General features: G+C 41.1%; 50 protein-coding genes and 1 tRNA gene (2 of these 51 running past the window's edge). 36 read left to right on the top strand and 15 right to left on the bottom strand.

Going from position 1 to position 57671, the window contains the following annotated elements; genetic code table 11:
• The 3 genes in view from WFY05_RS16675 to WFY05_RS16665 are tightly spaced (at most 8 nt apart) and all read right to left on the bottom strand, a layout consistent with a single transcriptional unit that may run on beyond the window.
• Nucleotides 1-899 carry the 5' portion of a SpoIID/LytB domain-containing protein gene (locus WFY05_RS16675; protein WP_340114043.1) on the bottom strand. It extends 436 nt beyond the left edge of the window, so only the first 899 of its 1335 coding nucleotides appear in the window; the start codon lies at nt 897-899; its stop codon lies off the left edge, out of view.
• 6 nt (nt 900-905) lie between these two features.
• A complete protein-coding gene (locus tag WFY05_RS16670; protein WP_340114042.1) occupies nt 906-2084 on the bottom strand; it encodes a hypothetical protein in 1179 nt (392 codons plus the stop codon).
• Between the two features lie 8 nt (nt 2085-2092).
• Nucleotides 2093-3652, bottom strand: a complete 1560-nt coding sequence (locus WFY05_RS16665) for a glycosyltransferase family 2 protein (protein ID WP_340114041.1) — start codon at nt 3650-3652, stop codon at nt 2093-2095.
• A gap of 169 nt (nt 3653-3821) precedes the next feature.
• On the opposite strand from WFY05_RS16665, the gene murQ reads away from it, so the two are divergent.
• Nucleotides 3822-4625 carry an N-acetylmuramic acid 6-phosphate etherase gene (murQ, locus tag WFY05_RS16660; protein ID WP_340114040.1) on the top strand — a complete coding sequence of 268 codons (804 nt, stop codon included), beginning with the start codon at nt 3822-3824 and terminating at the stop codon, nt 4623-4625.
• Nucleotides 4626-4669: 44 nt separating this feature from the next.
• Here murQ and WFY05_RS16655 read toward each other — a convergent pair whose 3' ends face one another.
• Nucleotides 4670-5686: a dipeptide epimerase gene (locus WFY05_RS16655; RefSeq protein ID WP_340114039.1), complete on the bottom strand. Its 1017-nt coding sequence runs from the start codon at nt 5684-5686 to the stop codon at nt 4670-4672.
• Between the two features lie 395 nt (nt 5687-6081).
• Between WFY05_RS16655 and WFY05_RS16650 the strand changes: the two genes are divergently transcribed.
• From WFY05_RS16650 to WFY05_RS16620, 7 genes are all read left to right on the top strand, one after another.
• On the top strand, nt 6082-6879 hold the full coding sequence (locus tag WFY05_RS16650) for an SGNH/GDSL hydrolase family protein (protein ID WP_340114038.1): 798 nt from the start codon (nt 6082-6084) through the stop codon (nt 6877-6879).
• 164 nt (nt 6880-7043) lie between these two features.
• Nucleotides 7044-7643 carry an RNA polymerase sigma factor gene (locus WFY05_RS16645; protein WP_340114037.1) on the top strand — a complete coding sequence of 200 codons (600 nt, stop codon included), beginning with the start codon at nt 7044-7046 and terminating at the stop codon, nt 7641-7643.
• Nucleotides 7644-7708: 65 nt separating this feature from the next.
• Entirely contained in the window at nt 7709-8680 is a 972-nt protein-coding gene (locus WFY05_RS16640) for a FecR family protein (protein WP_340114036.1), read from the top strand.
• A gap of 129 nt (nt 8681-8809) precedes the next feature.
• Nucleotides 8810-12238, top strand: a complete 3429-nt coding sequence (locus tag WFY05_RS16635; protein WP_340114035.1) for a TonB-dependent receptor — start codon at nt 8810-8812, stop codon at nt 12236-12238.
• A 30-nt stretch (nt 12239-12268) separates the two neighbouring features.
• Complete coding sequence (locus WFY05_RS16630; RefSeq protein ID WP_340114034.1) at nt 12269-14140, top strand: RagB/SusD family nutrient uptake outer membrane protein; 1872 nt, start codon at nt 12269-12271, stop codon at nt 14138-14140.
• A 100-nt stretch (nt 14141-14240) separates the two neighbouring features.
• Nucleotides 14241-15485, top strand: coding sequence for an MFS transporter (locus WFY05_RS16625; protein ID WP_340114033.1), 1245 nt, complete (start codon nt 14241-14243; stop codon nt 15483-15485).
• A gap of 49 nt (nt 15486-15534) precedes the next feature.
• A complete protein-coding gene (locus WFY05_RS16620; RefSeq protein ID WP_340114032.1) occupies nt 15535-16260 on the top strand; it encodes a hypothetical protein in 726 nt (241 codons plus the stop codon).
• Nucleotides 16261-16288: 28 nt separating this feature from the next.
• On the opposite strand, the gene WFY05_RS16615 is transcribed toward WFY05_RS16620, so the two are convergent.
• Nucleotides 16289-18049: a DUF6057 family protein gene (locus WFY05_RS16615; RefSeq protein ID WP_340114031.1), complete on the bottom strand. Its 1761-nt coding sequence runs from the start codon at nt 18047-18049 to the stop codon at nt 16289-16291.
• 1 nt (nt 18050) lies between these two features.
• Complete coding sequence (locus WFY05_RS16610) at nt 18051-19523, bottom strand: TolB family protein (RefSeq protein WP_340114030.1); 1473 nt, start codon at nt 19521-19523, stop codon at nt 18051-18053.
• A gap of 381 nt (nt 19524-19904) precedes the next feature.
• On the opposite strand from WFY05_RS16610, the gene ilvD reads away from it, so the two are divergent.
• From ilvD to WFY05_RS16585, 5 genes are all read left to right on the top strand, one after another.
• The gene (gene ilvD / locus WFY05_RS16605) at nt 19905-21734 is read left to right on the top strand and encodes a dihydroxy-acid dehydratase (protein WP_340114029.1); all 1830 of its coding nucleotides are present in this window, start codon (nt 19905-19907) and stop codon (nt 21732-21734) included.
• 57 nt (nt 21735-21791) lie between these two features.
• The gene (gene ilvB, locus WFY05_RS16600) at nt 21792-23489 is read left to right on the top strand and encodes a biosynthetic-type acetolactate synthase large subunit (protein WP_340114028.1); all 1698 of its coding nucleotides are present in this window, start codon (nt 21792-21794) and stop codon (nt 23487-23489) included.
• A 29-nt stretch (nt 23490-23518) separates the two neighbouring features.
• Complete coding sequence (gene ilvN, locus WFY05_RS16595; protein WP_340114027.1) at nt 23519-24061, top strand: acetolactate synthase small subunit; 543 nt, start codon at nt 23519-23521, stop codon at nt 24059-24061.
• A gap of 97 nt (nt 24062-24158) precedes the next feature.
• The gene (locus WFY05_RS16590) at nt 24159-24503 is read left to right on the top strand and encodes an iron chaperone (RefSeq protein ID WP_340114026.1); all 345 of its coding nucleotides are present in this window, start codon (nt 24159-24161) and stop codon (nt 24501-24503) included.
• Nucleotides 24504-24612: 109 nt separating this feature from the next.
• Nucleotides 24613-26694: a TonB-dependent receptor gene (locus tag WFY05_RS16585; RefSeq protein WP_340114025.1), complete on the top strand. Its 2082-nt coding sequence runs from the start codon at nt 24613-24615 to the stop codon at nt 26692-26694.
• Here WFY05_RS16585 and WFY05_RS16580 read toward each other — a convergent pair.
• Entirely contained in the window at nt 26691-27704 is a 1014-nt protein-coding gene (locus WFY05_RS16580; RefSeq protein WP_340114024.1) for a GntR family transcriptional regulator, read from the bottom strand. The genes WFY05_RS16585 and WFY05_RS16580 overlap by 4 nt on opposite strands.
• 6 nt (nt 27705-27710) lie before the next feature.
• A complete protein-coding gene (locus WFY05_RS16575; protein WP_340114023.1) occupies nt 27711-29618 on the bottom strand; it encodes an OmpA family protein in 1908 nt (635 codons plus the stop codon).
• Between the two features lie 201 nt (nt 29619-29819).
• Between WFY05_RS16575 and WFY05_RS16570 the strand changes: the two genes are divergently transcribed.
• Nucleotides 29820-29999 carry a hypothetical protein gene (locus WFY05_RS16570; protein ID WP_340114022.1) on the top strand — a complete coding sequence of 60 codons (180 nt, stop codon included), beginning with the start codon at nt 29820-29822 and terminating at the stop codon, nt 29997-29999.
• A 38-nt stretch (nt 30000-30037) separates the two neighbouring features.
• On the opposite strand, the gene WFY05_RS16565 is transcribed toward WFY05_RS16570, so the two are convergent.
• Both WFY05_RS16565 and WFY05_RS16560 read right to left on the bottom strand, forming a co-directional pair.
• Nucleotides 30038-30535, bottom strand: coding sequence for a PaaI family thioesterase (locus WFY05_RS16565; RefSeq protein ID WP_340114021.1), 498 nt, complete (start codon nt 30533-30535; stop codon nt 30038-30040).
• A gap of 146 nt (nt 30536-30681) precedes the next feature.
• Nucleotides 30682-31500, bottom strand: a complete 819-nt coding sequence (locus tag WFY05_RS16560) for a prohibitin family protein (RefSeq protein WP_340114020.1) — start codon at nt 31498-31500, stop codon at nt 30682-30684.
• 139 nt (nt 31501-31639) lie between these two features.
• Here WFY05_RS16560 and WFY05_RS16555 point away from each other — a divergent pair, with 139 nt between their 5' ends.
• From WFY05_RS16555 to WFY05_RS16545, 3 genes are all read left to right on the top strand, one after another.
• Nucleotides 31640-32755: a gamma-glutamyl-gamma-aminobutyrate hydrolase family protein gene (locus WFY05_RS16555; protein ID WP_340114019.1), complete on the top strand. Its 1116-nt coding sequence runs from the start codon at nt 31640-31642 to the stop codon at nt 32753-32755.
• A 122-nt stretch (nt 32756-32877) separates the two neighbouring features.
• The gene (locus tag WFY05_RS16550; protein WP_340114018.1) at nt 32878-34452 is read left to right on the top strand and encodes a peptide chain release factor 3; all 1575 of its coding nucleotides are present in this window, start codon (nt 32878-32880) and stop codon (nt 34450-34452) included.
• A gap of 115 nt (nt 34453-34567) precedes the next feature.
• Nucleotides 34568-35140 (top strand): DUF2179 domain-containing protein, encoded by a 573-nt coding sequence (locus WFY05_RS16545; RefSeq protein ID WP_340114017.1) that lies wholly within the window; start codon nt 34568-34570, stop codon nt 35138-35140.
• 104 nt (nt 35141-35244) lie between these two features.
• Here WFY05_RS16545 and WFY05_RS16540 read toward each other — a convergent pair whose 3' ends face one another.
• Nucleotides 35245-37017 carry a hypothetical protein gene (locus WFY05_RS16540; RefSeq protein WP_340114016.1) on the bottom strand — a complete coding sequence of 591 codons (1773 nt, stop codon included), beginning with the start codon at nt 37015-37017 and terminating at the stop codon, nt 35245-35247.
• Nucleotides 37018-37331: 314 nt separating this feature from the next.
• On the opposite strand from WFY05_RS16540, the gene WFY05_RS16535 reads away from it, so the two are divergent.
• The 14 genes from WFY05_RS16535 (at nt 37332) to WFY05_RS16470 (ending at nt 47680) form a co-directional block, all read left to right on the top strand.
• Nucleotides 37332-37919, top strand: coding sequence for a TetR/AcrR family transcriptional regulator (locus tag WFY05_RS16535; RefSeq protein ID WP_340114015.1), 588 nt, complete (start codon nt 37332-37334; stop codon nt 37917-37919).
• Nucleotides 37920-37960: 41 nt separating this feature from the next.
• Complete coding sequence (locus WFY05_RS16530; protein ID WP_340114014.1) at nt 37961-38710, top strand: outer membrane lipoprotein-sorting protein; 750 nt, start codon at nt 37961-37963, stop codon at nt 38708-38710.
• A 69-nt stretch (nt 38711-38779) separates the two neighbouring features.
• Nucleotides 38780-39142 (top strand): four helix bundle protein, encoded by a 363-nt coding sequence (locus tag WFY05_RS16525; RefSeq protein WP_340114013.1) that lies wholly within the window; start codon nt 38780-38782, stop codon nt 39140-39142.
• A 92-nt stretch (nt 39143-39234) separates the two neighbouring features.
• Nucleotides 39235-40455 (top strand): ABC transporter permease, encoded by a 1221-nt coding sequence (locus WFY05_RS16520; RefSeq protein WP_340114012.1) that lies wholly within the window; start codon nt 39235-39237, stop codon nt 40453-40455.
• Between the two features lie 17 nt (nt 40456-40472).
• A complete protein-coding gene (locus WFY05_RS16515; RefSeq protein ID WP_340114011.1) occupies nt 40473-41693 on the top strand; it encodes an ABC transporter permease in 1221 nt (406 codons plus the stop codon).
• Between the two features lie 54 nt (nt 41694-41747).
• Entirely contained in the window at nt 41748-42431 is a 684-nt protein-coding gene (locus WFY05_RS16510; protein WP_340114010.1) for an ABC transporter ATP-binding protein, read from the top strand.
• Nucleotides 42428-43090 (top strand): CAP domain-containing protein, encoded by a 663-nt coding sequence (locus tag WFY05_RS16505; RefSeq protein ID WP_340114009.1) that lies wholly within the window; start codon nt 42428-42430, stop codon nt 43088-43090. The genes WFY05_RS16510 and WFY05_RS16505 overlap by 4 nt, the downstream gene beginning before the upstream one ends.
• A gap of 84 nt (nt 43091-43174) precedes the next feature.
• A complete protein-coding gene (locus tag WFY05_RS16500) occupies nt 43175-44329 on the top strand; it encodes a hypothetical protein (protein ID WP_340114008.1) in 1155 nt (384 codons plus the stop codon).
• A 149-nt stretch (nt 44330-44478) separates the two neighbouring features.
• Nucleotides 44479-44811: a hypothetical protein gene (locus tag WFY05_RS16495; protein ID WP_340114007.1), complete on the top strand. Its 333-nt coding sequence runs from the start codon at nt 44479-44481 to the stop codon at nt 44809-44811.
• Nucleotides 44808-45029 carry a hypothetical protein gene (locus WFY05_RS16490; protein WP_340114006.1) on the top strand — a complete coding sequence of 74 codons (222 nt, stop codon included), beginning with the start codon at nt 44808-44810 and terminating at the stop codon, nt 45027-45029. Before WFY05_RS16495 ends, WFY05_RS16490 begins: the two co-directional genes overlap by 4 nt.
• A gap of 35 nt (nt 45030-45064) precedes the next feature.
• Nucleotides 45065-45454: a nuclear transport factor 2 family protein gene (locus WFY05_RS16485; RefSeq protein ID WP_340114005.1), complete on the top strand. Its 390-nt coding sequence runs from the start codon at nt 45065-45067 to the stop codon at nt 45452-45454.
• 275 nt (nt 45455-45729) lie between these two features.
• A tRNA-Gly gene (locus WFY05_RS16480) sits at nt 45730-45801 on the top strand.
• A 963-nt stretch (nt 45802-46764) separates the two neighbouring features.
• Nucleotides 46765-47235: a hypothetical protein gene (locus tag WFY05_RS16475; RefSeq protein WP_340114004.1), complete on the top strand. Its 471-nt coding sequence runs from the start codon at nt 46765-46767 to the stop codon at nt 47233-47235.
• 67 nt (nt 47236-47302) lie between these two features.
• Nucleotides 47303-47680: a DUF7670 domain-containing protein gene (locus tag WFY05_RS16470; RefSeq protein WP_340114003.1), complete on the top strand. Its 378-nt coding sequence runs from the start codon at nt 47303-47305 to the stop codon at nt 47678-47680.
• Between the two features lie 502 nt (nt 47681-48182).
• Here the strand turns inward: WFY05_RS16470 and WFY05_RS16465 are convergent.
• Together WFY05_RS16465 and WFY05_RS16460 are read right to left on the bottom strand one after the other, a co-directional pair.
• A complete protein-coding gene (locus WFY05_RS16465; RefSeq protein WP_340114002.1) occupies nt 48183-48785 on the bottom strand; it encodes a hypothetical protein in 603 nt (200 codons plus the stop codon).
• Nucleotides 48786-48954: 169 nt separating this feature from the next.
• Nucleotides 48955-50871: a helix-turn-helix domain-containing protein gene (locus WFY05_RS16460; protein WP_340114001.1), complete on the bottom strand. Its 1917-nt coding sequence runs from the start codon at nt 50869-50871 to the stop codon at nt 48955-48957.
• 553 nt (nt 50872-51424) lie between these two features.
• On the opposite strand from WFY05_RS16460, the gene WFY05_RS16455 reads away from it, so the two are divergent.
• Together WFY05_RS16455 and WFY05_RS16450 are read left to right on the top strand one after the other, a co-directional pair.
• A complete protein-coding gene (locus WFY05_RS16455; protein WP_340114000.1) occupies nt 51425-51889 on the top strand; it encodes a hypothetical protein in 465 nt (154 codons plus the stop codon).
• Between the two features lie 72 nt (nt 51890-51961).
• Nucleotides 51962-54754: a M14 family zinc carboxypeptidase gene (locus WFY05_RS16450; RefSeq protein ID WP_340113999.1), complete on the top strand. Its 2793-nt coding sequence runs from the start codon at nt 51962-51964 to the stop codon at nt 54752-54754.
• 65 nt (nt 54755-54819) lie between these two features.
• Here the strand turns inward: WFY05_RS16450 and WFY05_RS16445 are convergent, their stop codons facing one another.
• On the bottom strand, nt 54820-55161 hold the full coding sequence (locus WFY05_RS16445) for a single-stranded DNA-binding protein (protein ID WP_340113998.1): 342 nt from the start codon (nt 55159-55161) through the stop codon (nt 54820-54822).
• A 260-nt stretch (nt 55162-55421) separates the two neighbouring features.
• Here WFY05_RS16445 and WFY05_RS16440 point away from each other — a divergent pair, with 260 nt between their 5' ends.
• The 3 genes from WFY05_RS16440 (at nt 55422) to WFY05_RS16430 (ending at nt 57407) form a co-directional block, all read left to right on the top strand.
• Nucleotides 55422-56021 (top strand): DUF6624 domain-containing protein, encoded by a 600-nt coding sequence (locus WFY05_RS16440; RefSeq protein ID WP_340113997.1) that lies wholly within the window; start codon nt 55422-55424, stop codon nt 56019-56021.
• Between the two features lie 95 nt (nt 56022-56116).
• On the top strand, nt 56117-57049 hold the full coding sequence (locus tag WFY05_RS16435) for an NAD-dependent epimerase/dehydratase family protein (RefSeq protein ID WP_340113996.1): 933 nt from the start codon (nt 56117-56119) through the stop codon (nt 57047-57049).
• A gap of 1 nt (nt 57050) precedes the next feature.
• Nucleotides 57051-57407, top strand: coding sequence for a hypothetical protein (locus WFY05_RS16430; RefSeq protein WP_340113995.1), 357 nt, complete (start codon nt 57051-57053; stop codon nt 57405-57407).
• Between the two features lies 1 nt (nt 57408).
• Here WFY05_RS16430 and WFY05_RS16425 read toward each other — a convergent pair whose 3' ends face one another.
• A protein-coding gene (locus WFY05_RS16425; RefSeq protein ID WP_340113994.1) for a DUF4934 domain-containing protein crosses the window boundary here: on the bottom strand, nt 57409-57671 show its 3' portion. It continues 844 nt past the right edge of the window; 263 of the gene's 1107 nt are visible here — the last part of the coding sequence; its start codon lies off the right edge, out of view — the gene reads right to left on this strand; the stop codon is at nt 57409-57411.

Here is a 57671-nt window from a genome sequence, read left to right as displayed (position 1 = left end):
TTAAGCACCTGTTTAAGCACCACTTCGTCGTCGGTGTTACAAAAAGCTTCCGGAGTGTTATTCAGCCAGGCAACTGCGTTTTTCTCAATCGTAAGATCAGCTTCAAAACCTTCCGGAAATTTGGGATTATCGACTACAGTCGTCAAATACGGATGATTTACCGGTTCCCAGCAATTCTTGAACAATTCGGCCACTCCACCACAACATTTCGAAAAGCGGGCATCGCAAACTTTACCGTCGTAGGTGAGAATAACTCCCGAAGTTTCATTTACTGCTTTCACTACGTTGGGATTATTTGCACGCGTGATTCCCTGGTAACGCTGACAATGGTCATCGGCACACACATGAAAATTCGCATGATCTTCGCGGTCGTACCACTTTATATATTCATCATCCGAAACAAAAGCACTTTCATAGTCAGCGATTTCAGATGTGATCTTTTCCTGCTTGTCGATTTGTGCAATCAACCAGCTTCGCGAAATAATGGCGTGCGCTTTCAAAAGCTCCAGCGAGCTGTTGGCACTCATTTCCGAGGAAATCACACTGATCAGGTAATCTTCGACCGGCAGTACGTTTATTGCCGATAATTTGCCATTCTCGACAATCAGTTTCAGTGCACCTTTAAACTTTTGATTTTCCTGTTGTTCCCAATGAAAATTAACGCCAATGGTAACGTTTTTCAACTCAAAAGCACTATCGGAATACTTTTCAGGAACAAAAAGTAATTCCGTTTCAGCTATCGAAGAGTTAGCCAGCCGAACCTTGTCGTCTACAACCGAAGCAGACAAGTCTCCCTCGAAAAACCAATCGACATGAGGCAAACGGTATCGACCATTAAAACTGAATTCGATGGTATCACCGCTCATTATTCCAACTGCTATTTCAGGATGTTGCATCATTTCGGCTTATCGTGTTAAAAAAGCATCCACACCAGCACCTAATGCAGGTGCTTCCCTGAGTTTTGATACCTGAACAACGGCATTAATATCTTTATAATGTTCTTTTACCTCCTCTGACAAAAAAGCTGAATTTTGAATCAAATTGTGTAACTGCTCCAGAACAGGTTTTCGAACGATCTCTTTTCCGTATTTATCATCAAACAAATCGCCCAGTCGCTGACCAATGATCAGCACCTCGAATATTTTTCCTTTGTTTGGATGTTCCGGATTCAAAACCGGTTTATTCGGATTCACAAAATCGAAAAGGTCTTTCCATCCCTGGTTCAGCGTTACAATACGCTCGTAAAGCAATAGGGCCAGGTTTTGGTTTACTACCTCGAAAGTATCGATGGCCGCCTGTTCGCCATTTTTCGCCAGCTTTGAGATCTGCAAGGGATAAATGCCGGCCTCATTCAGTTCTTCCAACGATTTTCCCGAAAATCCGGCATAGGTGCGCTGTATCCCGCTCACCGAAGTTACCAGTTCAAGCGAAATTCCTTCGGCACTTTTCATTTCCCAGGTTTTGGCTATCCATTCTTTGGCATTGTCGAATGTCACCAGTTCACCATCCAGTTTCATGGCATCGGCAACACCGGTTCCGCCTCCAAGGTAATAGGCGTTTGAGGCCGAACGAAATAATCCTTCACCGGCATAATTCTCGCCAATTCCACAATAGTCAGCATCACTACCAAGGTGTGCAATTGGTGAAGCCGGTTGAATTCCCAACTCTTTTAAACGTTGTTCCAGCCGGTCGGCATAATCCACCATACGTGGTCCGTTTGCCACTACGGCAATCCCGTGTTTGTTATCCGTTTTCAATCCGGGCATTCCTATTCCGATCAGAACTTCCCGCCGATCGGTTTGCTGTGACAATTCATAAACTGCCTGAGCACAAGCCTCCACATAAACAGCTGCCTGCTGCTTTTCTTCGTCCGTCGGACGAATTTCAGAAGTTCGCTCATTTAGCTGAACAGTTAATTCCACCGGTTTGAAATTGGGTATAAAACCGTCTATTTCGCGATAAGATTTTACAGCATTTGCAGCACCTAGCACAAAAGTCGAATGCTGCGCGTCGTACACTATTTGCCAAGCGCTTACTTTTGTAGCTCCACCGTCGATACCAATTAATAAAGGACTTTTATCCATGTTACTTTTTAGTTCTTCTTGTTGAGTTCAATGCGACGCAGAATACTTTCTTTTCGCATAAAATCTTTGGCTTCATCGTTCCTATCAATGGTATTCTGATCGATGCTGTGATCGGTACCGCCCGAATGACGGATCACTTTGTAGATGGGATCCCAAACACGGCCAATGCGGTGGCGTTCGCTGATTTTCATCACCATCTGGTAATCTTCGCCATAGTTTCTAGCAAAAGGCTCTTCATTCATACTGAATCCAATTTCTTTTATCAGCGCTATCGGGATTGAACGCGGAGCGCCGGCTCCATTAATACGCAGCAAGTTATTGCGGCCGTTTTCTTCCGTCCATTCATCATGCGTTACCACCGGAATCTCTTCCATTCGGTTGATACTGCCGTCGGCATCTTTTTCCCAGACTTCATAAGAACCGATCACCATCCCGATTTTTGGATCGCTATTGTAAACTTCCAGTACTTTCTCAACGGCATCCGGAGTCAGACGATCATCAGAATCAAGCTGAACGTAGTATTCTCCTCTGGCTATTTTCGCACCTGAGTTAAAACACAACCCCAGGTTATTCATATCGTGTATCAGCAAATGAACTTCAGGTTTGCCGGCATCGTATTTTTTACCGCCGGGCAAATAGTTTTTTACTGATTCTACGGTTGGATCATCGTCTCCCCCGTTTACAACCACAATCACTTCCACTTCCTGGACCGTTTGTGCCTGAACACTTTCAATGGCATCGTAAATAAATTCAGGTCGGTTATTTACGGGAATGATCACCGAAGCTTTTAATGTTGCTACGGAGTTTGCCGCCGGGCGATTTGAATAATGAGCTCCCGGTTCGAGATAAGCACCAATACGTCTTAAGTGTCCGCTCAAAATCGTTTCAGCTTCAAGCTGACTGTCTTTACTGGCCAAAAGATAATCGAATACATTGTGTGCTTTTGCCTGCGATACAACGCGATACAAAGAACCTGCATATCGGTTGGCAATGTGCAGCAGTTCGTACTTTTCCGAAATCTTCAAACGCAGATCATACAAAGCATTGAATTTCGTATCGGCGGAAAGCGATTCACTGTTTTCAAGTGCTTCAGAGGTCACAAAGAATACCCTTCCAAAATCCTGGTTATCGCGTACCCGGCCTAGATGATGTTTTAACAAACGAACTTCCTTAACTTCATCGTTTGCCGTAATTTCGTAATCGCCGTAAATCATTCCAACATTTTTGTTGTTCGTTACCGCAAGTACACACAGTTCAAGTACACTTCTTTTCAGTACAACTTTCTCCGTCCGATTATCAATGTAGAGCTGGGCATCAGCATTGCTGTCAGTGAACGCTTTTTCCAATTGCACAGCATGTGGTTCATCTTCATATTCAATGAAGTTGACCATATTATTTTTTTGGTTGATCGCCTCAACATCCTTTGAGATATTCTTCGAGGAATCATTAATAATTGTGACTTCAAAGTTAGATTCGGTCTGATTGAACACTGATTTCATGGTCCGTAAAAAGCCGGTCGTATCGTATCCTGAAGTTTCAGAATAATGCAATATTATATTTGTTCTCATTGGTTGGAATTGAATTTAGTCCGAAACATATTTAATTTTTAGTCCTGTGGTATAATTTTATCTAGCATTCAAAATGAAATCAAGAATGCAGGCACGAACAAATATAAAGGAATACATACATAATAGCTCTTTTATCGTATTTTTATCGTACAACAAAAAGTAGAAAAAAGTGAGTATTACCGAAACCAATTCGTTATATGATCATCTTGAAAATATGTCGATAAAAGAAATTCTGACCAACATAAATAACGAAGATGCCAAAGTTCACCTTGCTGTTCAGAATGAGATTGAAAAAGTTGAGAAACTGGTTGAATTACTGATTAATCGTGTTAATACCGGTGGACGGCTTTTCTACATCGGTGCAGGTACCAGTGGCCGACTGGGAATCTTGGATGCTTCTGAAATACCACCGACATACGGAATGCCGCACGGTGTGGTCGTAGGTCTTATTGCCGGTGGCGACAAAGCCATAAGAAAAGCCGTTGAAGCGGCCGAAGACAACATCCATGGCGGCTGGAACGAGCTTGAAAAATACCACATAAATAAAAAAGATACAGTGGTTGGCATTGCGGCATCGGGAGGCACACCTTATGTTATTGGAGCACTAAAAGATGCCAATTGCAATGGCTTACTTACGGCATGTATTACTTGTAACCCAAATTCCGACATTGCCAAAGTGGTCGACATTGCAATCGAACCTATTGTGGGACCGGAATTTGTTACGGGAAGTACACGAATGAAAGCCGGAACCGCCCAAAAAATGGTACTTAATATGATCACGACTTCACTGATGATTAAACTGGGCCGGGTGAAGGGAAACAAAATGATAGATATGCAACTTACCAACAAAAAACTCATAGAGCGTGGATCGAAAATGATCATGGATGAAACCCACATGGAGTACGAAGAAGCCAGGCGTTTGCTGTTGCTTCACGGATCAGTTCGGTCAGTTCTGGATAATTACAATCAATAAGATAACGAAACAACAATTTCAAAATGCTTAGCGGATAACAAAGATTAGCATTTTGTAACACCAATTCCCGGCAGACTATTTAAAATGATCTTTCCATTATTAACTTTCATCCCCTCAAAAATATCATTGCTGATCAACAAAGCACCATCCAGGTCAGCCCAATCAACCAATGGCGATAGTTGTGCGGCTGCCGAAACCGCGCAGGAAGTTTCAGTCATGCAGCCAAGCATCACTTTCATATTAAGAGCACGTGCCACATCCACCATTTTTTTCGCTTCACGCATGCCAGTACTTTTCATCAGTTTAATATTTATACCGGTGTACACATCTTTAAAACGTGGAATATCTTGCACTCTCTGAAAAGCCTCATCGGCGATTGTAGGCAACGGACTGTGAGCTGTTAACCAGGCCATGTCATCAAATTGCTCTTTTGGCATGGGTTGTTCAACAAACACAATCCCTTTTTCATTTAACCAGTGGATCATGTCCAGCGCCATTTGCTTATCCGTCCAGCCCTGATTTGCATCAACACAAAGCGGCACATCAGTGACTGATCGTATTGTTTCTATCATTTCCTTGTCATTGTCGCGTCCCAGTTTCACCTTTAGAATTTTAAAAGCTTCAGCTTCCCTGATTTTTTCAACAACTACTTCAGGTGTATCTATCCCTATGGTAAACGAAGTATAAGGCGTTGCTTCCAGGTTCAATCCCCAGATACGATACCAGGGCAGGTTCATGATTTTGCCTACCAGATCATGTAAGGCGATATCCACAGCCGCTTTTGCAGCCCTGTTTCCCTGGTCAAGTTTGTCAACGTATTCCAAGATCTCATCCATTCGGAAAGGATCCTTAAAACCGGTAAGATCGACCTTCGCCAAAAAACGTGAAACCGTTTCGTGCGATTCGCCCAGGTACGGTGGCATCGACGCTTCTCCATAACCGATAATTCCATCCAACTCCAATTCCACCAACATTACAGGTGTTGTAGTTCGCGAACTTGTTGCGAGATTAAAAGCGTGTTTTAGTTGCAATTCGTAGGGTTGGTATCTGAGTTGTATCATTCTCATATTTTTATTTCTCGGTTTGAATCTGTTCGTAAAACGTTTTATGATCTATTCCGATGGCGTCTCTATACGTTGCGTATGAATTTGCATATCCACGTACCTCTGCAAAAATAACTTTAAGCATCTACATGCAGCCTATTATTTCTGCATTTCTAACTGTTTATATCTAGACTCTGTAAATTACTAAATTTAAAGTAATTACACAGATATCATGCAAATAGTGTTTATAAATTTCGGATATATATATTATAAATGTTTTTCATGTCAGATGTTCTATTTTATTCATTTTAACACCTTAACGGTTTAAAATGCTACAAAATAAATGTTTCATGAATTACACCCGGAAATTTACCTGCATATTTGTACATATCAACTAAAAATAACTATAACATATGAATTATAAAAAGCAATCCCGGACGATTTCGCGAAAATCATTTTTAAAATCGGGTGTTATTGCAAGCACATTTCTGGGACTGGGAACACCATTAGCCTGGTCAGGTATAAATCAAGCAAGCAGTGAGCAAACCAAAAATCTTCGTTTCCTGTTTCAGGGCGACTCGATCACGGACGGTAACCGTGGAAGAAACCAAGATCCTAATCATATAATGGGGCACGGGTATGCATTTTCGGTTGCCAGCCGGATTGGTGCCGATTTCCCGCAAAGCGGTTTTTCATTCTTTAACCGGGGAATTAGTGGTGATACAGTTGACGATCTCGAAGTACGCTGGCAAAAAGATACGCTCGACCTTAAACCGGATGTTTTAAGTCTGCTGGTTGGAATAAACGACGTTGGAAATATTGTCAGGCAGTTCGGAGAAGCACGAACGCTGAGTGAATTTGAATCGGTTTACAGGAAGTTACTGAACGGTTGTAAAGATCAAAATCCGAATATTTTATTCGTATTAGGTGTACCGTTTGTATATCCCGTCGGCAGCCGAAAGGAAAACTGGGAACTATGGAGTAAAGAAACTCAGGCCAGAGCAGAAGTCGTTCGGCGTATCGCAAAGGACAACGATGCAGTTTGTGTTGAATATCCCAAAGTTTTTGCAAAGGCTTCAAAACGAGCTCCTATCGATTACTGGATCTGGGACGGCGTTCATCCAACCGTATTTGGCCATGAGTTGATGGCCAGAGAATGGATAAAAAAAGTTTCTGACAGACTTGATTTTCTTAAACATTATGCTTCATAGGGTATTGCGAGAAAATATATTACGTAGACAAATAATGAATAAACATATTTAACAACAATTTTCTTTTGAAATTAAACAAGCTTTACTAACTTACAATCCATTGCAGACTAATTCTTTATGTTTCTTTTACAATAAGCGACAGATCTAACTAAACTAAACGGAACATGCTAATTGAACATAAGGACCAACTATTAATTGCACAGGGCAACCAGGCGAAATTCAGACAGCTTATGGAAATAACTTCCGATGAGTTGCTACATTTTGCTATGGGATTTCTTCGGAATAAAGAACTCTCTGAAGAAATTGTGAGCGATGTGTACGTTAAGATTTGGTACAACCGAAAAGATCTTATCCGGATCGACAACCTCAAATCCTACTTATTCATTAGTGTAAAAAATGCTTGTTTATCGCACTTGCGAAAAACCAACAGCGACAAAATTGTCCTGATAGATGAATACCAGGATTTTATGTTTATTGAGGTAAGCGGACCGGAAGACGACCTTATCGACCGAGAGGCATTAAATCAGATTCACGAAGCCATTGGCAGTTTGCCTCCAAAATGCCAGCTTGCATTTACACTTGCCAAAATCAACGGGCTTAAGCGCAAAGAAATAGCCGACATCATGGAGATTTCAGAAAAAACGGTGAATAACCATTTGATCACCGCGGTTAAAAAAATTACCGAGATGCTCGATATCGACAGGAAAACCAGAAAAATGCCGCATCCCTTAAACCGGGCGAGCCTTTATTCCATTTTTTTCTAAAAAAAGTTCATTTTACACTAGGTACTTTCCCGAAAATCTGCGTCTTTATTTACAGACGACCATTTATGACTAAAAACGATAAAACTTACGAACTGATTGTTAAGCGGTTAACAAATGATCTCTCTGAAGAGGAAGCCAGGCAGCTTGATAATGAGTTGAACAATGATAAAATTCCACGTAAAAAGCTGGCCCGGCTTTTACACTTCTGGAAATATTTCTTTCCCAAAACAAAACCACACAATATAATAGGTAAAACCGAAAAAAAGCTTGGTTTCACATACCACGCTGGCCAGGGAACTAACTTTTGGAAACGACTTGGAATTGCGGCAACCGTATTGTTGGTTATTTCGTTGGGAGTTTACATTTTATCTCCACGCCAGCACACCACCTTAAACGAATACCGTTGCGATGTTGGAGAACAAAAAAAGATAGTATTAAGCGATGGCACGCAGGTTTGGCTGAATTCAATCTCATACATTGTTGCTAACGAACCATTTTTAGGCGATACCCGCGAAGTGATACTTTTTGGTGAGGCTTATTTTGAGGTTGCACACAATCCCGATCAACCTTTTATTGTGAAAACGCCAATGTTAAAAACCAAAGTATTGGGAACCAAGTTTAACATTGCTGCCATGAATCCGCATACACGTCAGGAGATCTCTTTGTTCGAGGGTAAAGTTGAACTTCTGGCTGAAAATAAAACGCATCAGCATGTGACAATGAAACCCGGAGAAAAGGCATTTTTCTCGCCCGAAAGCGGAGTTATTGAGGTAATGCAAACTACACTTGGGAAACCGGCGCAGTGGAGAGACGGGATTTTATACCTCTATAACGAAGATCTGTTCAGCATTTCACATAAACTGGAACGCAAGTTTAAATCAAAAATATTTATAACCGATCCTGCTGTTGGCCGATTGAGGTATACAGCTGAATTTGAGAATGAATCTTTAGACCAGATCTTAAAGATTCTATGTGAAGCAAAATCCTTTTCCTACGAAAAAACAGACGGAGGATTTATTATAAAATCAAAAGAGTAAGATCAATTGATTGCGATTATATATCGAGTCTATACCAACTAAATCGGAAGTAAAGAATCGATTTTGATTCTTTACTTCCAAACATGCGATTACTAATTAAATTGTTTTATGAACTAAACCATTATTTGTATGGAACTAAACGAAACAAAAATGCTAACTCACATTCGGGGTTGGCAAAGTAAACTTCGTCGTATTTCAGCATTAGTTTTAATAATGCTTATGGCGATTGTAATCAACGTTCAGGCCAGCAGCACTTATTCAGAGTCGGTTACTTTTAGTCTGAAAGTGAAGAAAATGAGCCTGAAAGAAGTTTTTCAAACGATCTCTGATCAGAGTGAATTTAAGTTCGTTTATAACAATGATGTTGTAAACGACAATCAGAAGGTAACGCTTACTACCGAGGATGCTCGTGTTGAAGAAATTCTGGATGAAATTCTGCCTCAGCACAAACTGGAGTACCGTGTTATCGAACGCCAGGTTATTGTTTTCCCTGCTGAAGAAAAAACTAATTCTTCCGGCGATGTGGATGACGCACCGCAAAAATCAGTTTCGGGTACTGTAAAAGATGGTAACGGAAGTCCGCTTCCCGGTGTTACCGTTGTAGTTAAAGGTACTACCATTGGTATTGTTACCGATACTGATGGAAAATATCAGTTAAGTGATATTCCGGAAAATGCAAGAGTTCTTGTTTTTTCATTTGTTGGTATGAGAACTCAGGAAGTGTCGATCGGAAACCAATCAACCATCGATGTTACCATGGAAGAAGAAGCCATTGGTTTGGAAGAAGTTATTGCTGTAGGTTATGCACAGCAAAAAAAGGCCAATGTGGTGGGTTCTGTTGCTTCTGTTAATGGTGAACAGATTGAAGCAATCCCCGCTGCCGATGTTTCCAACACACTCTCAGGTCGTATGTCGGGTGTTACCGGTATTCAGCAAACAGGTGAACCCGGACAGAGTGATGCCAGACTTTTAGTTCGTGGTCGTACCACACTTGGAGATAGCGAAGCCAACACCGCTCCGCTTGTTGTGGTTGATGGTGTTCCCGGACGTTCTTTAACTGACATCGACCCGGTTGATATTGAAAGTGTTTCGGTGCTGAAAGATGCATCAGCAGCAATTTATGGTGCAACTGCAGCAAACGGTGTTATTCTGGTAACCACAAAAAAAGGTCAGACCGGTAAACCCCGTTTGAACTATCAGTTTTACCAGGGATTTATGACACCAACAATCCTTCCTAAAGCAACCAGTGCAGGCGACTACGCTACAATGCTTAGCGAATATCAGGATTATGAAAACAGGAACCGCACTTACACCGATGAAGATATCGCGTTGTTCTACAGTGGCAGGGATCCTTGGCAACACCCAAACAGTGACTGGATGGGTGATTTGGTAGCTGATTGGACAACAACCAGCAAGCACAATTTCAGCATCGACGGTGGTACTGCCAACGGAATGCGTTATTATGTTTCTTTTGGTTATAAAAACGAAGAAGCTATTTACGAGCAGGAATCAACCAACTACAAACAATACAACCTGCGTGCAAAACTTGAAATGCCAATTACTGATTGGTTAACCACTTCGGTTGATTATGCAGGTTTCCTTAACCACAAGTTGTACCCAACCAAAAGTGCCGGTGCTATTTATGGTCAGGCAACACGTCTGCTCCCAACCCGCTGGTCGTTCTGGCCAAACGGATTACCCGGTCCAGACATTGAGTATGGTGATAACCCGGTTGTAACCTCAACTTTTGAAGGTGGTACCGACGACCAAACTGATTACATCAACCAGTTTACCTTCAGAGGAACCATTACTCCTCCAATGGTTGAAGGATTAACAATTAGTGGATATTATACTTATGATATTTCGAACTGGTACAGAAAAAGATTCCGCAAACCCTGGACGCTTTATACCGAAAACTGGGATACTGCAGAGTACGACTCGGAAGGTTACATAACCAACATGGAACTAACTCCGGCATTAAGAGGATATTCTGCACCGGAACTTGCTGAAGATTACCGCAGAAGTATACGTAAATTAGCCAACGTAAACTTTAACTATGCACGCGATTTTGGCGAACATTCCATAAATGTATTTGGTGCTTACGAACAAATTGACCAGAACTGGAATAACTTCGGAGCATTCCGTAAATACTACATTTCTGATGTTGTTCAAACCATCGACGCCGGTTCCGACAAGGATAAAGATAACTGGGGATCCATGAGTATATATGCTCGAAAATCGTGGATTGGTCGTTTTAACTACAGTTATGCAGGAAAATATTTGGTTGAAGCACTGTTCCGTCGCGACGGTTCATTGAAATTCCCTCCTGACAGTCGCTGGGGTAATTTCCCGGGATTATTATTAGGATGGCGTGCCTCGGAAGAAGACTTCTGGCAAAACAACATTGGTTTCATCAATTACTTTAAGCTAAGAGCTTCTTACGGTAAAATGGGTATGGACCCGGGTGATCCATTCCAGTTTATGAACAAATATGTACTTGGAACAGGTTTAACAATGGGCTCGGGAAAAGTTGTTGAGACTGTTGTACAACAGCAGGGAGTTGCTAACCCAAATATAACGTGGGAAAAACAAACAACTTATAACCTTGGTTTCGAATCGCAGTTGTTGGATAATTTGTTCTCGTTAAATGTTGATGTATTCTACAGTAAACGTTCCGATATTTTGGCATCACGCGATGCTTCGGTTCCACAATTTACTGGTTTGGCATTACCCGACGAAAACATTGCCGAGGTTGATAACCGTGGTTTTGAAATTGAAGCAGGTTACCACAAAACTTTTAATAACGATCTGATGCTTAATGTCATGGGTAATCTTAGCTACAACCACAACGAAGTTGTATTTATGGATGAACCGGAACGTGCCGAAGAATGGCAGCAACGTACAGGTCACCCTTACGGAGCATGGTTAATGTATGATGCAATCGGTGTTTTTGCCGACCAGGCTGCCGTCGACAATTATCCACACTGGGACGGAGCAAAACCCGGTGATGTAATCTTTAGAGATGTTGATGATGATGGAAGCATTACAAGTGACGATAAAATACTTGTTGACCAAACCGATGCTCCGGAATGGTCGTACGGTTTAACAGTGGATCTGACTTACAAAAACTGGAACTTATCAGTTCTGGCACAAGGCCAGGGAACTTATTACCGCATGAACATTGCTGACGGACGTCGTGGTGAGGCTGGTAACTATTTACAGTGGAGTTTCGATGACCGCTGGACTCCTGAAAACAGAAATACTGATGTTGCAAGGGCTTACAACCGTGATGACCTTTACTGGTCGTTCGACCGTAACATGAGTACCTACCATTTGGATAACATGGCATTCTGCCGTTTGAAAAATGCCGTTCTTACCTATACTGTTCCTAATAGTGTTTTTGGTAATCTTGGAGTCTCACGTGCTCAGGTATTTTTTGCAGGTAATAACCTGTTCCTGATCTATGCCGCTCAGAAAAACTTCGACCCGGAAATTGGTGCTCCTTTAACCTATCCGGCAGTAAAGACGTATGCACTTGGTGTTAAGGTTACATTTTAGTGAATTAAGAATTATTGAAAAATGAAGAAAATGAAAAAAATATTAGGATATTCAATAATGATGTTGGCGTTTATGCTGGCAACAACGTCATGCGACGATATTCTCGAACAAAAAGCAGTGGATGCTTTTAACGAGGAATCTGTTTTTGAAGACTTAAACCTAACCAAAGCATATTTAGGTAGATGCTATGATTTCATAGGCGTAGACAACAATATGTTACTGGGTTTACGAGAAGATTTACTTGCGGGAGCTACCGACGAATGTTTATGCATTCACCGCCCGGGAGGCTATCCGTTTGTAAAAGGAAGCATGAGCCCCGATGAATTGGGCCATTTTGGAAACTGGCGATTTAACTGGATCACCTGGAACCTGTATGCCAACATTAAAAACGTTAACGTATTCCTGGCGAACGTTGATAATGTACCGGTCGATAAAAGTTCTGATGAGGCCTTAGTTGCACAAATGAAGGCAGAAGCCTATTTTATCCGTGCTTTCGATTACCATAATCTTATGCGCTCGTACGGTGGTGTTGTATTAGCTGACCAGCCTTATGAATTGGATGAGGATTTCCTTTCCATCATAAGATCTTCACTGGACGAAACGCTTGATTTTATTCTTGCCGACCTTGACAAAGCTATTGCCGGACTTCCAACAAAAGATAACATGGAACAAGGCCGTGCTACAAAAGGTGCTGCAGCCGCACTTAAATCTCGTATTCTAAGCTGGAGTACAGGTGAATTGATGCACGGTGGGTATTCTTCTGACGCACTGGTTTCATTCCAGACACACAGTCGTTCTTCACTACTGACACAGGCTCAAACCATTGCCAAGGAAATTATGGATGGCAAATATGGTGATTACTCACTAACAGGATCAACTAACGATCCACCTTCGCCATTAACTGAAGCAGATGTTCAAGCCTACTCCGATAACTTCTTTAGTATTTTCACTCAGAAAGGTGAATGGAACGATGAAGCCATTTGGGGTGTTCAACACTTACAGGCACAGGGTAACCGCACTACTCAAAACCGTTGGTGGGGCCCCTGCGGGTACCACAACTGGGGTAACAACGGTCCGAATGAACCTGTTGTTCGCGAATTTGAAATGGCCGATGGAACTCCGTTTGTTTGGGACAAATATACACCGGGCGACGAGTTTCTCAGAAAAGCAACCGCTGCTGAATTGGAAGCCGATCCTGAGATTAATCCATACGTAGGCCGTGAACCACGATTCTATGCTACCGTATTTTTCGATGGAGCACCCTGGATTCAACGTCCTGATGATGCAGCTCCGCTTGATCCGGAGAATAAAGTAAGAACAGGTTATTATGTAGGTACTAGCAGAGATGACCTTATAAGCAGTGGACTGGATACAAGACAGGGACCTATTGAAGCATGGAACGGTACTAAAAACGGATATTACATCAAAAAGTACCAGGATCCGGCAACGGTAGGACAATACTTTAACAACGAAAATGCATGGTTAGAATTGAGGTATGCAGAAGTTATCCTCGACTATGCCGAAGCTTGTATCGAGCTTAACGAAGTTGATAAAGGAATGGATGCACTAAATATGATTCGAAATCGTGCTGGATTACCTGATAAGATGACTACCGATCAGGCTGAAGCCCGCGAATGGTATCGCCACGAACGTCAGGTAGAATTCTTTGGCGAGGGCGACCGCTGGTACATGATTCGTAAATGGATGATTGCAGAAGATGTAATTAAAGATGTACATGCCATTAAAATTTACCATTACGAAGATGGTAGCACAGAATGGTATTATGACACCGAAACAGTGGTTGATAACCGATCGTGGGACGACGCCAACTACTGGCTCCCAATCTCAAGAACTGAACAAAATAAAGCTCCGCAGTTGCAACAAAACCCGGGGTATAATTAATAGTAAGTTTAGGTAGATAGATAAAAAGATCGGCTGTTTACAGCCGGTCTTTTTACTTTCATTTCGTTCATATAGTAATAACTACAATATCAGGCAAATCATGCAAAAAGGAGCAACTCCACAGGTTATGTCCCCGACTAATCCGGTTCGTATTAAACTTTCAGTCATGTTATTCCTGCAATACATGATGTATGCTGTATGGTGGGTTCCGTTAGCGGCATATCTCACAAACCTGGAAGTTAGCAGTACCGAAAAATCTTTAATTGTTAGCTCCATGGCTATCGGTTGTATTTTTTCGCCCGTTGTCGGAATGCTAGCCGACCGTTTTTTTTCGGGTCAAAAAGTGCTGGCAGCGCTTAACTTCATAAATGCCATCATGTTGTTCCTGGCCGGGAGCACGAATAATCCCGATTTTCTGTTCATTTGTTTGGTAATTGCCATGCTTGGCTACATGCCCAGTTGGAGCCTTACCAGCTCAATTGCTATGGCGCATATCGATTCAGAACAATTCCCAAAAGTCAGGATATTCGGATCCATTGGATGGGTTGCTTCAGGCTTGTTCAGCGTAGTATTTATTCGCTTACTGAACATTGATTTCGACGGTACCAACCTGCCTTTCTATTGTGGTGCCGCTGTTAGCGTTGTTGCCATTGCAACCAACCTAACTTTGCCCGATACTCCCCCACCTGCCAAAGGTCAGCAGGGTTCACTTATCGATGCTTTTGGTTTAAGGACAGTTGATTTAATGAAAGACCGGAATTTTGCGCTTTTTATTGTTTTCTCGTTTTTATCGATGATCCCTTTTGCGATGTACTTTTCTTTCTTTTCGGAATTTTTACTCCACATAAAAACCAAATACATATCGGTTACTATGAATTGGGGCGTACTGGCCGAAATGGGATTCTTACTGCTTGTTCCACCGGCCATTAAAAAGTTCGGCCTCCGAAAAGTGATGATATTCGGTTTAGTGGCGTTACTGATTCGCTATCTCTCATTCTACGTGGGAGGGCTAATTCATCAAAGCTGGATGTATTACATCGGGATTCTTATCCACGGCCTCATTTTCGGATTCTTTTATGTAGGTGGTCAGATTTATATTGATAAAAAGGCACCGGCCGAATTAAAGTCACAAGCCCAGGGCTTTATCTTCCTGGTTACATTTGGAGTTGGCATGCTGGTCGGTAATTTTATTTGTGCAAAAATCATCGATTTCTACAAAACCGGCGGAGGCTATAACTGGAACGCAATTTGGGGCATTATTACGCTAAGTTCTGCCGTTTTGCTGATCGCATTTATGTTGTTTTTTAAAAGTAACGATGCGAGTTTAAGATCGAAAAAGGAGTAATACTTTAAATCAAGAGATTACCTAATCCATAATACCCTATACATAAGTGATGAAATACGGTTTTCCCCTCTTCTGTTTGCTGATCGGACTGTTTTCCTGTTCGGAACAGGATGAAACAGAACCGGAAATGGAACCTTGCGAATTCTATGCCACCGGACATTTTAACGATACTTTTCCCGGCAAAATTCCGGAGTTATACTGGCCTTGCATGGAAACAAAAGATTTAGTCGATGCTGTTTCATACAACTTTCCGAGCCTTTATATCCAAACGGCTGGCTGTTGTGGCTTACAAAGTGGTTACGATCTGGTTAGAAGTAAACATGGATTCCCTGAACTGGAAAGCCGTGATGATGCACTGGAACACCTTATTGCAAAATATATTTCGATAGACACAATACACTACAATTGCGATTTACTTTCCATTCAGCACGGTGGTTTTAATTTCTACACCTACAACCTTGAAGTTGTGCTTGCTCAGGAAGTTTTCCTTAAAAATGCCACCAAACAACTAAAGCTTGATTTACTCGACGAACTTAAAATAAAGCAAGACCTCAGAAACGGAGAGTCAGGTGATTACGCATGCGAAGGCCCTACTTTCGCCACTTCCAGAGTTATGTTCTTCGATGATTACCAGCCCTTATTGGACAGCATGGAACATAATCACATTATAAAAGCCATTGTTGAACTGGGAACGATAAATTACGGTACCGATGCTTTCGATGCCGCACAGAATAACATTTTTCTACTAGCTGCCGAATATGCTTCTAAGCTTTAGCCGCATCTTAAATCTAATTAATAGCCCTTTATTCGAAAAACACATAATACCAGTAGGTGTCGGCAAACTCACGCAGCGCACTTTGTGCCTGTAGTTTATTCCTCTGGTTTTGCTGAAATATCTGGTAATATCGTTGGAAACGCTGCTCCGTTTTCGGATCGATTTGAAGGGTATTTAACACGGGCATCTCACCTACCCTCAATAATTTATAGGTGACTACAGCTTCTTCCACATTTTTGGGAATTCGCTTAAATCCTGCCCTCTCCATCGATGGCAGAAGTTCTATAATTCCTTTCATATCTTTTTGCAACATCAACCAGGCCATTTCATACTCCAGGGCAATACGGTTTGTCGAATCGGCTTCCAAAACTGGCAACAGGTTCAGCCAGGGCTCATCGCTCTTTACAAAAAAATCGAGTTGAGTATCTATTCGCTTTTTAGCTCCAAGTTCTTTATCTGCCAGTACCGCCTCATCATTATTCAGAAACTTTCGAAAATTGTACGCTTCTTTTTTGTAAAAAACAGATTTTTCGAGAATTGAAATGTACTTTTCTGCTGTCTTGTAGTTCCCTTTAATAAGCTCAGTCTTTATCAGCATTTTTATAGTTTCGGGCGTATACCCATAAATTACAGTATACTCGTAGGCCCATCGTTGTGCCTCGTTCACAATTCCAACTGCATAGTAGTAGTAACCGCCAAACCTTATAAACTGGCCTATATTCTCCCATTTTAAAAATAGTGTACTTCCATCGGGGCTCTGTCGGAATTTGAAAAATGAGTCTCCCAAACGTCCGGTTTCAGTCAGAGCCACATTATTTAAAAATAAGGTGAGTTTGTTGTTTGTTGGAACGCGAGAATTAAATCGGATCAGTTCATCAAATTTTTGTTCATAAAACAATTTCTCCGCATGAAAATAGTGTTCATTCTTTTTATCAACTCGCATAAATACCGCAACTGCCAGCAATAATAATATCAGGAAAGGAAAAAATTCAGTTATCCCGACACGTCGGATTTTTAGGTTCTCAACTGATTTTAGATGAATCTTTCCCAACACAGGGATAAGTACCATTAAAAGTCCGGCCATTCCGAACAGAATTAACTGTCCGCCTATATCGGTAATTGAAAAGGGAAAAACCAACAGCGTACTTGTAGTTTGATAAAATAAAAACTCTTTACCCAGAAAAAAGAAAACAACCAATCCCAGCCAAGTTAACAGCAGTTGTAACCAGCTCTTTTCTAAAAGGAAAAATAAGGTAAGCATGCCAAGTAACAAATACGAAAAACTGCCAAAAAGAAAATAGGTAACCGGAACCAGGATCAAAGAAATCCACCGGTGTTTTGAAGGAATAGCAATTATCCCCAAAAACAAAAGCAATTGGAACAATATGCCCAGGTTATTGAGAGTCTGGTACTGGTAATTGGTTTGCAGAAAAAACAGCAGGGATCCTATTATAAAAGGTACAAGAATAAAGCGTTCTGCTACTAATTTTCTGCCCAACCGGCTGGTCAAGAAAATTATGCCACAAATCTCAACACTCACCATAAGAGCACCAACAAAAGGGTAAAAATAAAATGTGCTTTGTAACTTTCCCAGGTACTCCAGAAATCCGCCCGGATGATCGAGTTGCTGTGTCAGAAAAGAAAATGTGACAAGAAACAGTGACGACTTCTCCTGGTAATAGAAAATATAATCGGTAAAGCTGTAGAGAAATAAAAACGTAAAAAGTAACAGCAAGGCATAAGGAATAAGCCGGATTAAAAAGTTGGTTTTATTAGGAACAGTGTTCATTTTAATTGCTTTGGATTGTTGTCCACCGGGCTTGTATGGCTTCTTCACCGGCGGCTTTTCTTAGTTTACCCGGTTTAAAATTAACATCAGCCGTTGCAAATTCGGGGATATTAAATGTCTTAATAAATCCTTTGTAGAATTCCGGATCTTTCTGCGGCAGAATAAAAGGTTTCGAAGTCATTCCGCTTTTGTCCACGAATGATATGTAAGGTCTCGCCGTTAATCCGTCGCCTCTTTTACTACTGAAAACCAACCAGTTCCCGTTTTTTGACCAACTGTGGTAACTCTCGGTAAAATCGCTGTTGTTAGCACATCTGGCAACCTGTAAGTTTTCAAGGTCGATCGAATATAGATCGGCTTCTTTATGCCAAATCGAAAAACAGCCGTAATCATGCAGGGTAAAAATAAGTACATCTCCGGATGGAGATACTCGTGGAAATGAAACACTCTTTCCGATTGCTGCTGCATCAAAAATTAATTCAGGTTCAGAAAATCTTCTTTTCCCGGGATCAAATCCAACACGGTATAAATTGTATTTCGTATCGCGGTAATCGTAATTATGTGCAATTTGGACTGCCCGGCAAAAATACAGGTAGCGTCCATCGGGCGACCATTCCGGATATGTATCCATATACTGTTTATCTGGATCGACAGGAACCTGCATTATTTCATTGTCATCAAGGTCGTATAAAACAAGCGATGAATTCAGATCGGAAACTTCAATCTTTTTGTTTTCCATGGCATGAAATTGCTGCACCACCTTATTCGAGGAAAAAGCTACATATTCACCCGAAGGATGCCATCGCGGATACACGGCACCATTTTGCATTTCCTTGGTTTTCAGGTTCACTTTCTTTAGTTCATCACCATCAGCAAAATAAGTTCCGCCCAAATTACCCCGCATGTGAAACATAAAGTCCTCCGAGTTCTGATTATTAAAAGCATGGCAGTTCACGCAATTTTGCCCGACAACATTGTTCTCGATGACTGCTTTTTCCTCGAAACTCTCCAAACTTCGTTGCACAATACTTATCTCGGACCAGCTCTCGTAACCCGGATACAATAAGCGATAGTACAAAAACGGATCGATCTTTTGGGAAGAAACCGAGTTGCTGAAAGTCCTGAATGCCGTCCATTTTCCTTCGCGCTTTACAAAAACATCAAAATGTATCGTTTTGTCCGCATTCGCGATGAGTAATTTTTTCCACTTCTTCTCCGGAAAATGAAATACTGAACGACGATTTCCCCGAACACCTAATTCTTCACCGTTATCGCCACTTACTTTCACATAAAAAGCATCTCCTTCTTCGTTAACTTTAAAATTCAGCGGAGCAATGTTGGCGGGTATAATCAAATCGGAATAATCGGGCTCTATTTTGGGATTACTGTCAGTGGCTTTTACCTCCTCACCCGGAGTTCCTGCGCATCCCCACAGAAAAACACCACATACCAACAGCACTAACATCCATCGCATGCTCATAAGTTTAGATTTTGTATAAAGTAAAAATTGAAATTCGTATTAACCAAATATTTACATAGAATATTACAGATAAAATGCAGTACTCTATCTTAACAAATGGAATAAAAACTGAACTACAAATTTAAATTTCACACAAAAAACTATTTTTTAATTTCAAATCGTTTTGCGAATTAATTATAATTTCTACATTTGTTTCCAAACTCAACAATATACGATGAGAACATTTACTAACATTCTAGTCATTCTGGTTGTCATTCTTGGATTTTCTGAGGAAGGCTAGCGTATGTTATAAAGTGAAACAATATTTACAAGCCTTTCTCGAAAACAGAGAAAGGCTTTTTTAATGTATAAACCGACAGTAAAAGACGAAATAGTATGCAGATTCCATTAAGAAGCGATACTACAACAAAAGGTCGCAGAATGGCCGGAGCAAGAAGCCTTTGGAGAGCAAATGGAGTAAAAGAAGAACAATTTGGCAAACCTATTATTGCCGTCGTAAACTCATTTACCCAGTTTGTCCCCGGTCATGCTCACCTTCACGACATTGGCCAGCACATAAAAGGCCTTATTGAAGAACACGGTTTCTTTGCCGCTGAATTTAATACCATAGCGGTAGACGATGGAATTGCAATGGGACACGATGGGATGCTCTATTCGCTTCCATCACGCGATGTAATTGCCGACAGTGTGGAATACATGTGTAATGCACACAAAGTAGATGCGATGGTTTGCATCTCGAACTGCGACAAAATAACACCCGGAATGATGATGGGTGCCATGCGTTTAAATATCCCAGCAGTTTTTGTTTCTGGTGGACCGATGGAAGCCGGTGAAGTCGACGACAAACAACTCGACCTGGTAGATGCCATGGTAATGGCCGCTGATTCAAAGATTTCTGATGCTTATCTCACTCAGGTAGAGCAGAACGCCTGTCCTACCTGCGGATCATGTTCGGGAATGTTTACAGCCAATTCGATGAACTGCCTGGCAGAAGCCATTGGAATAGCACTTCCGGGTAACGGAACGATAGTGGCAACCCACGCTAACCGCAAACGCCTTTTTGAAGAAGCGGTGGAGAAAATCGTGGCAGCTACAAAAACTTATTATTACGAGGGCGACGACCGTGTGCTTCCGAGAAGTATTGCATCGCGCGATGCTTTTATGAATGCCATGAAACTGGACATTGCCATGGGTGGATCGACCAACACAGTGCTTCACTTGCTTGCCATTGCACACGAAGCCGGAGTTGAATTTACTATGAGCGATATCGACCAGCTTTCGCGAAAAACACCAAATCTGTGTAAAGTGGCGCCAAACTCGCATTACCACATTCAAGATGTGAACCGTGCCGGTGGGATTCTATCCATTTTGGCAGAACTCGACCGTGGCGGATTGCTTGAAACCAAAGTAAACCGCATTGATGGGAATACACTTGCCGAAGCCATTGCAAAATTCGATGTAACGAGCAAAAACGTTAGCGACGACGCGATAAGAAAATTTAAATCTGCTCCCGGAGGCGGAAGAAACCTGGTGATGGGTTCGCAAGAAAGTAGGTTCAAAGAGCTGGATACCGACCGCGAAAAAGGCTGTATCCGAAATATTGAACACGCATACAACCAGGACGGCGGGCTGGCCGTACTTTTTGGTAACATTGCCGAAAAAGGTTGCATCGTGAAAACCGCAGGTGTTGATGAATCCATTTTCAAATTCACCGGGACAGCAAAAGTTTTTGATTCGCAGGAAGATGCTGTAAACGGCATTTTGGGCGAAACCGTACAAAAAGGCGATGTGATCGTTATTCGTTACGAAGGTCCGAAAGGTGGTCCCGGAATGCAGGAAATGCTCTACCCTACTTCGTACCTGAAATCGATGCAACTGGATAAAGACTGTGCCCTGATTACCGACGGTAGATTCTCCGGTGGTACTTCAGGACTGTCAATTGGCCACGTTTCGCCAGAAGCAGCAGGCGGAGGCGCCATCGGACTTATTCAAAACAATGATAAAATTGAAATTGATATAACGGCACGTTCGATCAACCTTTTGATTTCGGAAAAAGAACTTGCTAACCGCCGAAAGGCAGAAGAGGCCAAAGGCGACAAAGCCTGGAAACCTGCAACACGGCAGCGTAAAGTCTCTAAAGCGCTTAAAGCTTATGCCAGTTTGGTTTCCTCGGCCGATTTGGGTGCAATCCGACTAATCGATTAATCAATTAATAAAACAAAATATAGACATAGCCTGTTATTGGCACAAAAAATAAACAGTATGACAGCTAAAAAAGTTACCGGTTCAGAAGCAGTGATCCTTTCTTTACTGGAAGAAGGAGTTGATACCATTTTTGGATATCCGGGTGGTGCGATTATGCCTGTTTACGACGCATTGTATGATCACGACAAAAATGTTAAACACATTCTAACCCGCCACGAACAGGGTGCCGTCCATGGTGCTCAGGGTTATGCAAGAGTCACCGGAAAACCGGGTATTTGTTTCGCAACATCAGGTCCGGGTGCAACCAACCTGTTAACAGGAATTGCGGATGCGATGATCGATTCCACTCCGCTGGTTTGTATAACAGGTCAGGTGGCGTCACCATTGCTTGGTACCGACGCTTTCCAGGAATCAGACATCGTGGGTATGTCCATTCCTGTTACCAAATGGAACTACCAGGTTACCACTCCCGAAGAAATTCCTGAAGCAATTGCACAAGCATTTTATGTGGCCAACTCAGGACGCCCGGGGCCGGTACTGATCGACTTAACAAAGGACGCCCAGTTTGGCGAACTCGATTTCGAATATAAAAAGTGTACAAAAATACGTTCGTACCTTCCGGAAATGCCGGTTGATCCGCATGACGTAAAAGCCGCAGCTGATTTAATCGATGTAGCCAAAAAACCAATGGTTCTGTTCGGACACGGTATCATTATTGGGCGTGCCGAAGATGAATTAAAAGCTTTTGTAGAAAAAACTGGAATTCCAGCTGCATGGACAATACTGGGGCTTTCGGCTTTACCAACCGATCATCCGCAAAACGTTGGAATGTTGGGAATGCACGGGAATTACGGTCCAAACCTGCTTACAAACGAAGCCGACCTGATCATTGCCGTGGGTATGCGTTTCGACGACCGGGTGACAGGCAAAGTAAGCGAGTATGCGAAAAAGGCCAAGATTGTTCATATCGAGATCGATCCCGCCGAGGTCGATAAGATCATTAAAACCGATGTAACGGTTGTAGGCGATGCCAAAAAAGCACTGAAAATGCTCACTGCTAATGTAAAAGAAAACAACCATTCCGAATGGATGGAGGAGTTTCACAAATGCATGGAAATTGAGCGTGAGAAGGTAATCGATAAGGATATCCATCCCACTAAGCCGGGATTAACCATGGGTGAAGTAATTAATCTGGCTTCGGAAAAAACCAACCACGATGCGATTCTGGTAACCGATGTAGGCCAGCATCAAATGATTGCTCAGCGCTACTTCAAATTTAAACACTCGCGCAGCAATGTTACTTCAGGAGGTTTGGGAACCATGGGATTTTGCTTGCCTGCCAGTATGGGCGCTCAACTTGGAGCCCCCAACAGAACTGTTATTGCAGTGATCGGAGACGGTGGTTTTCAAATGACGATCCAGGAACTTGGAACGATCGCACAAAACAAACTTCCGGTAAAAATAATTGTACTGAACAATCACTTCCTCGGGATGGTGCGCCAGTGGCAACAGTTGTTTTTTGAAAAACGCTATTCGTTCACCGAGTTGCAAAACCCCGACTTTATCACCATTGGAAAAGGATTTGGAATTGATGGTCACAGTGTTGACAAACGAGAAGATCTGGAAAGTGGAATCCAAAAAATGCTGGATCATGACGGTCCGTATTTGCTGGAAGTTACCATTGAAAAAGAAGACAATGTGTTCCCGATGGTACCAACAGGGGCTTCGGTTTCAGATGTAATGCTAGAGCCATAAATCAACCAATAACGCTTAAAACAAACAAAATGAAGAAAGAATTCATCATAACAATATATTCCGAGAACCACATTGGTTTGTTAACCAGAATAACCATTGTTTTTACCCGAAGAAAAATCAATATCGATAGTTTAACCGTTTCGGAATCAGCCATTAACGGTATTTTTAAATTCACCATTGTAATTCACGAAACGGAAGCACAGGTGAAAAAGGTCGTGCGTCAGCTCGAAAAGCAGGTAGATGTATTAAAAGCATTTTACCACACCAACGAAGAAATGGTGTACCAGGAAATTGCCTTGTACAAAGTTCCCATTGAGCCGATTTACGAAAGCGACGATATAGAAAAGATCGTTCGCAGAGCAGGTGCGCGTATTCTGGAAATCACGAAAGACTATGTGGTTATTGAAAAAACAGGTCACAAAGAAGAAACGCAGGCACTGTTCGAAGAACTCAATAAGTTCAAAGTATTGCAGTTTATCCGTTCAGGACGTGTGGCCATTACCCGTGATCCGATCGAACGTCTTTCTGAGTTCCTGAAAGAGAGAGATGCTCTATTGAACAGCATGGATTAAAAATCAAGAATATTCATAACAATCAATATGAATCAGCCTGTTCGGTTTCGAACAGGCTTTTTTATTTCAAATTACTCGAAAATCACTAATTTGTGGTATGAATGAAGTAGATCAATACATTTCCAAATTTCCTGAGGACATTCAGAACTTGCTTCAGCAGATGAGGATGACAATTCAGAAAGTAGCACCAAATGCAACAGAAAGCATATCGTATGGCATGCCTGCCTACAAGCTAGATGGAAAGCCTCTGGTATATTTTGCCGGATATAAAAATCACATTGGTTTTTATGCCACTCCGAGTGGTCATCGCGAATTTGCAGACGAACTTTCAGCTTACAAAAAGGGAAAAGGATCCGTTCAATTCCCGCTAAATAAACCGCTCCCCATCGATCTGATTCAACGCATTGTGCAGTTCAGGGTGAAAGAAAATACTGCACGCTAAACTTCGGGAAGTTAACAAATTCTTGCGATCCAGGAATAACATTTCCACGAAGAACTCATTTACATAGTTTTCGTACATTTGAATAGGAAAACGGAAAACAGAGCAACGGATGAAACTAGCTTTCCCAATACTAACCTTTATTCTGCTGATACTATTCTTGGCACCACAAAATAATTATGCTCAGGTGACTTTCCCGGAAGAAGATACTACTGTGGTTAACGATCCCCTTGAAGAGATCACCATTACTGCTTTTCGTTCGCCATACAACATTTTTAACACCCCGGCCCCCATCAACCTGATTTTAAGTGACAAACTTGAAAGTGGCGATGCCCTTACTCCGGTTGATGCACTTAACCAGATACCCGGTGTTTTAATGCACCATGGAACACTGAATACAAATCGTTTAACGATTCGCGGGATTGGTTCGCGAACACCCTACGGAACCAATAAAATAAAAGCCTATTTTGGTGAAATTCCACTCACTTCGGGCGATGGAGAAACGACTCTTGAAGACCTAGAAAATCTCTCAATAAAAAGGATTGAAGTCATTAAAGGCCCCTCATCAAGTTTATATGGCGCCGGACTGGCCGGTGTTATTCTTTTCCACCCGAAAATAGTAACAAAAGATTTTGTACAAAGCCGTACCACTGTAGCCTCATTCGGAACTATCAAAAACACGCTGTCAGCCGGAGTAAGCAACGGAAAATACAAGGTTTTTGCGCTCGGATCGTACCTGAACAGCGATGGGTATCGCGATAATAACTCCACCAAAAGAGGTAATCTGTTACTAAACAATACCTATCAATTCTCAGATAAATCCAATCTCCAGGTTTTGCTGAATACAACAAGCATGAAAGCCTACATCCCCAGCTCGCTCGATAAGGAAACTTTTGACACAACACCATACCGGGCTGCAGCCAACTGGCAAAGCGTAAACGGTTACGAGCAATACTCAAAAGCTCAAATGGGAGTCTCGTTCAACCGATTTACCACCCGCGAAGGAAAAATTTCAGTATCGCTTGTTGGAAGTTTGAAAGACCTGAATGAAAAAAGACCCTTCAATTACCTGGAAGAATCGTCGCGCTACCTGGCATGGCGGACAGAAGCACAAAAAATTATACACACCCAAAACTCACGTTTTGTTTTTACCACCGGGTTTGAAATGTTTCGGGAAAACTATGACTGGAAAACTTCGGACAACGAAAGTAAAGATCTGATCTCGGACAACAATGAAAAGCGACAATACGAAAACCTATTTTTTCAGATGGAGTCGAGTTTTAACGACAAAGTATTTTTATCGGCGGGAGTAAACGGCAACCTCACCCGCTTTCATTATAAGGATCATTATATTGAAAATGGCGATCAGTCGGGTGACCGAGATTACAAGCCGGTTGTTTCGCCACGTATAGGAATGAATGTACTTTTCACACGAAATTTTTCTGTTTTTTGGAATGTCAGTCATGGATTTTCTACCCCATCGTTTGAGGAAACCTTGTTACCCGAGGGTGAAGTGAATCCGGACATCAAACCTGAGACCGGATGGAACTTTGAAGCCGGATTTCGCTCGGTCATTGCAAAACGCCTTCAGTTTTCAGCCAGCTACTACCGCATTTACATCAAAAACTTATTGGTTGCCCGTCGAACGGGAGAAGATGCGTATGTTGGAGTGAACGCCGGTCAATCGCTGCATCCGGGGCTGGAAGCCGAACTCAGCTGGAAAGCGATTACACACAAAGGAAATACTTTGCTCGCTGTTTCCGCAAATGGCACACTGGCCGACTATCATTTCACCGATTTTATTGATCTGGGAAAAGATTATTCCGGGAATCTGCTCCCCGGTACAGCACAAAAAATGATGTCAATCTCAGCAAATCTTTACCCCGTTAAAAACTTCAATATAAAAACCTGGTACCATTATAACGGAGAGATGCCCGTTAACGATGCCAATAGCGATTATTCTGATGCATTTGGGATTACCAACTTCGAACTTCAATACAAAGGAAGTATTGGCCGGCTTGAAATTGGATTGCAGGGTGGTATTCAAAATATTTTTGACGTACATTATGCAGCCATGCTTGCTGTAAATGCTCCTTCTTTCGGGGGAAATCCACCTCGATATTATTACCCCGGGAATCCAAGAAATTATTACGTTACTGTTTCGTTAGGATTACTGGAAGCGGCGAAACATTAAAGAGATTTTCGTTGAACAAATTGGAACGGACTTTTAATACGCCGAAAGTCTTTGCTGAGAATCATTTCTGCAGCCATCCGTCCAATTTCGTCATGATTGGTTGAGATGGTGGTAATTCCGCCTTCAAGGATCTCTTTTACGGGATTATCGTTGTAGGCCACTACACCAACATCGGTTCCCAGCTTATAATGTTTATCCTGGCATATTTTCACAAAGCGGTACAAATCTTCGTCAGCCACCAGCACGTATGCCTGATGTTTTTCAATCCCGGCTTCTTCCAGCGAATTAATAACAGAGAAATCAAATTCATTAACCTGGCTGAATATCTTGAATCCTCGCATGATGTTTTTAGAATAAAACTCACTTTTCGGAAAAACAAGATTTATTTTGTTGTATTTCCTGAGCAACGCAATTCCCTCGTGCAATGCGCTCTGGATATCTTTTTCAAACTCCTGATAAACAACCGGATAATCATTAAGCACATCCAGGTTCCGATCGATCAGGAGAACTTTCTTTTTTTCTATTTTTCGAATGATCTCGGCACCTTTAACACTCTTTTCAGCAAATTGTGGCAAGATCACAAAGTAATCGTAATTGTGTTGCTGGTTTTCGATGATCTCCTCGAATTTACTGATCGAATAGTTATAAATAAAAACATCCACGTCGGCCCTGGCCCCCATGGTCTCAACAAACGAATAATAGAGATTTCTTTTGTAATTGCTGAGCTTATTAAAAACCAGCGCAACCTTAAATTTATTCTGAAGGTTGGCTTTGTTCACATAATAACCTTTCCCGCGAACTGGTGAGAGTATCCCTTTTTTGCGCAAATAAACGTAGGCCTTTTCAACCGTATCGCGCGAGAGTAACAGTTCTTCACTGGTTTCATTGATGGATGGAACACGCTGACCCTTTTTAAAAATACCGGCCTCAATATCCGAGATGATCAATTCAACCACCTGCTTGTATTTTGGTATTTCCGATTCGTGATCGATGCGTTCCAGATTCGTCATACTTTCTTATTTTGAAATAATTTTGATGGTTGTTCTACGGTTTTGCTTCCTGCCTTCCGCCGTTTCGTTACTGGCAATGGGACGTGTGTCGCCATAACCTTCCGAAACCAGCCTGCCAACCTGAATATTGTGTTCCGCTAAATAATCAACCACCGATTGTGCCCTTCGCTTTGATAGTTCGAGGTTACTTTCTGGATTACCCGAGCTATCAGTGTGTCCCTGAATCTCTACCCTTAATTCTCTATTATTTTCAAGGAAGGCAACCAGTTTTTGCAATTCCGGTTCCGACTGTGGTAAGATCCGGAATGAATCGGTTTCGTAATAAATATTGTACAATTCCATTTGTGCGCCCACCTCTATTGGTTCCAGTTCAATGTTTAAAATGATTGGATCAGTAAGCGTATTCTCATTGGCCAGTTGCATCGACTGCGAATAAAAGAGGAATCCATCTTCCGATACATTAAAAGCATAATTACGACGCAAGGGTAAGACCAGTATAACTTGTCCCTTTTCATCGGCACACTGTATCCGGCTCTTTTCAACTTTCGAGTTCAAATTCACCAGTTCAATTTCGGCAGCAACAGGTTCCTTTGTTTTTTTATTGGTTACAGTGGCTTGTACATAAGTTACCGGATTCGGTTGCAAGCCTCTGTCAAGATTGAAGGAAAAGATATCAAGTCCTCGTTCTGAATCCCGTGCCGACGAAAAATAAGCGATGTCGCCAATCGAGCTGATCGTTAATCCCATATCATCGCGATAAGTATTTATCGGGTATCCCATATTTTTGAGGTTATTTACCGTTCCGTCAACATCGATCTCAGCCGAATACAAATCAAAACCTCCCATGCCGATGTGAGCGTCGGAAGCAAAATAAAAATTTTGATTGTTAGCATGAATGAACGGTGAAATTTCATCGCCGTCGGTATTAATCGCTTCCAGGTTTTCGAGTTTGCCCCATTTGGGATTTCCAAGCTCAGAAAAGCCCAAAAATTCGATGCGCCATATGTCTTTTTTCCCTTTACCTCCTGGACGGTTACTCGAGAAGTACAAGTAGTGATTATCGGATGAAAGCGATGGCTGAGCTTCCCACGACCTTGTATTCAAAGGTTCTCCGGCATTACACGCCGGTGTCCATTTCCCGTCGACCATACGCGAAAAAAAGATATCGCAACTGCCAAATCCATCCTCACGGTTACAGGCCGTAAAAAACATGATCTTTGAATCGGCCGACAAAGTTTGAGCACCTTCATTATCAGGTGTATTTACTTCACTGATTGGTTCGGCTTCCCACTGAATCGAATCGAGATCGGCCACAAAAAAATCTTCCTGAGGACGCGATACCGAATCTTTTAACAGCCGTGTGAAAACCAGATGTTTCCCGTCTAAAGTTGGGGTTGGCCAGTATTCATCATTCGGACTATTGACGTTATCGCCCAGGTTGTTGGGCTCGAAATCGACAGGATTTGCTATGGAGTTTATCGCAAACTTGCAACTGGCCATTTTACAGGCGAGTAAAAATTGCCGCTTCTCGGGAATGGCTTTGTTGACCTTATATTTTTCATAAAAACTTAATGCTTCCGAATACATACCTAAGCGGTAAAACGCCTCTCCCAACCTAAAATCAATCAAGGGATTATCGCTGTTTTTCTGTGCCTTTGTCAAATGATTGATTTCAAGTCGCGTTGAATCCATGTCCTTGTACATTTCGGCCAGCAACAAATGCGTATTTACATGTTCCGGATCTTTTTTCAATATCTCATCACAAACATCGATCGACTTGGTGTAATTGTTTTCAGAATAAAGCGTTCGGGCAGCTTCAAACATTTTTTCAGTGCGTTTGTCGCCCTGTGCAGCCACCTCTAACGACAGGTTAAGCAACACCAATATTATAATCAACAGCTTTGAATATCTCATTACTAACGGCTTACATTTATTAAGCAAAAACAACATTTTTAACGGCTTTGGTATTTACTTGAATTACTTTTTTTCCTATTTTGCCCTAAAATACAAATTTATAACAGATTCTAATTTTTAAATATCAGACGCATGAAATGTAACGGTTGCAAGCAAAAAACATTTCATGGGAAATTGTAAAAAGTCTTAGTTTAATTTGTGATGAAAAAGAATGAAAAAAGGAGAGATAATGGCGATCTCGACAAATTCGACAGGAAACAAAAAAGAGTTTCAGGATCAAAAAAGCAAGGTTCTTCAAAGCACAGGCTTTCCATTTACGACGATTTTGAAGACGAAGAGTTAAACGATTATTCATCTGAAGACGACGAACTGGACAATTAAAATTCACTTCAAATACTAATTCCGACGAAGGGTTGCAATTACTGCGAATCCTCGTCGCCGTAAAATGCTTCTATTCCCGGGTAGTGATAGCGGGCTTTCGCAATTTTCTCGGGGAATACAAAATAGGCTAAGTTTGCCCGCGCGCACTCAACTCCGGAACCGTTGTACAATGAAGCGGATATATTGGCTATCCGTCCTTCCACCGATTCCAGCTTTCCGCGAACCATAATTTCACCGCCGGCAACCGTCACAGGTTTCAGGTATTTCACCTGCATATCGCTCGTTACCCCGGTGGTTTTCAATTTTAACATGGTCACCCATCCGCCTATTTCGTCGAGCAGTGTGGCCTGAATCCCGCCGTGTAAAACACCGATCCAACCTTCGTAAGTTCGCAGGGGATCCCATTTTGTTACAATCTCTTCTCCGTCTTCCCAAAACTCGAGTTGCAGTCCCGAATCGTTATACGGCGAACAGGCAAAGCAATTGTATTCGCCTTTGTTCTTTGGATCTTTCCAGGGATTTCTGATTTTTTTCATACTTCAGATTGTTACTCTAATATTCCGATTGTCCCCCGACGGAGGACAAGAGCTCTGAAGAAGCGCCACGTAGTATTCCATGGCCTCTTCATCTAAGAAATAAAAAGGCCGGTTTTCACCAGCCTCTTATCTCCTTTATGCAGCTTTTAATTTCCTCCCAAAATCAGTGGTAGTCCATCTTCTCCACTGCCAATCACAATTACTTTCGAGTTTGGCGATTCAGCTAATGAAGTCGTGGCCTCAATACCTCTTTGCTTCAATATTTTATCCGTCAAACTAGCATTAATAATCCGGTTATAGTTGGCAATACCTTCTGCTTCAATTCTACGGCGTTCAGCTTCTGCCGTTTCTTTGGTCAGTCGGTATTCGTAGGCCAGTGACTCCTGTTCCTGCTGAAGTTTGGCTTCAATAGCTCCTTTAATTTGCGGCGGCAGATTAATTGAACGAATAAGCAAAGCTTTCATATCAATAAAATTCTCGCCCAGCGTTTGTCTTGTTTCAGTAATAATGGCCTGCTCCACCTCTGCCCTTTTGGTCGAGTAGATCTCTTCAGCCGTGTAACGCCCGGCTACCTGGCGAACCGACGACCGAACTTCAGGAATAACAAGCACATTGATAAAATTAACACCAAACTGTTCGTGCAGGAAGCCGATTTTATCGTAACTCGGATTAAAACGTACGGTTACGTCGGTATTAATCGATAAACCGTTTTTATCCAGCACGTCCATGGTTTCTTCGCGCTGCTGTTCGCGAACATTGTAAATGTACATTTCGTTCCACGGTGCAATTACATGGAATCCCTCACCGTAAATATTTTCTTTATCCAATCCGGTTGTATAAGGACGGAAAATTACACCGCGCTCACCGGCTTCGATAATTAGAAACATGCGGCCGCCAAAAAGCAGCAAAACGATTAAGGCAATAACACCTATGATGATGTACGAAGACTTAAAATTGAATTTCATAGCACTCTTTTTTGTAGTTTGCACAAATGTACAAAGTTTAACGATTTCCGGGCACGTTCATTATGATTAATTTGAATCACTCGCTACTGTCATTTCTGAACATTCTGTTATATTTGAAGAACAGTAAAAACACCTGTTCATGAAAAAGCTGCTTTCTCTTCTTTTCCTGCTCACCGTTTCTACGTTTATATTTGCGCAAGACTTTTTTGATACTGATTTTAATACGAAAAAGCGGTACATCATTCTTTGTGATCCGACGGTTAATCGCATCAAAACCATTCAATACCTCACCCAAAAAGATATTTTCCAGGTAAAAAAGAATAAGGTTCGCTTTGTTGGTGTATATTTTGAGGATCAGAAATACGATTTTGCTGAAACCAAAGCCTACATTGAGGGAAACGACCTTAAAAACTTCTTTCTGCACGAAATTGACGGAGATATTGAGGTGGATGAACTGTTTCAGAACAACGAACTTTCAACTCAGTTTAAGAAAGTGTTTGATAATTCTATTGGTATCATTTTCTTTGGCGGCCCCGATATACCCCCCGCAGTTTATGGCGAAGAAAACACTCGCTCGTCGACCAATGATCCGGAACGGCATTACTTTGAAGCAAGCTTCCTGTTTCACCTGCTTGGTGGAAGTCAAAACGAAAACTTTATTCCTTACCTCTCGGAACGCCCCGATTATGTAGTTACAGGCTTTTGCCTGGGTATGCAAACCATGAATGTAGCCACCGGTGGAACACTGATTCAGGATATTCCTGAAGAGATTTACGGCGCCAAAACTGCAGAAGAAACCGTAAATATTGGCCGTGAAAACCTGCACCGAAATTACTGGCAGGAGCTTGTTGATGACGACCAGTTGATGGGTATCAACCTGCATACAATACAATTCACCGATCACCCGTTTTTTGGCGATGCTGTTAAAACCCGTAAGAATGCCATGCCGCGCATCTACAGTTCGCATCACCAGGCTGCCGAAAAAATTGGAAAAGGACTGGAAGTAACCGCCTTGTCTCCCGATGGAAAAATTGTAGAAGGACTGGCTCATAACAAATACAAAAACGTATTTGCCGTACAATTTCACCCCGAAGTCCCGGCATTGTACGAAAACATGACACAACGCAAATTTCATCCCGACGATGTACCACAATCGTATTTCAACATCATCGGAAAATCAAGCGTTCGATTTCATAAAAATTACTGGTTGTACATTTCGAAAGTGCTCAGTGATGTAAAGATCAAAAAGTACTGACTAAGTCATTAATTTTCTTAAAACCCGGAGTTTCGGTTTCAGCCATTTAATCCCATTAAACTTTAGTTGTTGAACTTCCAACTTCTTTATTAATTTTGCGCCCGCATAAAAACAAGCTGTAAATGACATTTCTGGAAGAGATAAAGCGCCGACGTACATTTGGAATCGTAAGTCACCCGGATGCCGGAAAGACAACACTGACCGAAAAGTTACTGCTATTTGGTGGTGCGATTCGCGTGGCCGGTGCCGTAAAAAGCAATAAAATTAAAAAGGGAGCCACTTCCGATTTTATGGAGATTGAGCGCCAGCGTGGTATTTCGGTGGCAACTTCGGTAATGGGTTTCGAATACGACGGGTACAAAGTGAACATTCTTGACACTCCCGGTCACCAGGATTTCCAGGAAGATACATTCAGGACTTTAACGGCTGTTGACAGCGTAATCATTGTTATCGATGCGGCCAAAGGTGTGGAACCGCAAACCGAGAAATTAATGAACGTTTGCCGGATGCGCAAAACGCCTGTAATTGTTTTTGTGAACAAAATGGACCGCCCCGCGCACGATCCGTTCTCGCTGATGGACGAAGTGGAAGATCAATTAAAGATCAAGGTGCGACCTTTAAGCTGGCCAATCAACAACGGCCCGGATTTTAAGGGGGTTTACAATATTTTCAATCGAAGTTTGAAGTTATTTAATCCTGATATCCAGGAAATTCAGGAGCGCATAAAATTCGAGGATTTATCAGATCCCGGGCTGGAAGAACATATTGGTGACGATGCCGATGTATTGCGCGAAGAACTTGAACTGGTGGAAGGTATTTATCCTGAATTCAACCAGGAAGAATACCTGGCTGGTGATCTGGCACCGGTATTTTTTGGAAGTGCACTATACAACTTTGGTGTGCAGGAATTACTTGATGCCTTTGTGAAAATTGCACCGCCCCCCCAACCCAGTGCAGCTGAAGAACGCGAAGTAAAACCGGAGGAAAATGGATTTAGCGGCTTTGTATTTAAAATTCATGCTAACATCGATCCGAATCACCGGAGTAGAATTGCCTTTGTAAAGATCTGCTCGGGAAAATTCGAACGCAATAAAATGTACAACAATATCCGCCTTGGTAAAACCTTCCGTATTTCGAGTCCGACAGCCTTTATGGCTTCGCAAAAAGAAATCGTTGAGGAAGCCTTCCCCGGCGATATCATTGGTGTTCCCGATACCGGAAACCTAATCATTGGCGATACGCTTACCAACGGCGAAGAGATCCACTACAAAGGCTTGCCAAGTTTTTCACCTGAGTTGTTCCGCTACATTGAAAATGCCGATCCGATGAAATCGAAGCAATTGGCAAAAGGAATCGACCAGTTGATGGACGAGGGTGTTGCCCAGTTGTTTACCAGTTCCTTTAACGGCCGGAAAATTATTGGTACCGTCGGACAACTACAGTTCGAAGTGATCCAGTACCGATTGGAGCACGAGTACATTGCCAAATGCCGGTTCGAGCCGCTGCAAATGCACAAAGCATGCTGGATTGAAAGCGATGACCGGAAAGTACTGGAAGAATTCAAAAAACGTAAGCACCAGAAAATGGCAAAAGACAAACTGGGTCGTGATGTATTTATGGCCGATTCTTCGTTTATTTTGCAAATGGCGCAGGACGAATTTAAGGACATTCGATTCCACTTTACTTCCGAATTTTAGTCGGAATTAACTTAGATTGAAATTCTCTATTTTTCTGTCTTTTTATTGCAATACACATGGTATAAATATGTAATTTCGCCCCGTAAATATTAGGTTTATTGTTTGATTTAAAGCAATGGATAACACGTTATACGACAGCTCATTTGTGACTTATGTTTTAATCCCCGGGCTCATTTTCGTTTCAAGAATACTTGACGTTTCTTTTGGTACCATTCGTATTGTCATGGTTTCAAAAGGTCATAAAATTTGGGCCCCGATTCTGGGTTTCTTTGAAGTACTGATTTGGTTGATTGCTATCTCTAAAATATTCGAAAACCTCGATAATTGGGTGTGCTATTTTGCCTATGCGCTGGGTTTTGCAGCCGGAAACTACGTAGGGCTCATGATTGAAGAGAAAATGGCGCTGGGTATTGTAAAACTCCAAATTATTACCCGGAAGGAAGCCAGCAAACTGATTGATAACCTGAAAGCTGCCGGTTATGGAATCACTCACCATAACGCGCAGGGATCGAACGAGAAAGTGAGCATTATTCATAGCATCATCAAACGATCTGAGATTAAAAAGGTGGAAGAAATTGTAAAAACCACCAACCCAAAGGCATTCTATTCTATTGAAGACATCAAGTTTGTTAACGAAGGCGTTTTCCCTATGGTAAAAAATCCCATCCGCTGGCGAAAAGGGAAGTGAGTTCAGGGTTCAAAGTGTACAGTTTAGAGATCAAAGTTTGATCAACCCAAACAAAAAACGGAACCCACAATATGAATTCCGTTTTCTTTAAGTAACATGAACGTTTAAAGTTCTTGATGTAACACCGGATATTTTTTAATCAATCTATCCAGTTCTTCCACAACTTCTGCTTTTTTCTCTCCGAAAAGATTCCGGTAATACTCAATTCCATCGAAAAGGTTTTTACTGAATTTATTGAGGTTTCGTTTTTCTTTCACATCTTCAATATTCTGCTGAAATTTTTCCACGCTCTCCTTAAAAATATCGAGGTACATTTTTAGCTCTTTCATAAACATGTTAGGCCGCGTTGTTTCATTCAGTAAATTGATCCGGCCATAAATGTGATTTACCATTTCTTTCAGTGTCGAAATTTCGGAAAAATAAGCCAGGTTAGGTCCGGGACAAACAGTGACTTTTTCGTTGGCAGCCACTTTCATTCCTTTCGACATTTTGGTTGAAACACCAAGCCCGATGCACAAACACTCCGGTTCAATAATTTTATTATATGCTTTTTTGTAGGCTTCTTCGGATAAATTCATCGCTATAAGCTCTTTCAGCTTTTTGCTTTGGTACAGGCGCGACGAAGTACAAATCGGTTTTTCGGTATATTCGGTGTTGTACCTTAAAAATCCTTTTGTGCAGGGCATCCCTGCTTTCCCGTTTGTCGCCATATCAATGCGTAATTTACTCATCGACGCTCCTTTAATGCTGTTAAACGGAACTCCCAGTGGCGATAATCCGCTAAAATAGTAATCGTCTTCGTTTCCTTTTGCCAGCAGATCCATGGTTTCGGTATCGATACTGATTACCTCGGGAACCAACATAAACGGTGATCCCCAGCCCACGCTATCCATCCGGTAATGATCGAGTAAAAAGTCGTGCTCTTCTTTGTTACCAACACCACCTTGCGCAGTAACAATCAGTTCAGGCTTTGCGGCAGGTTGAGGTAACGATTTCTTGGTGAGCGCTTCTAAATAAGCATCACGGCAGGTAGTAAATAGTTCATCGCGCTTTTCCCTGAATTCTTCCAGGATCGGGCCAAACAATACTCCGGCAGTCGGGAATGCATGTCCGCCGCAATTCACACCCGATTCAATTCGGTATTCACTGATCCACAATCCTTTTGCAGCCAGCATTTTTCCCTGAACCAGGGCCGAGCGGAAATCACTGACTTTCAGGATGATCTTCTTTTTGATCTGCCCGTTCTGATCGGGATAAAAATCTTCGAAATTCTCAATGTAACTGTACAATCGCGGACTCATTCCGGCCGAAAGCACCAGCGACGAATTCAAATTGCTTTGAGCAAAGCCCCGTAAAGCTGCATGTGCGTCGTTGTATTCAATGGGCAAATCTTCACCATCTTTCTGATTCACCTGATCCAATTTCGTCATAATATTAACGTCAATTGAACCGGGATGTATTAATTCTTTGATTTGCTTGGCAAGTTCGCCTGCAGCCTTCCTCCCCTTTTCACCAAAATTCAGCTTCTGTTTTATTGATGAAGCTTCGGGCAGCATGTCCAGAAATTTATCAAGTTCGCTACCTGTATTTAGTATCGATTTTTTTACCTCGTCATATTTACGATTCACAATTTCTTCCACCACATTCAGGTACGAAGTAATTCGCTTTGCCCTAAAATCGTCCACCTTCTTTGAAATAGCTTTAAACGGCAAATCGAATTTATTGCAGTAAAACTCACGCATTTTCTCCATCAGCGCATCATCAACCAACGAAATTACCGAAGAAATTCCGTAGTGAGCTACATTAATTGGTGTATCTATTGAGTATCCTACTCCCAGAACCGGGATATGGAAAGTATGTTGTTTAACTGTTTGCATCTTCTTTAAGCTTACCGACCGCATCCGTATTTTCTATTCAAGATCGGTTGAATTACTACTTCTGATTTAACGAAATTCAAAGGAAATAAGTTATTCATGAATAAAATGCAACAATTGGTGCAGTACGCAAATAATTGTTGGAAAATTTTAATTTTTTATGTTTCCATTAAAACTAAAAACCGAAAAATTCGAAAGTTGAAAATTCAACACGACCTTTTATATTGACCGATTGGTCATTTTTTCTAAATAAGTGTTGCATTTTTGAAAAAGAGTTTTTAATTTTGACCGACCGTTCAATCAATAATGAATCAAAAATGCCGAAAACACCGGAACAATACGATGATATCCGAAAACAAAAAAAGCAGTTGATCATGGACACTGCTCTTGAATTGTTTGCAGAAAATGGATTTCACGCCACTTCAATTAGTCAAATTGCTAAAAAAGCAGATATTTCTAAAGGCCTCTCCTACAATTATTTTGAAAGCAAAAACGAAATCCTGCAGGAAATTATGGAACATGGTTTTAATGAAATCTATGATAATCTCGATATCAATCACGATGGTATTTTAACCGAGGAAGAGTTCACTTTTTTTATCCGTCAAAATTTTAAACTGGTCAATGAAAACATGCAGCATTGGAAGTTGTTTTTCTCGCTGTTGCTACAACCAAAGGTGTCGGCAACATTTGCCACGATGTACGAAGAAAAAGCTGGACCGATTATAGAGATGTTGTACCAGTTTATTGTTTCGGCAGGCAGCCGGGATCCTGAAAATGACCTGATGGCTGTTTCCGCCATGATCGAAGGAGCGTTCCTTTACCTTGTCGCGGCTCCCGATGTATTTCCTGCCAAAAAAATGGAACAAGCCGTTATCGATAATTGCCTGAAAATCATACGAAATTAGCCGTCAAAAGATCATATAACAAATCAATAAAAACCATGACTATGAGACAAATAATGTTAGCACTGCTTTTATTAGGCTCCGGCTTTCAATTAAGTGCACAAGACATCAACATTGAAGATATTGTTCGAAAGGCGGATGAGAAATTCCGCGGCACTTCGAGTATAGGAGAATTAACGATGATCATCGAACGCCCGTCGTGGAGTCGAACGGTTTCGATGAAAAACTGGACGCTGGGAAACGATTATTCGCTGATTTATATTACCGCTCCGGCCAAAGAAAAAGGTCAGGTATTCCTGAAACGCGACAAGGAAATGTGGAACTGGGTGCCGAACATCGAAAGGATGATAAAAATACCCCCGTCGATGATGATGCAGTCGTGGATGGGATCGGATTTTACCAACGACGACCTGGTTAAAGAATCGTCGATGGCCGATGATTACGACCAGAAATTGTTAGGCGAAGAAGAAATTCAGGGCTACAATTGCTATAAGATTGAACTTATTCCACACGACGATGCAGCCGTGGTTTGGGGAAAAGTAATTATGTGGATTTCAAAAGAAGAATTGCACTGGTTAAAAGCCGAATTCTATGATGAGGATGAATACCTTGTGAATACCGAAATTTTAAGCGACATCAAAAAAATGGACGATCGTGTAATGCCAACACGCCTTGAAATGATTCCTTCCGATGAAGAAGGCCACAAAACCATACTGATATTTGATAAGATTGATTTCAATGTCGATATCAAGCAGAGTTTTTTCTCGCAACAGAATATGAAAAGGATACGGTGAGGACTGAGGGACTGAGGGTTTGAAGGACTGAAGGTTTGAAGGATAGATGCTAAAAATAAAATCTTTGATATGAACGATAATATTAGGTACAAAGAAGAAATGAAAGCACGACTGAAGAAGTTTGTGCTGGACCTGATAAAATTTTGTCAGGGGCTTCCAAAGACTCAGGAGGCAAATATTATTACAAATCAACTTCTTCGTTCTGGGAGTTCTGTTTACGCAAATTATCGTGCCGCATGCCGAGCCAGATCAAAGGCTGAATTTTTTAGTAAATTAAGTATTGTTGTTGAAGAGGCGGATGAGACAGAAATGTGGCTTGACCTTGTAATCGATTCTAAAATAAGCTATACACCTGAAGCAAGACGTTTACATCAGGAAAGTCTTGAAATACTTAAAATAATGACGTCAGCCCGAAAAAACACAAAAATCTAGAAAATGAAATTTATAATACACGAACCTATTTATCAATCCATCAGTCCTTTGATGAATCAATCCCTCCGTCCTTCACCAAATCAATCCATGATATGAAAACCAATATAAAACTCGCTTGGAGAAACCTTTGGAGAAACCGGCGTCGAACAATCATCGCCATTTCTTCCATTGTATTTAGTGTGTTGCTGGCATCGTGGATGCGATCGATGCAGGAAGGCTCGTACGATAAAATGATCGAGAATTCGGTGAAATTTTACTCGGGTTACCTGCAGGTGCAAGACACGGCATATTGGAATGAACGTACGCTAAACAACAGCTTTGAAGCGCCGGAGGAGTTAAAACAGAAAATCAGCAAAATAGGCGATGTTACACTCGTTGTTGACCGCTTGGAGTCGTTTGCTTTGGCTGCCAATAACCTGAAAAGTAAACCGGCGATGGTTATGGGAATCGAACCCGAGGCTGAAGATCAGATCACGAGGATTTCTCAAAAAGTGACAAAAGGCCGCTTCCTGAAACTGGGGGATAAAGGCACAATACTCGGTGAAGGATTAGCTAAATACCTGAACCTCGATGTTGGTGATACATTGGTGATGATCAGCCAGGGTTACCATGGAATAAGTGCCAGCGGGTTGTTCGAAATTGTTGGTATTCTCTCCCACCCTAACCAGGAATTCAATAACCGCATGGTTTACCTCGATATTCAAACTGCCCGCGATTTTTATTCGGCCTACGGTTTGTCAACATCACTGGTGATAATGACACACAATCACTACGAAGTCAAGCACATTCAAAAAGAAATTGAAAAACTATTACCGGCAAGCAACCGCGTAATGACCTGGACTGATATGCAGCCCGATCTGGAACAACTGATCGAAAGCGACCGCAGCAGCGGACTGATCATGTTGGGTATCCTTTACATGGTTATTGCCTTTGGCATGTTCAGTGTGGTGCTAATGATGGTGAAAGAACGATCTCGCGAATTCGGAGTAGTACACGCTGTTGGTATGCAAAAAACCAAACTGGCTGTTGTCGTTTTCTTCGAAACCATTTTAATCGGAGTGATCGGCTGTGCAGTCGGTCTCATCATTAGCTATGCGTTTTGTGTATATTTCTACTTTAACCCGATCCCCATGTCGGGCGATATGGCTACCGCTTACGAGCAATATGGAATGGAACCCTACCTGTTCTTTTCATTGAAAGCTTCGCTCTTTTACAGCCAGATGATCCTGGTTTTTCTCATAAGTATGTTTATTTCAATATTCCCGATCTGGAACATACACCGATTGAAAATTACAAAAGCAATGCGTGCATAACCTCAAAAATTTGAATTATGATTTGGTCAATAGCATGGAGAAACGTATGGAGAAATAAGTCGCGCAGCATCATTATGATCGTTGCCATAGCACTGGGATTGATTGCCGGTGTTTTTGCCACAGCTTTTATGCAGGGAGCGGTTGATGCACGTATCGAATCGGCTACGCATTCCGAGCTGGCTCATTTGCAGGTACACGCACCGAATTTCCGGGACAACAACGAAACTGAACTTTATATGACGGGAGCCAAAGAGCTTACCGGCAAAATAGAAGAAATAAGCGATGTGAAGGCCGCCAGTTTCAGGTTGATAGCTGAGCCATTTATTATGGCTGCACACGGCACAGGGGGTGGTAAAATGCTGGGCGTTGTTCCGGAGCAGGAAAAACTGGTAACCGACATTGCTCAAAAACTGGTTGACGGAACTTACCTCGAAAAAACAAGCCGGATGCCTCCGGTTTTGATCGGCGAAAAGCTATCAAAAAAACTAAAGCTCAAGGTCGGCTCGAAAATGAATGTCCAAATGGTCGACATAAACGGCGATCTGTCTTCAAAAGGTTATCGCGTGGGCGGAATATTCAAAACCGTAAATACGGGCTTCGATGAATCTACATTTTTTGTGGTGTACAGCGACCTGCAAAAACAACTTGGACTTCCGGATGACGTGGCTCACGAAATTGCCATGATCTGTGAAAACGGAGATGAAGTGGATGTAGTAAAACCTGAAGTCCAGAATCTGGCCGGTAATAACATTGTACAAACCTGGAAAGAACTGAGTCCTGAAATGTCGATTCTAACTGAATCGATGGATCAGTACATGTATATTTTCATTTTAATAATACTGCTTGGATTGTGTTTTGGGATAATCAATACCATGCTGATGGCAGTGCTCGAACGTGTAAAAGAAATCGGCATGTTGATGGCAGTTGGTATGAACAAACGCAAAATATTCTGGATGATCATGCTGGAATCAGTGATGCTGACACTTTCCGGAGGAATTGTCGGAGTTGTACTGGGCTCACTGATCACCCGCTTTTTTGAAACACGTCCGATCGATGTCTCAGCATTCTCCGAAGGTTTGGAGAAATATGGTTACGCCACACAGATCTATACATCGTTGCAAAACGAAATGCTCGTCACCATTACCATTTTAGTCATTGTCACCGGAATGATTTCGGCCGTGTATCCGGCACGAAAAGCGTTAAAGCTCAATCCGGCGGAAGCGACGAGAACAGAATAAAGGAATTTCAGAAAATAGGAATATTAGAATTGAGAATTATAAAAACAACATATAATGAAAATCATAGAAATTAAAAACCTGCACAAGATCTACAACAGCAACTCGGTTTCTGTGCATGCTGTTAACGGGATCGATGTTTCGTTTGAAGAAGGTGAATTTACCGCCATTGTAGGTCCATCGGGATCGGGCAAAACAACATTGCTCAATGTTATTGGCGGATTAGATGATGCCACTGAAGGAAGTGTTGAAATCGAAGGGATTAAGATCAACGAATTATCAGCCCGCAAACTGACTGATTTTCGGATGAAAAACATCGGTTTTGTTTTTCAGGCCTATAATCTAATTCCCGTGCTTACAGCCAGGGAGAATGTAGAGTTCATTATGCACTTGCAAGGCGAGAAAAAAGCCGCCAGGGATGCCCGAACCTCAGAGCTTTTAAAGGCTGTCGGGCTTGGCGAAATGATGAACCGGCGTCCTTCAAAATTATCAGGCGGACAGCAACAACGTGTTGCAGTGGCGCGGGCACTGGCATCGAAACCAAAATTTGTTCTGGCCGACGAGCCTACCGCCAACCTCGATTCGCATTCCACCGAAAACCTGCTCGATATTATGGAGCAACTTAATAAAGAGGAAAAAATAACGTTTATATTTTCAACGCACGATCAACGCGTGGTCAACAAAGCCCGGCGCGTAATTACGATCGAAGACGGGAAAATAATAAACGATATTACAAAATGATCAGAACAGCGGCAATATTGGTTTTAGTTGGTTTAGTTATATATTGCACCTCAGCTAAAGAGACAAAACGTACCGAACTGAACACTGCAGTGAAAACAAAGTATTTGAGTACTTTGGAAAAAGATGTTATCTACGAAATAAATCTGTTCCGCTCGGATCCTGCCCAGTATGCCGATTTGTACATTGAGCCTTTAAAGAAATATTACGACGGTAAAATCCTTCATTATCCCGGCGATAAGTCCATTCGAACAGTTGAAGGAGCAAGGGCATTAAATGAGTGCGTTCGTGAACTTAAAAGAATGTCGGAGAAGCCAATTCTGAATCCGGATGAAAGTTTATCAAAAGCGGCACGAGACCATCAGCGCGATCAGCAGAGATCAGGAAGAACCGGCCATAAAGGAACTGACCGTTCAGATTTGCGAGAGCGTGTTGAGCGTTACGGACAGTGGCAAACCCGAATTGGCGAAAACATTGCTTATGGCAACTCCGATGCACGTCAGATCGTAATTTTTTTATTGATTGATGACGGAGTCAGAGATCGTGGCCACCGAAAAACCCTGTTAAATCCCGATTACAAAGTTGTAGGAGTGGCTTGCGGTAAACACCCCGTTTACGATACCATGTGTGTGATTGACTTTGCCGGCGGAATGACAGAATAATAAGCCTTTTAGCACAACGAAGAACAAATGGTTCAAAAACTAAAAATAAACCGACTCAATAAAATTCTGCTAATTCCGGTAGCAATGATTCTATTGCTATCATCTTCTAAAAGTTTAAAAGCTCAATCCAACCTTGCATTATACGGTTACGTTAAAGAACTGAGCATGTTTTACAAACCGGTGCAAGCTATGTCTGTCTCCGCAACCGATTCGCTCGATTATCTGTTCTTAAATCAAATTCATAACCGTATAAACTTCAGATGGTATGCCAGCTCAAAACTAACAGTTGCACTGGAGGCAAGAAACCGTATTTTTTTCGGGCAAATGGTACGTGAATTCCCGGATTACGAGGATTATATCGAACAAGATAATGGTTACCTAGATCTTGGTGCTGTTCTGATTTCGCAAAAAACCTGGTTTCTGCACAGCATGCTCGATCGCGCCTGGATAGATTATACCAGTGGCAAGTGGCAGGTTCGTCTCGGACGGCAACGCGTAAACTGGGGCACCAACCTGGTGTGGAATCCCAACGACGTATTCAATACGTTTTCGTACTTCGATTTTGATTATGAAGAACGTCCCGGAACCGATGGTATTCGCATTCAATATTATACGGGAGTAACCTCATCAGCTGAACTGGTTTATAAAATCGGGCACAACAACAACGAAACTGCAGTTGCCGGAATGTACCGTTTCCTGAAAGCTGGCTACGACATTCAGTTTTTAGGCGGCTGGGTAGGTAAAGACTTCGTACTCGGCGGTGGTTGGTCCGGCGATATCAAAGGAGGCGGATTTCGGGGTGAAGCCACCTGGTTTAAACCACGCGATAAGAATGACGAAGAAAATTTTGAGAGCCTCGTAGCGTCCGTATCCGGCGATTACACATTTCGGAACAGTTTATACGTGCATTTCGCAACACTTTTCAACAGCCATGGAACAACCGGTGATGCCGGAGGCCGCAGCTTCTTTGCACCCGATATTTCAGCAAAAATGCTCTCGCTCGGACGCTATCAATTATTTGCCCAATCCTCCTACCCTTTTACTCCGTTATTTTCGGGTGATATTGCAGTTATGCTTAATCCCAGCGACGGATCCTCCTTCATCGGTCCATCGCTTACCTATTCCATAGGCAACAATTGGGAAGTGATGCTGAATGGCCAGTTGTTTTTTGGAAGAAAAGGCACCGAATACGGAGATTACGGCCAAGCAGTTTTTGGCCGGTTAAAATGGGCGTTTTAAGCTAAACATCCCGAGATTTTAAATTCATTTCCGAGTTAAGAATTATTAACAATAGATGTCATATTAGCTTGTCATATCGTTGTTTAAAATACTTATTTGTCTTAAATTGTTTAGTTGTTTATTATTATTCATAATTAAATATTTAAGTCATGGGATTAGTAATTGTTCCTTTAAAAAAGGATAAACTCGGAGAATGGAAAAAGTGGGCCGATTCGCTTAATGGTGATCAAAAACAGGCCTTTGACGAATTCAACAAAAAACATGGGATTACACGACATGATGCATGGTTAGCCGAGACTCCTGAAGGTCCGGTGGTGGTTGCACTACACGAAGGCCCAGGAGCCGACGATTTTATGCAAAATGTGGCTGACTCGCAAGGGAGTTTTGAAGTTGATTTCAAAGAAAAACTAATGGAGTATCATGGTATGGATCTGGCAGGTCCGCCACCAGGACCAATGCCGGTAAAAATGATATCGTCATGAAAAAGTGGGAGTACTTGTTTTTAACCGCTGAAAAACTGGATAAGGTATGGCGGCCCAGATTTATTAATGGGAAGGAGCTCGACGGATGGAACACCGGCTCCAATCTTTATGAATTCACCAATAAGCTGGGTAGCAAAGGATGGGATCTGGTAACAGTGAACTGGCAGGCTAAAGAAGACATGACCCATCACAGATTCGTATTCAAAAAGAGATTATAACAATCAGTAAGTATTAATCATTCAAATTTTAAGTCATGGGCAATTTAGATTTATTAAAAGAAGGCTACCAAAAATTCGCCGAACACGATATCGAAGCGGTGACAGAACATTGGAAAGCGGATATTCACTGGCATCAATGTACCGGTTTTCCTTTTGTGACCAATAATGGAACGTACGTTGGGAAACAAGCTATTGTTGAAGGAATTTTCGCCAACATACCGGTGCACTACGACAATTTCAACATTGAAATAGATGATTTTGTAGATGGCGGAGATAAAATTGTTATGGTTGGACACTATACCGGAACCTGGAAAGCAACCGGTAAAAAATTCAGAGCCAATGCCACTCACGTCTGGACATTCGAAAAAGGTCAGGTTTCGAGCTTCTTTCAGGCGGCAGATACGGCAGAAATAATGAATCCATAATCAGGTTCGGATTTTAACTCCCAAACGTTGTGTCTCACCCCCATCAATCGAAGTAAATTAAGCTGATCCAATTTTTTGGATTTAGATTGTTAGTGCCTCTCCCCTCCTTATTTTCATTCAATCAAAAAGAAAATAATTCCAAAGTTGAATAACGAATTCAATAAATCCATAATTTTGAGTGAAATAAACCAAAGGTGCCGTTAAACTGCCATTTAGTGGTCAAGGATCAATTATAATTCCACATAGTGGAATTGTAAGCGAAAAAAATGATAATTGCGGGAGTAGCTCAGTGGTAGAGCATCAGCTTCCCAAGCTGAGGGTCGCGGGTTCGAACCCCGTTTCCCGCTCTGAATATAAAGGAGTTAGATAAAATTCAGGCTCCTCTTTTTATGCGTTGAAACAATTTGCATGCAGAATCTTTGGCTGTATTATTTAGGTTATACGTCCTTTAATAGTTTTATTTTACTTTTTCGCAAATATATTCCAGGAAAAATTCAGTAATACTAACCCAAAAAAGATCCAGCTAAATAGTTACACTACTTGGTATATTTAAGATCCATTTTATAAAAACGTTTGTCTATGAATTTTTTGTCAAAAAGAAGGGGAAAGCACTATGGACGCTTTTTGAAGATGATTGATAATTTACAAACCCCTAAATACAAAACCAATCATAGATACAGAAGTCGCTTTCCCCTTAAAGCAATATACAACTATTCTAAATCTACTTTATTGAATTGTGTTTGAAGTTATTAACAATGAGTTCTTGATACAGACTTTCATTGACCAATGAAATTAGCAGTTAGATCGTACTCGAATTAAAGAAACAAATCATAATTATGATCAATTTATCATCAGCATATTTTGTTTATCCTAATAAAGAAATGGGTAGAATTATAGGTTTGTATAGAAGAAAGCGATTTCTGCAAACCATTTAATACACAATCAGTGATTTATTTTATTCTACCCATTCTTATTTATTGAAAATATTGATTCCTTCTGTATTGTACACAATATACGGATAATTACGGATATATGAGTATTTAATTGAAATAATGTTTACTGGTAAACAATTAGATCTATATAATATAATTTGGAGTAACTGTTTTGAACTCACAACCAATGATACTTACTCTTTCCAATAGCCTTATTTAAACCACCAATAATCTCCAGACAGCCCACGTTCTTACCTAAAAAATTGTCAATGAATGACATCTTTTAACTACTGTAAATTGATTGTACAGTTTCCAAAGAATTCTGTTGATTTTCAACTTGTTATTTCATATCTTGAATAAAAATCAACAACCTCTACCATGAAAAATTATTTGGGAATTCTCGGTTACACTTTTTTGATACTAGGTGCTTTTTTTATCGATACGCCCATAATTGCCCTTCTTTTTATTCCTCTATTTTTAGCAGGAATGATCATGCTGTTGCTCTTTTACAATAAAAAATTCAAAAGAAATAACAAAATGGGAATGCTTGGAATCCTCATTATTTGTCTCACTCTTGGTTATACCTGTATAGAATTCAATCAGTTTCTGGTTTTATTGAGTCGTAACGAATTTATTGGATTCACAAGTGCAGTCTGGTTAAAAATAGTAAGCGTTACCGTCTTAACTTTAATTGCATCTTTTCTAATCTCCAGAGGATTAGGGAAAGAAAGCATTAATTATAAGAGTGAATCGCTGTTCGGTTGGTGGTTGTCTGCATCCCTGGTAATTCCATTTGAATTATTAATTTATTGGATCGCGTACAGCACAGAGAACTGGGCTGGGGGATAAAGACTGGGCTGGGTATTGACTAAATATTAATGATCTAAAAGACTGAGAGATAATAGAAGTATTAATAATGAATAAACGAAATGAATATCCCGAAAAGAAAGACTCTACAATTTTAAAAGTAATACTGCAGGTGATTTCTTTTTTGCTAATAATTGCTTTCATCACACTTTACGTTACAAGTCATGATATATCATTAAATTTTGCTGTTTTCCTACACTTTTTAGGTATGGTTATTTTAATTGCTGGTTTTGCTGTGTCTTTTGAGAACACACTTTATGCCGGATTAATTTTCCTATTATTTTGTTTAATAATTGCAATAGCAGTTACATACAAAATTTTTGACCTAACGGCTGTGGTTATCGACACAGTAATTGGAGTTCTAATATTAATTACCGGGATATTATTCATTGCAACATGGTGTATTAGTAAGAGCCAGTGGGATTGATCATCTTAAAATAAAAAAGTAAGTGATTTGAATGGCTTGTGCAGATGAGCACTATAATTTGTATAAATTAATACGGATCTGCAATTTCATTCAACTAGAATAATTTATATCAGAATTTACAATTGTTTAAGCTTCGACCTATTCATCAGTACTATATACAATTTTCCAAGCTGAGGGTCGCGGGCCCTGATGCTCAGGCTGGTTCTGAGATCAGGATACTGACCAAAGCTTCAGTATTCGATCCCCGTTTCCCGCTATGTAAATCTGCTATTAACTTTGAATCAAGCTCTAAAGGAAATAAAGAGATTTTTTTAACTGCAAAAGAGACTGGCCACACAAGCAGACAGCCTCTTTTTTCGATGCTCAAAGGTTAAACATCAGCTCGGTATAACGCAAGGATTTCTGAGTCTTATTATTTCTATGAAAAGAATGTAGTTTCTTATTTTACAGTTCAGAATATCCATGCTTTGTTTTAAGTATAAAAACGAGAAGGGAGTGCTCGTTATTTTCCTTTCACCAAAGTCAAAATTCCTTCGCTGAAGAAATCTGTAAAAAATTCATCCTCCTCTGTCTCCGAATTATCAAAAACAGGATAGGCATTGGTTAATGCATAACCGCTTGCTCCTTCAAAACGTCCTGTTCCTCCTGCAAAATACATGGTATCGTTAAAGTATCCGCTGTAACCTTCCAGATCACTTCCTCCGGGAATAATTTGCCCTTCGGGTATATTAATAAACAAGCTATCGCCGTTTGCAGCCACAAAGTACCCCAGTTCAGTAAAAGCATAAGAAAAGTCGCTGAAAACGCAGAATGTCATCCAGGTCGTGATTTCTCCCAAATGAGTTATTTCACCAGAACCTTTCATCGTTTCTCTGAATATGGCATTTGGCATATCACATGGTTCTCCCGAACCTGTTGGAGCAGCATGCCAAACAGTAAAATCAGCTTTAAAAGGCACGGTCACCGTTTTAGTTTCGTGGATTTTGTCGGCACCTAAATTGCCGCTTTTAAGATCAACATTTAAAAGGTCGTCCGAAGACTTCGAACAAGCCATAACAATTAGAACGCTAAATACCACAAATAAAAGTTTAGAAAATGTTTTCATAATTTAATCCTCCGTTATTAATTAAACATAAATGCATGAAACAAAATTGACACAATTACACGGGTAAGGCATATTAACTATGTTCCATTTACATCAATAAATTTTACAGGAGTGTAAAAAATGTTTCATGAAGATTTATAAAACAGATGGAAAAGTAAATGAGATATTTCTACCGATCGGCCAGGTCCATTTTTTCGAGAAGTGCCGTAAACCTTTGATGGCCGTGAAGTGATCTGTAATCATAATCACTTTTTATTATTTTTAGGCGCCAGCGTTTATCCTTCTTATTATATAGTTCTACCAGATAATCAACGGCTTTTTCTTTTTCTCCCAGATAAGCAAGCAATGCCGCTATCTGAAGATTATCAGCCTCATGAAGTTTGTAATACTCCGTAAACCATTGTATTACCGTCTTCATTCCGAACTCAGAATACATTGCGCTTAGCTTCTCCGTGTAATCAATATCCGGAGAATCCAACAAGATATATTGTTTTAGAGCTTCAAAAGCTTCTTCGTTTTTATTTTGATGTAAGTTTACCTTGAAAATAACAAATTGTTCGGTTTTGGGGCTATTGTAAAATCTCTTGCTTTGTTTATGAATTTTCAGTACCTCTTCAAATTTGCCCATGTCGTAGTACCAATTTGCATACGATTTATTTGTTAAAATAAATACAGGATCAAGTTCACTCGATTTGTCAAGATATTCTTTTGCTTCTTTGTGTCTACCCATAATCATCAGATAGTCGGCATAATATCGGTATGCCAATGCAAAATTTGGATTGACTTGAATGGCGAGTTTTAATTCTTTATCTGCTAAATCCCAGTCAAATAAAAAATCTGAAGCACAATCGCCCAATGCAGCATGTCCTTCCGCAAGATTATAGTCCAGGCTGATGGCTTTCAATGCATACTCCTTGCAACGTTTAACAGCTTCTTCATACGGAATCCAACTTGCCCCGATTCCAGCAAGTGCACTATATGCTTCCGCTAATCCAGCATATGCAAGACCGTAAGTAGAGTCTATTTCAATTGCTTTCTGATAATATTCAATGCAAGCTGTCATATCACCTTTTGTTCTCTCATGCCAGAAATGTGGCCACAATAAAGAATTCCCCATTAAATAATAGTTGTAAGCTTCCGTATTTTCTGTGTAGTTCCTCTCAATACTAGCCACCTCATCCGTAGTTAATGCGACCTGAAGTTCGTCTGCAATTTGTTTGGAAACATCTGAAGTAAATTCAAAAATATCACTCAGATCTTGGTTGTATTCCTTAGACCAAATATGGTTATCGCTTTCTGCCTCTATAAGCTGGACATATATCCTGACCCTATCCCCGTTATTTATAATACTTCCCTCCAACACATATGATACATTCAATTCTTCGGCTAACTCGGGTAAAGATATATCTGGGTCCCTGTATTGTTCAGACGAAATACGTGATTTTAAATGCAAATCATTAACACGAGACAAGCGGTTTAAGATATCTTCCATAATTCCGCCAGCTAGGTACTGAATATCTGTGTCATCACTCAGATTTTTTAACGGAAGTACCGCGATGGATTTGTCTTGAATGGCAGCTTTCTTTTCTACAATCAAATTCTTGTAAACAAATAATGCCACTACTGTAATGGTTATTACGCCCAGCATACCAACCAACAACCTCAACGTTATTCCAAGTCTGTTTTTACCTGTAAGCGATTGACCGGCATTATATTGATCTGATACCTCATTATCAACATCTTCTGGAGGAAGCTTTAATAACACTCCGGGCGGATAGCCAAAATATTCCTTGAAACATTTGATAAAATAAGAAGGACTGCCAAATCCCACTTGATAGGCAATCTCCGAAACAGTCCCCAATTCCTGCTGAAGCAGTTCTTTTGCCTTGTTCAACCTAATCTCGCGAATAAACTGACTCACCGACTGGTTATTGATTGATTTTAGTTTACGATGCAGCTGTGTACGACTCAGTTTGGTTTTCTGAGCCAATTCCTTTACGCCAAAGTTTTCATCCGCAAGGTTTTCCTCCACTACCCTGCTCAGTTTTTTGATAAACTCTGAATCGCTCGAAAAACTAAGGCTCATTTTCGGTCATTTATGTCTAGATAACAGGCTTTAAATCATATCAATAATACAATATATTTAGTTCATTTCCAAAACGACAGCACTACCTAACAATTAGAAGACAGATCGATTATCGGGCAGATTAATTTTTGAAGAACATATGCGAAAACCATTAGTACCGTACGGATATTTTTAGGGATATCAGTAAATTTGTTAATAAAATTCCTTATTTAAAACTTTGTTTCCGATATGCTTATCGTGGATCTTACATTTGAATCAATAGAAAAGGGAGCCAAAGCTCCCTAATACAAACTAACTAAACTAAACCATGAAATCTATAAACTATTATTACCTTTTCTTTTCCCTTTTACTTCAGCAAAGATAAATGGTATGGTTTGAAGCGTACATGACATCCGATGTCAGGTTGTTATTTCTTTTCCAAATCAGTTTAAAGTGTTGTCATTTTTTCGACTTAATTCCGAATCACACAGCACGCATACACGATTTCGAATTGTCATTGCTAAACATCCGCAAAAAAATTGCGTACAAATAAAAAACCGTAAATCGTCAGATCATGAAAAACTCCCTTTTATTAGTGCTGCTTATTATTTTTACTACTTGCTCAACCACTAATAATATATACGACGAAGTTTTTGACAATGCACTGATCGGGCAAAGCGAAATGAAAATTTACTCACGCCTGGGAAAACCAAGCAGAACTGAATCGACAAAAGGTGGTGGAAAAGTTCTTATTTATGAATTCGGCAGTAAAAAAGGTATGTATTTGACGCCTTACAGATCCGCTATTAAGTATGACCCCACTCGCAATGCAGTTGGTGAGCGTCAAGGATGGAGTTATACATTTGGTGAGTATACCGCGGCAAACGATCCGAAATACACTGTCTATCAAACAAAAGTGTCCTATTTTAAAGTATACCTTAATAAAGAGGGAACTTGTTTCAGATACGAGCAGGATATGCCCCGTGAACAACTGGATATATACCACGAACGCTTTAAACATTTCAATTCAGGCAAATAATCAGTCCGGTTTTCTGTAACTATTGAACAAGTAATTATCTTTAAACCTTGTATAGTTATTTAAACCACACTCATGAAAAATATTACGTCGATCCTCAAGGCATTAATTTTTATCGTTTTTTTTAACCTTACAAGCTCTGTTTTTGCGCAAAACATCGACACTGTTTATCAGAACCAGATAAAGGAATTTACCACCGACGAAAAATTTTTACCTGAATCGGTTCTTGCCATCCCCGATCATTCAACAATTCCATCTCCGCTCGACTATTTTGGAGCAATCATTGGAGCACCCGGTAAAATGCATGGATCGGCTGAAGTGTATGCCTATTTTGATGAATTAGCCAAAACTTCTCCAAAACTTATAACGGAACAAATTGGAACCAGCGAAGAAGGTCGGCTAATCAATTTGGTAACCATTTCCGGTGCCAAAACCATTAAAAACCTCGAGCAATACCGCAACGAGATTGAACTGCTGGCCGATCCGCGAAAAGTGGATGAAGAGGCGGCAGAGCAAATCATTAAAAACGGCAAGGTGGTCTATTATTTAAACGGGGCCATGCATTCCACAGAAATGGGTTCGCCCGAAACCTTAATGGAACTGGCTTACCGTCTGGTGGCTGATGAATCGGAAGAAATAAAAAATATACTGGATAATTGTATCATTCTTATCAATCCTGTTTCGGAGCCCGATGGCCGCGACAAACAGGTGGACTGGTATTATCGCTACACCATAAATCGCGAAGAGTATGACGATGGATTTCCCAAATCGCCACCTTATTGGGGAAAATATGTTTTTCACGACAATAACCGCGACGGGCTGCAGATTACGCAGGAAATTACAAAAGCCATTTATCAGATTTACTTCGACTGGCATCCGACCATCATGCTCGATTTGCACGAATCGGTTCCTCTCCTTTATATTTCAACCGGAACGGGGCCTTACAACGAAAATATCGATCCGATTACCGTGGGAGAATGGCAAACCATTGCCAACCACGAAATGACCGTATTGTCGACACAAGGCTTGCCCGGTGCATTTAACTGGGCTTTTTACGATGGCTGGTGGCCCGGGTACGGCATTTGGGTAGCCAACAACCACAACTCGGTTGGCCGTTTTTACGAAACATTCGGAAATGCAGGTGCCAATACTTACCTGCGCGATATCTCGAAATCCAAATTTGCAGGCGATCTGGTGACATCACGCGAGTGGTACCGCCCCGATCCAGCAACCGGCCAACTTTATTGGTCGTCGCGAAACAATGTAAACTACACCGAAGCAGCAGTGCTGGCTTCCCTGGAATTTGCTGCCAACTACCGCGAAACACTGTTACACAATTTTTATCAAAAAGGACTAAACAGCATCAACTTTTCAAAGGCTAACAAAACTCAAATGTTTGTTATCCCGGCGCAACAACGCGATAAGGCAATGACAGCTTACCTGATCGATCAACTTTTAAGACAGGGTATTGAAGTGCACCGTGTGAAAGCATCAAAAGACGAGTATGTGGTACTGCTCGATCAGCCGTACAGTCGTTTAGCTTACGACCTGCTCACCGAGCAAAAATACCCATCAACCGCCAAGTTTCCGCCTTACGATGCTATTGCCTGGACTTTGGGTTACCTGTCTGGTGTTGATGTTCAAAAATCGGATACACTCTCCTATTCACCAAACGAACTTGAATTGATAAATGAAGCTCCTTCATTAGCAGGATCTGTTAATGGTAAGGCCGATAATTATATCCTGAAATATGAAGCCCAAAGTTCCGTTATTTCGGGGTTGTATGAAGCAGCCGGTGCAAATAAAAATTTTAAAGCTGCTGTAACAGATACATCAATCATTCAGGGAAATTATAGGCTGAAAGCCGGAACCATTATCCTCTCCGGAATGGATCGCGATCAGGCCACTGAATGGGCTGAAGAATATGGTTTAGATCTGGTTGCCGGTGATGTTAAGCCGGAATACAAACGTAAGATTCAACTTCCGCGAATTGCCGTTTATCATAGCTGGACGAATACACAGGCCGAAGGCTGGGTTCGATACACCCTCGAGCAAAAGGGAATTCCTTACACATCGATCAATAAAGACGACCTGAACCGAAGAGCTTTAAATGAGGATTTCAATGTCATTATCATTCCTCATCAATACGGGGACCTGAACGGCTTTATCAATGGTGTTGATGATCGGTTTGGACCATTGGCCTATACAAAAACAGATGAATTTCCATCACACGGTTTTCCTGATTCATCGGAAGATATTACCGGAGGCCCGGGACATTTCGGACTGAATAACCTGAGTATATTTGTAAAGAACGGAGGAGTTCTTATACCTCTCGACAATTCGGCCAACATCATTGCCGATGCTTCCATCGCAAAAAATGTAAGGAGTTTTTCGCCGGGTCAGCTCTTTCATCCCGGATCGATCGTTACTGTAAAAGCACGCAATCCGAAAAGTCCGGTTTTATATGGTTATCCCGAAACTTTTCATCTTTTTAAAGGAAACGGAAAATTATTACGTACTGCCAAATACGACAGAGATTTAATGGTTCTTCAATACGGCACGGATCCCCTCGACGACGAGAAAGAATACTCCGGAAAAATACTGGGCAGAGCAAAAATGGACACCGATACTGATGAAGACGAAAAATCAGCCGAAGAAAAAGAAATTGAAAGCAAGGATGAATCGAAATATGTACTTTCTGGAATGGTACGCAACGAAAAGGAAATTATTGGCAATGCAGCCATTTTAAATGTTCCGGTTGGCGAAGGCCACATTGTATTTTTCACCTTTAATCCCTTAAACCGCTACCTGAATCATTACGACTCGGGATTGCTTTGGAATACACTTATCAACTGGAACCACTTATAAAAAGAACAGGGAGTAGCCAACGTTTCGCTACCCCCTGTTCAGTGAAAGCTAACTTTGCAAAAGACTTAATTAGCCACTTTGTCCAGCATTAACATTGAGTTTACCACGATCTCCGTTGTGTATTGTTTTTCGCCGTTTTTGTCTTCCCACGAACGGTTGGTCAGTTTTCCTTCGATACTGATCTCCGATCCTTTTTTTAAGTATTTCTCTGCAATCTCTGCCTGTTTGCCCCAGGCCACCAAACGGTGCCAGGTGGTTTCGCTTTGTTTTTCGCCACGGCTGTCGCGATAAATTTCGTTGGTTGCTATATTGAAATTAGCAACTGTTTTTCCACTGTCCAACTTTCTTACTTTGGGATCGTCTCCCAGGTGACCGAGAAGTCTTACGCTGTTTCTTAATGCATTCATGATGTGTAATTTTTAGTTATTAAATTTAGGGCTGTGTCTTTTGTTCGAGCCCCTGAACGAATTTGTTGATTCAAAGGTATGTGTGCTTCCAAAGATTATCCGGTATTTAAATGTTTGTAATCGAATATAAACGTTTGTAAGCGTTTACAAACGGATATATTTTTGTATATTAGAGTTTTATTAAAACTTACTCCGAATATTCTGAAACTTTGAAAGATATATATTCTAGTTGGCAGTTTTGAAAAAAATGTTATCACAGGATGGATTACAATGATATTGCTAGAAAAATAATTGAATTGAAGAATGCAGATATGGAACTTCGGGATAAACTTATCCAAAACGGACAACTGGGAAAAGGCTTTAACGAAAAAATGGAGCAGCTACACACCATAAATGCCGGGATATTAAATGAAATAATCGACAAAATCGGTTATCCGACGATTGACAAAGTGGGAAAAGAAGCCAATGAAGGTGCATGGTTGGTGATCCAACATTCCATCAGTCACCCCGACTTTATGAAAAAGTGTGCCAAAATGCTGAAGATTGCAGTTAGCGAGAGCAATGCCAGTCCAAAAAATTTGGCTTATCTGACCGACCGAATAGCAGTATTTGAAAATCGTCCGCAACTTTTCGGAACTCAATTCGACTGGGATAAGAGCAAAGAATTAAGCCCAAACTTTTACGACGACCTGAAAAAAGTAAATCAGAGAAGAAAAGAAATTGGGCTGAACACACTTGAAGAACAAACTGATATAATGAGAAAACAGGCTAAAAATGAAAATCATTTCCCACCGGTTGATTTTGAGAAAAGAAAACTGGATGTTGAACACTGGAAAAGAAAAGTAGGTTGGATAAAATAATTACCGCCACAAACAAAATTCTTTAAGCAGAGTAAATCATATACGCAACAAACATTAAAATAAACTTTCACTTATAAACAATTAAAACAAAATACATGCAAACAATATTAGGATCAGGCGGAGCAATTGGAGTGGAACTTGCAAAAGCATTGCCGGAATATACTAACAAGATCAGGCTGGTTAGCCGCAATCCGAAAAAAATAAATGACAGCGACGACCTGATAAAAGCCGATCTGCTGAACGCTAACGAAGTAGATAAGGCAGTTAAAGAATCGTCGGTAGTTTATGTGACTATTGGATTTCCGTACAATTATAAATTCTGGAAAGCGAACTGGCCCCCGTTTCTGCAATCGGTGATTGATGCCTGTAAAAAGCACACTGCAAAACTGGTATTTTTCGATAACATATACATGTACGATCAGAATCACCTGAACGGCATGACCGAAGAAACACCGATTAATCCGCCAAGCAAAAAAGGACAGATCCGGGCAGGGATGGTAAAAATGATCATGGAAGAAGTGGACAAGGGAGAATTAACTGCACTCATTGCCCGGGCAGCCGATTTTTATGGTCCGGGCATCAAAAATACCAGCGTACTTACCGAGATGGTGATTGATCCTTTAAGTAAAGGAAAAACGGCCGACTGGATGGGATCGGTAGACCGTAAACACTCTTTCACTTACACACCCGATGCCGGAAAAGCCACTGCCATACTTGGAAATACCGATTCGGCATTTAACCAGGTGTGGCACATGCCAACAGCTAAAAATCCACCAACCGGAAAAGAATGGATCGAAACGTTTGCCAAAGCACTGAATACAAAACCAAAGTATAGAGTGGCTTCAAAACTTATCCTCAAAATAATGGGCCTGTTTATTCCGGTTTTGCGCGAAATGCCTGAAATGATGTATCAATACGACCGGGATTATGTTTTTAACTCGGATAAATTCGATAAGGCTTTTAATTTTAATCCGACTTCATATAAACAGGGAATCAAAGAAATCATTGAAATAGACTACTTAAATTAAAATGGAACCAAGAACCTGCCTCGAATGTGGCGAACCTTTAAAGGGACGTGCCGATCAAAAATTTTGTAACGACCTGTGCCGAAATGCCTATAACAACAAAAAGCTGGGCCGCGCATCGAATTACATGCGCAAGATCAACAGGTTGCTTAAAAAGAATCATGGCATTCTGAAAGAGCTTAATCCGAACGACAAAAGTACTACCTACCGCAGCACCCTTGAAAAACAGGGTTTTAGTTTCGACTATTTTACCAACACCTACGTTACTAAGAGCGGCCGGGTGTATTATTTTGTTTACGATCAGGGCTATTCCGAACTGGATAACAACAAGTTTGTGCTGGTGCGAAAGGAAGATATCTGATTTAACGCAGTTTTACCTGCATGATCACCGGATTGCCACTCGCCTCAATTTTGTTTTGCAAACGGGCAAAACGTCGTTCTTTTTTATTCGAGATCTTGTGACCGCTAACTTTATAGGCCGTAATCGGGATGAACAATTCATCCTTCTCCGAAAGATAGGTTACCTTATCCCAAACACCGCCATCGATATCGTTTATTCCATGACCAAAATAGCGAACACTACCGTATTTCTTATTGTAAATAGCTGTAGTAGAATTCGATCCCA

The organism is Maribellus mangrovi, from assembly GCF_037646455.1.
GTDB classification, from domain to species: Bacteria; Bacteroidota; Bacteroidia; order Bacteroidales; family Prolixibacteraceae; genus Draconibacterium; species Draconibacterium mangrovi_A.
The sequence above is the reverse complement of the archived record's forward strand: the minus strand, read 5'-3'. Positions and strand labels throughout refer to the sequence as shown.

Coding starts and splice junctions, on each gene's coding strand:
- WFY05_RS16670 (WP_340114042.1), bottom strand. CDS start 2,084: ATGGATAAAAGTCCTTTATTAATTGGTATCGACGGTGGAGCTACAAAA.
- WFY05_RS16665 (WP_340114041.1), bottom strand. CDS start 3,652: ATGAGAACAAATATAATATTGCATTATTCTGAAACTTCAGGATACGAT.
- WFY05_RS16655 (WP_340114039.1), bottom strand. CDS start 5,686: ATGATACAACTCAGATACCAACCCTACGAATTGCAACTAAAACACGCT.
- WFY05_RS16650 (WP_340114038.1), top strand. CDS start 6,082: ATGAATTATAAAAAGCAATCCCGGACGATTTCGCGAAAATCATTTTTA.
- WFY05_RS16645 (WP_340114037.1), top strand. CDS start 7,044: ATGCTAATTGAACATAAGGACCAACTATTAATTGCACAGGGCAACCAG.
- WFY05_RS16640 (WP_340114036.1), top strand. CDS start 7,709: ATGACTAAAAACGATAAAACTTACGAACTGATTGTTAAGCGGTTAACA.
- WFY05_RS16635 (WP_340114035.1), top strand. CDS start 8,810: ATGGAACTAAACGAAACAAAAATGCTAACTCACATTCGGGGTTGGCAA.
- WFY05_RS16630 (WP_340114034.1), top strand. CDS start 12,269: ATGAAAAAAATATTAGGATATTCAATAATGATGTTGGCGTTTATGCTG.
- WFY05_RS16625 (WP_340114033.1), top strand. CDS start 14,241: ATGCAAAAAGGAGCAACTCCACAGGTTATGTCCCCGACTAATCCGGTT.
- WFY05_RS16620 (WP_340114032.1), top strand. CDS start 15,535: ATGAAATACGGTTTTCCCCTCTTCTGTTTGCTGATCGGACTGTTTTCC.
- WFY05_RS16615 (WP_340114031.1), bottom strand. CDS start 18,049: ATGAACACTGTTCCTAATAAAACCAACTTTTTAATCCGGCTTATTCCT.
- WFY05_RS16610 (WP_340114030.1), bottom strand. CDS start 19,523: ATGCGATGGATGTTAGTGCTGTTGGTATGTGGTGTTTTTCTGTGGGGA.
- ilvD (WP_340114029.1), top strand. CDS start 19,905: ATGCAGATTCCATTAAGAAGCGATACTACAACAAAAGGTCGCAGAATG.
- ilvB (WP_340114028.1), top strand. CDS start 21,792: ATGACAGCTAAAAAAGTTACCGGTTCAGAAGCAGTGATCCTTTCTTTA.
- ilvN (WP_340114027.1), top strand. CDS start 23,519: ATGAAGAAAGAATTCATCATAACAATATATTCCGAGAACCACATTGGT.
- WFY05_RS16590 (WP_340114026.1), top strand. CDS start 24,159: ATGAATGAAGTAGATCAATACATTTCCAAATTTCCTGAGGACATTCAG.
- WFY05_RS16585 (WP_340114025.1), top strand. CDS start 24,613: ATGAAACTAGCTTTCCCAATACTAACCTTTATTCTGCTGATACTATTC.
- WFY05_RS16580 (WP_340114024.1), bottom strand. CDS start 27,704: ATGACGAATCTGGAACGCATCGATCACGAATCGGAAATACCAAAATAC.
- WFY05_RS16575 (WP_340114023.1), bottom strand. CDS start 29,618: ATGAGATATTCAAAGCTGTTGATTATAATATTGGTGTTGCTTAACCTG.
- WFY05_RS16570 (WP_340114022.1), top strand. CDS start 29,820: ATGAAAAAGAATGAAAAAAGGAGAGATAATGGCGATCTCGACAAATTC.
- WFY05_RS16565 (WP_340114021.1), bottom strand. CDS start 30,535: ATGAAAAAAATCAGAAATCCCTGGAAAGATCCAAAGAACAAAGGCGAA.
- WFY05_RS16560 (WP_340114020.1), bottom strand. CDS start 31,500: ATGAAATTCAATTTTAAGTCTTCGTACATCATCATAGGTGTTATTGCC.
- WFY05_RS16555 (WP_340114019.1), top strand. CDS start 31,640: ATGAAAAAGCTGCTTTCTCTTCTTTTCCTGCTCACCGTTTCTACGTTT.
- WFY05_RS16550 (WP_340114018.1), top strand. CDS start 32,878: ATGACATTTCTGGAAGAGATAAAGCGCCGACGTACATTTGGAATCGTA.
- WFY05_RS16545 (WP_340114017.1), top strand. CDS start 34,568: ATGGATAACACGTTATACGACAGCTCATTTGTGACTTATGTTTTAATC.
- WFY05_RS16540 (WP_340114016.1), bottom strand. CDS start 37,017: ATGCAAACAGTTAAACAACATACTTTCCATATCCCGGTTCTGGGAGTA.
- WFY05_RS16535 (WP_340114015.1), top strand. CDS start 37,332: ATGCCGAAAACACCGGAACAATACGATGATATCCGAAAACAAAAAAAG.
- WFY05_RS16530 (WP_340114014.1), top strand. CDS start 37,961: ATGAGACAAATAATGTTAGCACTGCTTTTATTAGGCTCCGGCTTTCAA.
- WFY05_RS16525 (WP_340114013.1), top strand. CDS start 38,780: ATGAACGATAATATTAGGTACAAAGAAGAAATGAAAGCACGACTGAAG.
- WFY05_RS16520 (WP_340114012.1), top strand. CDS start 39,235: ATGAAAACCAATATAAAACTCGCTTGGAGAAACCTTTGGAGAAACCGG.
- WFY05_RS16515 (WP_340114011.1), top strand. CDS start 40,473: ATGATTTGGTCAATAGCATGGAGAAACGTATGGAGAAATAAGTCGCGC.
- WFY05_RS16510 (WP_340114010.1), top strand. CDS start 41,748: ATGAAAATCATAGAAATTAAAAACCTGCACAAGATCTACAACAGCAAC.
- WFY05_RS16505 (WP_340114009.1), top strand. CDS start 42,428: ATGATCAGAACAGCGGCAATATTGGTTTTAGTTGGTTTAGTTATATAT.
- WFY05_RS16500 (WP_340114008.1), top strand. CDS start 43,175: ATGATTCTATTGCTATCATCTTCTAAAAGTTTAAAAGCTCAATCCAAC.
- WFY05_RS16495 (WP_340114007.1), top strand. CDS start 44,479: ATGGGATTAGTAATTGTTCCTTTAAAAAAGGATAAACTCGGAGAATGG.
- WFY05_RS16490 (WP_340114006.1), top strand. CDS start 44,808: ATGAAAAAGTGGGAGTACTTGTTTTTAACCGCTGAAAAACTGGATAAG.
- WFY05_RS16485 (WP_340114005.1), top strand. CDS start 45,065: ATGGGCAATTTAGATTTATTAAAAGAAGGCTACCAAAAATTCGCCGAA.
- WFY05_RS16475 (WP_340114004.1), top strand. CDS start 46,765: ATGAAAAATTATTTGGGAATTCTCGGTTACACTTTTTTGATACTAGGT.
- WFY05_RS16470 (WP_340114003.1), top strand. CDS start 47,303: ATGAATAAACGAAATGAATATCCCGAAAAGAAAGACTCTACAATTTTA.
- WFY05_RS16465 (WP_340114002.1), bottom strand. CDS start 48,785: ATGAAAACATTTTCTAAACTTTTATTTGTGGTATTTAGCGTTCTAATT.
- WFY05_RS16460 (WP_340114001.1), bottom strand. CDS start 50,871: ATGAGCCTTAGTTTTTCGAGCGATTCAGAGTTTATCAAAAAACTGAGC.
- WFY05_RS16455 (WP_340114000.1), top strand. CDS start 51,425: ATGAAAAACTCCCTTTTATTAGTGCTGCTTATTATTTTTACTACTTGC.
- WFY05_RS16450 (WP_340113999.1), top strand. CDS start 51,962: ATGAAAAATATTACGTCGATCCTCAAGGCATTAATTTTTATCGTTTTT.
- WFY05_RS16445 (WP_340113998.1), bottom strand. CDS start 55,161: ATGAATGCATTAAGAAACAGCGTAAGACTTCTCGGTCACCTGGGAGAC.
- WFY05_RS16440 (WP_340113997.1), top strand. CDS start 55,422: ATGGATTACAATGATATTGCTAGAAAAATAATTGAATTGAAGAATGCA.
- WFY05_RS16435 (WP_340113996.1), top strand. CDS start 56,117: ATGCAAACAATATTAGGATCAGGCGGAGCAATTGGAGTGGAACTTGCA.
- WFY05_RS16430 (WP_340113995.1), top strand. CDS start 57,051: ATGGAACCAAGAACCTGCCTCGAATGTGGCGAACCTTTAAAGGGACGT.